47 protein-coding genes, 2 tRNA genes, 1 other RNA gene and 2 pseudogenes (1 of these 52 cut by a window edge) are annotated in these 47535 nt (G+C 37.9%); 43 read left to right on the top strand and 9 right to left on the bottom strand.

Annotated elements, in window-relative coordinates; translation table 11 throughout:
- Positions 1 to 222: 222 nt before the first annotated feature.
- On the top strand, positions 223 to 816 hold the full coding sequence (clpP, locus tag QOS06_RS04950) for an ATP-dependent Clp endopeptidase proteolytic subunit ClpP (RefSeq protein WP_003666435.1): 594 nt from the start codon (positions 223 to 225) through the stop codon (positions 814 to 816).
- Positions 817 to 974: 158 nt separating this feature from the next.
- On the opposite strand, the gene QOS06_RS04945 is transcribed toward clpP, so the two are convergent.
- Positions 975 to 1046: transfer RNA gene (locus QOS06_RS04945), tRNA-Arg, on the bottom strand.
- 268 nt (positions 1047 to 1314) lie between these two features.
- On the opposite strand from QOS06_RS04945, the gene gap reads away from it, so the two are divergent.
- The 10 genes from gap to smpB all read left to right on the top strand — a co-directional run bounded on the left by gap (position 1315) and on the right by smpB (position 13190).
- Positions 1315 to 2322: a type I glyceraldehyde-3-phosphate dehydrogenase gene (gap, locus tag QOS06_RS04940; protein WP_003666436.1), complete on the top strand. Its 1008-nt coding sequence runs from the start codon at positions 1315 to 1317 to the stop codon at positions 2320 to 2322.
- Between the two features lie 90 nt (positions 2323 to 2412).
- Positions 2413 to 3618 carry a phosphoglycerate kinase gene (locus tag QOS06_RS04935; RefSeq protein ID WP_035155103.1) on the top strand — a complete coding sequence of 402 codons (1206 nt, stop codon included), beginning with the start codon at positions 2413 to 2415 and terminating at the stop codon, positions 3616 to 3618.
- 118 nt (positions 3619 to 3736) lie between these two features.
- A complete protein-coding gene (gene tpiA, locus QOS06_RS04930; RefSeq protein WP_003670435.1) occupies positions 3737 to 4486 on the top strand; it encodes a triose-phosphate isomerase in 750 nt (249 codons plus the stop codon).
- A gap of 90 nt (positions 4487 to 4576) precedes the next feature.
- Positions 4577 to 5899, top strand: coding sequence for a phosphopyruvate hydratase (gene eno / locus QOS06_RS04925; protein ID WP_003666443.1), 1323 nt, complete (start codon positions 4577 to 4579; stop codon positions 5897 to 5899).
- Positions 5900 to 6094: 195 nt separating this feature from the next.
- Entirely contained in the window at positions 6095 to 7477 is a 1383-nt protein-coding gene (locus QOS06_RS04920; RefSeq protein WP_035159750.1) for an amino acid permease, read from the top strand.
- A gap of 118 nt (positions 7478 to 7595) precedes the next feature.
- Positions 7596 to 9146, top strand: coding sequence for a ClC family H(+)/Cl(-) exchange transporter (locus tag QOS06_RS04915; RefSeq protein WP_152726571.1), 1551 nt, complete (start codon positions 7596 to 7598; stop codon positions 9144 to 9146).
- Between the two features lie 66 nt (positions 9147 to 9212).
- Complete coding sequence (gene secG / locus QOS06_RS04910; protein ID WP_003667480.1) at positions 9213 to 9452, top strand: preprotein translocase subunit SecG; 240 nt, start codon at positions 9213 to 9215, stop codon at positions 9450 to 9452.
- Between the two features lie 78 nt (positions 9453 to 9530).
- Complete coding sequence (locus QOS06_RS04905; RefSeq protein ID WP_035159748.1) at positions 9531 to 10307, top strand: alpha/beta hydrolase; 777 nt, start codon at positions 9531 to 9533, stop codon at positions 10305 to 10307.
- Positions 10294 to 12699: a ribonuclease R gene (gene rnr, locus QOS06_RS04900; protein WP_107690264.1), complete on the top strand. Its 2406-nt coding sequence runs from the start codon at positions 10294 to 10296 to the stop codon at positions 12697 to 12699. Before QOS06_RS04905 ends, rnr begins: the two co-directional genes overlap by 14 nt.
- A gap of 17 nt (positions 12700 to 12716) precedes the next feature.
- Positions 12717 to 13190 carry an SsrA-binding protein SmpB gene (gene smpB, locus QOS06_RS04895; protein WP_003666449.1) on the top strand — a complete coding sequence of 158 codons (474 nt, stop codon included), beginning with the start codon at positions 12717 to 12719 and terminating at the stop codon, positions 13188 to 13190.
- A 56-nt stretch (positions 13191 to 13246) separates the two neighbouring features.
- Here the strand turns inward: smpB and QOS06_RS04890 are convergent, their stop codons facing one another.
- Positions 13247 to 13831 (bottom strand): LURP-one-related/scramblase family protein, encoded by a 585-nt coding sequence (locus QOS06_RS04890; RefSeq protein WP_102816876.1) that lies wholly within the window; start codon positions 13829 to 13831, stop codon positions 13247 to 13249.
- Between the two features lie 150 nt (positions 13832 to 13981).
- Here QOS06_RS04890 and QOS06_RS04885 point away from each other — a divergent pair, with 150 nt between their 5' ends.
- The 4 genes from QOS06_RS04885 to QOS06_RS04870 all read left to right on the top strand — a co-directional run bounded on the left by QOS06_RS04885 (position 13982) and on the right by QOS06_RS04870 (position 16793).
- The gene (locus tag QOS06_RS04885) at positions 13982 to 14671 is read left to right on the top strand and encodes a uracil-DNA glycosylase (RefSeq protein ID WP_035159745.1); all 690 of its coding nucleotides are present in this window, start codon (positions 13982 to 13984) and stop codon (positions 14669 to 14671) included.
- Positions 14672 to 14731: 60 nt separating this feature from the next.
- Positions 14732 to 15706, top strand: a complete 975-nt coding sequence (pta, locus tag QOS06_RS04880) for a phosphate acetyltransferase (RefSeq protein ID WP_003666452.1) — start codon at positions 14732 to 14734, stop codon at positions 15704 to 15706.
- 119 nt (positions 15707 to 15825) lie between these two features.
- On the top strand, positions 15826 to 16284 hold the full coding sequence (tsaE, locus tag QOS06_RS04875) for a tRNA (adenosine(37)-N6)-threonylcarbamoyltransferase complex ATPase subunit type 1 TsaE (protein ID WP_152726573.1): 459 nt from the start codon (positions 15826 to 15828) through the stop codon (positions 16282 to 16284).
- Positions 16284 to 16793, top strand: coding sequence for a GNAT family N-acetyltransferase (locus tag QOS06_RS04870; RefSeq protein ID WP_152726574.1), 510 nt, complete (start codon positions 16284 to 16286; stop codon positions 16791 to 16793). The genes tsaE and QOS06_RS04870 overlap by 1 nt, the downstream gene beginning before the upstream one ends.
- 31 nt (positions 16794 to 16824) lie before the next feature.
- Here the strand turns inward: QOS06_RS04870 and QOS06_RS04865 are convergent, their stop codons facing one another.
- Together QOS06_RS04865 and QOS06_RS04860 are read right to left on the bottom strand one after the other, a co-directional pair.
- Positions 16825 to 17247, bottom strand: a complete 423-nt coding sequence (locus QOS06_RS04865) for a PAS domain-containing protein (RefSeq protein ID WP_003670424.1) — start codon at positions 17245 to 17247, stop codon at positions 16825 to 16827.
- An 11-nt stretch (positions 17248 to 17258) separates the two neighbouring features.
- A complete protein-coding gene (locus QOS06_RS04860) occupies positions 17259 to 17798 on the bottom strand; it encodes a 3'-5' exonuclease (RefSeq protein WP_003667489.1) in 540 nt (179 codons plus the stop codon).
- 124 nt (positions 17799 to 17922) lie between these two features.
- Here QOS06_RS04860 and murB point away from each other — a divergent pair, with 124 nt between their 5' ends.
- From murB to QOS06_RS04775, 17 genes and pseudogenes are all read left to right on the top strand, one after another.
- Positions 17923 to 18819: a UDP-N-acetylmuramate dehydrogenase gene (murB, locus tag QOS06_RS04855; RefSeq protein WP_139561198.1), complete on the top strand. Its 897-nt coding sequence runs from the start codon at positions 17923 to 17925 to the stop codon at positions 18817 to 18819.
- Between the two features lie 332 nt (positions 18820 to 19151).
- Positions 19152 to 20061 (top strand): annotated as a pseudogene (gene rbsK, locus QOS06_RS04850) (ribokinase).
- 11 nt (positions 20062 to 20072) lie between these two features.
- The gene (rbsD, locus tag QOS06_RS04845) at positions 20073 to 20468 is read left to right on the top strand and encodes a D-ribose pyranase (protein WP_098046458.1); all 396 of its coding nucleotides are present in this window, start codon (positions 20073 to 20075) and stop codon (positions 20466 to 20468) included.
- A gap of 19 nt (positions 20469 to 20487) precedes the next feature.
- On the top strand, positions 20488 to 21843 hold the full coding sequence (gene fucP / locus QOS06_RS04840) for an L-fucose:H+ symporter permease (RefSeq protein ID WP_152697419.1): 1356 nt from the start codon (positions 20488 to 20490) through the stop codon (positions 21841 to 21843).
- Positions 21844 to 22002: 159 nt separating this feature from the next.
- Positions 22003 to 22854, top strand: a complete 852-nt coding sequence (gene cdaA / locus QOS06_RS04835) for a diadenylate cyclase CdaA (RefSeq protein WP_003666462.1) — start codon at positions 22003 to 22005, stop codon at positions 22852 to 22854.
- The gene (locus tag QOS06_RS04830) at positions 22838 to 23737 is read left to right on the top strand and encodes a CdaR family protein (protein ID WP_152738143.1); all 900 of its coding nucleotides are present in this window, start codon (positions 22838 to 22840) and stop codon (positions 23735 to 23737) included. The genes cdaA and QOS06_RS04830 overlap by 17 nt, the downstream gene beginning before the upstream one ends.
- Before the next feature lie 27 nt (positions 23738 to 23764).
- Positions 23765 to 25120, top strand: coding sequence for a phosphoglucosamine mutase (gene glmM / locus QOS06_RS04825; RefSeq protein ID WP_003667497.1), 1356 nt, complete (start codon positions 23765 to 23767; stop codon positions 25118 to 25120).
- Positions 25121 to 25328: 208 nt separating this feature from the next.
- On the top strand, positions 25329 to 27149 hold the full coding sequence (gene glmS, locus QOS06_RS04820; RefSeq protein WP_078009118.1) for a glutamine--fructose-6-phosphate transaminase (isomerizing): 1821 nt from the start codon (positions 25329 to 25331) through the stop codon (positions 27147 to 27149).
- A 260-nt stretch (positions 27150 to 27409) separates the two neighbouring features.
- The gene (locus QOS06_RS04815; protein WP_003670417.1) at positions 27410 to 27721 is read left to right on the top strand and encodes a hypothetical protein; all 312 of its coding nucleotides are present in this window, start codon (positions 27410 to 27412) and stop codon (positions 27719 to 27721) included.
- A 61-nt stretch (positions 27722 to 27782) separates the two neighbouring features.
- A complete protein-coding gene (locus QOS06_RS04810; RefSeq protein WP_003670416.1) occupies positions 27783 to 29648 on the top strand; it encodes an acyltransferase family protein in 1866 nt (621 codons plus the stop codon).
- Positions 29649 to 29658: 10 nt separating this feature from the next.
- On the top strand, positions 29659 to 30114 hold the full coding sequence (locus QOS06_RS04805) for a MarR family winged helix-turn-helix transcriptional regulator (protein ID WP_003670415.1): 456 nt from the start codon (positions 29659 to 29661) through the stop codon (positions 30112 to 30114).
- Positions 30115 to 30118: 4 nt separating this feature from the next.
- Positions 30119 to 30925, top strand: a complete 807-nt coding sequence (locus QOS06_RS04800) for a Cof-type HAD-IIB family hydrolase (protein WP_013923961.1) — start codon at positions 30119 to 30121, stop codon at positions 30923 to 30925.
- A gap of 322 nt (positions 30926 to 31247) precedes the next feature.
- On the top strand, positions 31248 to 31850 hold the full coding sequence (gene apf, locus QOS06_RS04795) for an aggregation-promoting factor (RefSeq protein WP_003670413.1): 603 nt from the start codon (positions 31248 to 31250) through the stop codon (positions 31848 to 31850).
- Positions 31851 to 31953: 103 nt separating this feature from the next.
- Positions 31954 to 32327, top strand: a transfer-messenger RNA (tmRNA) gene (ssrA, locus tag QOS06_RS04790).
- A gap of 142 nt (positions 32328 to 32469) precedes the next feature.
- Positions 32470 to 33189, top strand: a complete 720-nt coding sequence (locus QOS06_RS04785) for a response regulator transcription factor (RefSeq protein ID WP_078009121.1) — start codon at positions 32470 to 32472, stop codon at positions 33187 to 33189.
- On the top strand, positions 33189 to 34676 hold the full coding sequence (locus tag QOS06_RS04780; RefSeq protein ID WP_085650030.1) for a sensor histidine kinase: 1488 nt from the start codon (positions 33189 to 33191) through the stop codon (positions 34674 to 34676). Before QOS06_RS04785 ends, QOS06_RS04780 begins: the two co-directional genes overlap by 1 nt.
- Before the next feature lie 168 nt (positions 34677 to 34844).
- On the top strand, positions 34845 to 35705 hold the full coding sequence (locus tag QOS06_RS04775) for a GRP family sugar transporter (RefSeq protein ID WP_013923962.1): 861 nt from the start codon (positions 34845 to 34847) through the stop codon (positions 35703 to 35705).
- Between the two features lie 73 nt (positions 35706 to 35778).
- Here QOS06_RS04775 and QOS06_RS04770 read toward each other — a convergent pair whose 3' ends face one another.
- Entirely contained in the window at positions 35779 to 36393 is a 615-nt protein-coding gene (locus tag QOS06_RS04770) for a sugar O-acetyltransferase (protein ID WP_003670408.1), read from the bottom strand.
- 177 nt (positions 36394 to 36570) lie between these two features.
- Between QOS06_RS04770 and QOS06_RS04765 the strand changes: the two genes are divergently transcribed.
- Positions 36571 to 37929 carry a glucose-6-phosphate isomerase gene (locus tag QOS06_RS04765; RefSeq protein ID WP_003670407.1) on the top strand — a complete coding sequence of 453 codons (1359 nt, stop codon included), beginning with the start codon at positions 36571 to 36573 and terminating at the stop codon, positions 37927 to 37929.
- A 76-nt stretch (positions 37930 to 38005) separates the two neighbouring features.
- Complete coding sequence (locus tag QOS06_RS04760; RefSeq protein WP_035151787.1) at positions 38006 to 38212, top strand: hypothetical protein; 207 nt, start codon at positions 38006 to 38008, stop codon at positions 38210 to 38212.
- A 341-nt stretch (positions 38213 to 38553) separates the two neighbouring features.
- On the opposite strand, the gene QOS06_RS04755 is transcribed toward QOS06_RS04760, so the two are convergent.
- Positions 38554 to 38721 (bottom strand): hypothetical protein, encoded by a 168-nt coding sequence (locus QOS06_RS04755; protein WP_224758129.1) that lies wholly within the window; start codon positions 38719 to 38721, stop codon positions 38554 to 38556.
- A 137-nt stretch (positions 38722 to 38858) separates the two neighbouring features.
- Between QOS06_RS04755 and QOS06_RS04750 the strand changes: the two are divergent.
- Positions 38859 to 39056 (top strand): annotated as a pseudogene (locus tag QOS06_RS04750) (FGGY family carbohydrate kinase); the annotation flags it as partial.
- A gap of 64 nt (positions 39057 to 39120) precedes the next feature.
- Here the strand turns inward: QOS06_RS04750 and QOS06_RS04745 are convergent.
- The gene (locus QOS06_RS04745; RefSeq protein ID WP_019251320.1) at positions 39121 to 39960 is read right to left on the bottom strand and encodes a DNA-binding domain-containing protein; all 840 of its coding nucleotides are present in this window, start codon (positions 39958 to 39960) and stop codon (positions 39121 to 39123) included.
- A gap of 252 nt (positions 39961 to 40212) precedes the next feature.
- Here QOS06_RS04745 and argF point away from each other — a divergent pair, with 252 nt between their 5' ends.
- A complete protein-coding gene (gene argF, locus QOS06_RS04740; RefSeq protein ID WP_003670402.1) occupies positions 40213 to 41220 on the top strand; it encodes an ornithine carbamoyltransferase in 1008 nt (335 codons plus the stop codon).
- Positions 41221 to 41236: 16 nt separating this feature from the next.
- A complete protein-coding gene (arcC, locus tag QOS06_RS04735; RefSeq protein ID WP_085680297.1) occupies positions 41237 to 42169 on the top strand; it encodes a carbamate kinase in 933 nt (310 codons plus the stop codon).
- 44 nt (positions 42170 to 42213) lie between these two features.
- On the opposite strand, the gene QOS06_RS04730 is transcribed toward arcC, so the two are convergent.
- Together QOS06_RS04730 and QOS06_RS04725 are read right to left on the bottom strand one after the other, a co-directional pair.
- On the bottom strand, positions 42214 to 43128 hold the full coding sequence (locus tag QOS06_RS04730) for a DMT family transporter (RefSeq protein WP_085680299.1): 915 nt from the start codon (positions 43126 to 43128) through the stop codon (positions 42214 to 42216).
- An 83-nt stretch (positions 43129 to 43211) separates the two neighbouring features.
- A complete protein-coding gene (locus tag QOS06_RS04725) occupies positions 43212 to 43793 on the bottom strand; it encodes a matrixin family metalloprotease (RefSeq protein ID WP_085680301.1) in 582 nt (193 codons plus the stop codon).
- Positions 43794 to 44060: 267 nt separating this feature from the next.
- On the opposite strand from QOS06_RS04725, the gene QOS06_RS04720 reads away from it, so the two are divergent.
- From QOS06_RS04720 to QOS06_RS04695, 6 genes are all read left to right on the top strand, one after another.
- Positions 44061 to 44438, top strand: a complete 378-nt coding sequence (locus tag QOS06_RS04720; RefSeq protein WP_003670396.1) for a cupredoxin domain-containing protein — start codon at positions 44061 to 44063, stop codon at positions 44436 to 44438.
- Positions 44438 to 44725, top strand: coding sequence for a cupredoxin domain-containing protein (locus QOS06_RS04715; protein ID WP_085680303.1), 288 nt, complete (start codon positions 44438 to 44440; stop codon positions 44723 to 44725). Before QOS06_RS04720 ends, QOS06_RS04715 begins: the two co-directional genes overlap by 1 nt.
- Positions 44725 to 46662 (top strand): copper-translocating P-type ATPase, encoded by a 1938-nt coding sequence (locus tag QOS06_RS04710; protein ID WP_003670395.1) that lies wholly within the window; start codon positions 44725 to 44727, stop codon positions 46660 to 46662. The genes QOS06_RS04715 and QOS06_RS04710 overlap by 1 nt, the downstream gene beginning before the upstream one ends.
- 116 nt (positions 46663 to 46778) lie before the next feature.
- On the top strand, positions 46779 to 47255 hold the full coding sequence (locus QOS06_RS04705) for a DUF7679 family protein (protein WP_003670394.1): 477 nt from the start codon (positions 46779 to 46781) through the stop codon (positions 47253 to 47255).
- Positions 47256 to 47320: 65 nt separating this feature from the next.
- A tRNA-Gln gene (locus QOS06_RS04700) sits at positions 47321 to 47393 on the top strand.
- A 91-nt stretch (positions 47394 to 47484) separates the two neighbouring features.
- A protein-coding gene (locus tag QOS06_RS04695; protein WP_003670393.1) for a hypothetical protein crosses the window boundary here: on the top strand, positions 47485 to 47535 show its 5' end (the start). 279 nt of this gene lie beyond the right edge of the window; 51 of the gene's 330 nt are visible here — the first part of the coding sequence; the start codon lies at positions 47485 to 47487; the stop codon falls past the right edge of the window.

Genomic DNA, 47535 nt, shown 5'->3' with positions numbered 1-47535 from the left:
AACTCCATATGAAGTATTCATGTCTTACGTCACTGATGAGCAACTATTTTCTTTCTAACTTAAATTGACATTTCGGGATTTAATTAAATGGTCAAGAATATTTTGCAAAAAAAGATTAAATAATAGTTAAAACATTTGACCTTTTTTGACCAATCGAGTATAGTATTATTATCCGTTAGCATATAAGACTAACGAGTGCTAATTTATTAAGGAGGCCATATTATGAATTTAGTACCTACTGTCATTGAGCAATCATCTCGTGGTGAACGTGCTTATGACATCTACTCACGGCTTCTGAAGGACCGTATCATTATGCTCTCTGGTCCAATTGAAGACGAAATGGCAAATTCAATTGTTGCGCAACTTTTATTCCTTGATGCGCAAGACTCAACTAAAGATATTTATTTATACATTAATTCACCTGGTGGAGTTGTTACCTCAGGAATGGCAATTTATGACACCATGAACTTTATTAAGGCTGATGTTCAAACTATTGTAATCGGAATGGCTGCTTCGATGGCCAGTGTACTAGTATCATCTGGTGCTAAGGGTAAGCGTTTTGGATTACCACACTCACAAGTTTTGATTCATCAACCATCTGGTGGAGCTCAAGGTCAACAGACTGAAATCGAAATTGCTGCTACTGAAATTTTGAAGACACGGAAGATGCTTAACGGAATCCTTGCTAAGAATTCTGGTCAACCTATCGAGAAGATTCAGGCTGATACTGAACGTGATCATTACTTGACAGCACAAGAAGCAGTAGATTACGGCTTACTTGATGGTGTAATGGAAAATAATTCAAAATTAAAGTAAAGTGATAATTAAAAAGATCTCCAATTATTCGATTAATTTCGAATGACGGAGATCTTTTTTATTATCAAAACGTGCGTGGAAATTAACAGCCTTGTGGCGACTGTAATATATTAAAAATGAAAAAAGGCTGTCGAAAAAATTCAACAGCCTTATAAAAATGCGCCCCCCGAGAGTCGAACTCGGATCTCGAGAACCGGAATCTCACGTGCGATCCATTACACTAAGGGCGCGTCAACAAGTATTATACTATCTTAAATAAGAATGAATTGCAAGCATTATTTGAAAATTTTAATTAAAATAACGCTTACATCAGAAAAATGTTGTGATTGAATAGACAATTTTTTTGAAGATGGTATCATAAGTATCGTAGGAGTTGTATTATTGCTTAGACCTTACCACTGCGTCACTTACAATGGTTGAGAGTTGCGATGCTGATGTAATGTGATAAACTAAGCAAGTACACTAATTATGTTTTTTCCTAAAGGAGGAATTTGCAGTATGACTGTAAAAATTGGTATTAACGGTTTTGGCCGTATTGGTCGCTTAGCATTTCGTCGGATTCACGAACTTAACACAAATGATATTGAAGTTGTTGCAATCAACGATTTGACTACTCCTTCTATGTTGGCTTACTTACTTAAGTATGACTCAACTCATGGTAAGTTCCCAGGTGAAGTTACATCTACTGATACTGGTATTGTTGTTGATGGTAAGGAATACCCTGTATACGCTGAACGCGATGCTCGTAACATTCCTTGGGTAAAGAACGATGGTGTTGACTTTGTTCTTGAATGTACTGGTTTCTACACTTCTGCTGAAAAGTCACAAGCACACATTGACGCTGGTGCAAAGCGTGTATTGATTTCAGCACCTGCTGGTAACATCCCAACTGTTGTTCCTGGTGTTAACCTTGATACTTTGACTAAGGATGACATTATCGTATCAGCTGGTTCATGTACTACTAGCTGCTTGGCACCAATGGCTAAGGTCTTAAATGACGAATTTGGTGTTAAGGTTGGTACTATGACTACTATCCACGCATTTACTTCTACTCAAGCTATCCTTGATGGTCCTCGTGGTAAGAAGATGCGTAACAACCGTACTGCAAGTGTAAACACTATTCCTCACTCAAGTGGTGCTGCTAAGGCTATTGGTTTAGTTATTCCTGAATTAAACGGTAAGCTTTCAGGTCACGCACAACGTGTTGGTGTTGTTGATGGTTCATTAACTGAACTTGTTTCAATTTTGGACAAGAAGGTTACTGTTGACCAAATCAACGATGCTATGAAGAAGGCTACTAACCCAGCATTCGGTTACACTGAAGATGAAATTGTTTCAACTGATATTATCGGTTCAACATACGGTTCAGTATTCGATCCTTCCCAAACTGAAATTATGGAAGGTGACGATGGTTCACAATTAGTTAAGACTGTTGCTTGGTATGACAACGAATACGGTTTCACTAGCAACATGATCCGGACTTTACTTCACTTTGCTACTCTTTAATTTGAAGTAAAATTAAACTAATTTGATTAAGGTGGGAGGAGGACTACTCCGCCCGCCTTTTTTTATCAAGAGAAGAGGAGACATAATACAATGGCTAAATTAACTGTTGAAGACCTTCCTTTAGAAGGCAAGAAAGTATTAATGCGTGTTGACTTTAATGTTCCAATTAAAGACGGCGTTGTTGGTGACGACAATCGAATTGTTGCAGCTTTACCAACAATTAAATATGTTATTGACCATGGTGGTCGAGCAATCTTATTCTCACACCTTGGCCGAATTAAAAAAGAAGAAGATAAGCCTGGACTTTCACTTCGCCCAGTTGCAGAACGTCTTTCTAACTTACTAAACAAGCCAGTAACATTTGTTCCAGTTACTGAAGGTAAGCAATTAGAAGATGCTATCGACAACATGAAGAATGGTGATGTTTTACTTGTCCAAAACACCCGTTACGAAGACGTTAAGGATGGCGAATATGTAAAGCGTGAATCTGGTAATGATCCTGAATTAGGTAAGTACTGGGCTTCTCTTGGTGATGTATTTGTAAATGATGCTTTTGGTACAGCTCACCGTAAGCACGCTTCTAATGTTGGTATTGCTACTAACATGCCAGGCAAAGCAGCAGCTGGTTACTTGATGGAAAAGGAAATCAAGTTCTTAGGTGATGCAGTAGATAATCCTGAACGTCCATTTGTTGCCATTCTTGGTGGTGCAAAGGTTTCTGATAAGATTGGTGTTATTGATAACCTTCTTGACAAGGCAGACAAGATTATTATCGGTGGTGGAATGGCTTATACCTTCTACGCTGCTAAGGGAATCAAGGTTGGTAACTCACTTGTTGAAAAAGACAAGATTGACGTTGCTAAGCAAATCTTAGACAAAGCTGGCGATAAGCTTGTATTGCCAATTGATAATGTAGTAGCTGATAAGTTCAACAATGATGCTGATACAAAGGTTGTTGAAGGTGATATTGACGACGGTTGGATGGCTCTTGATATTGGTCCTAAGTCTGTTGAAGAGTTCAAGAACGTATTAAAAGATGCCAAGACTGTTGTTTGGAATGGACCAATGGGTGTATTTGAAATGCCAAACTTTGCTAAGGGTACGCTTGAAATTGGCAAATTCCTTGGTACATTAACAGATGCTACAACAATTGTTGGTGGAGGAGACTCAACTGCTGCAGTTAAGGAATTGGGTGTTGCTGATAAGCTTACTCACATTTCAACTGGTGGTGGTGCATCATTAACTTACCTTGAAGGTAAAGAATTGCCTGGAATTGCCGCAATTTCTGACAAATAATTAATGTTTAACTACTATTTATAATTCTTATATAAGAGGCTGAGAAAACTTTTGCTTTTCTCAGCCTCTTACCATATCTTGGTATTAACAATAAAATGGTAGATAGGAGGGTCAAATAATGAGAGTACCGATTATTGCTGGCAATTGGAAAATGCATAAGGATGTACAAGAAGCTGTCTCTTTTATCGAAAAAATAAAAAATCAGCTTCCACCTGCCGACCAACTTGAAACAGCAATTGCTGCTCCTACTCTTTGTTTGGTACCAATGGTTAAAGCGGCTAAAGAATCTCCATTAAAAATAATGGCAGAAAACTGCTATTATAAGAATGAAGGAGCCTATACTGGTGAAACAAGTCCATATGCTTTATACCAAGCAGGAATCCATCATGTAATTTTAGGACATTCTGAACGCCGAACTTACTTTAATGAAACTGATGAATTAATTAATAAAAAAGTGAAGGCAGCATTAGTAAACGGGTTATGTCCGATTGTTTGTTGTGATGATACTATGCGTCGACGAGTTGCTGGAAAGAAAGTTCATTGGGTGGTGAGCCGAATTCTCGCTGATCTTCATGGATTGACCAATGACGAAATTTGTCATGTTACGGTTGCTTATGAACCTAGTTGGGCGATTGGAACAGGCGAGAGTGCTGATCCAGAACAAGCGGCGGAAGGTTGTTACCTTATTCGCCAGACGATTAGTGATATGTATGGCGATGAAGTTGCAAATAATGTTCGAATTCTCTATGGAGGAAGTGTGACAACATCTAATATCAATGCACTAATGGCAAAAAATGATATTGATGGTGTTTTAGTCGGAGCGGCGAGCTTAAATCCAGAAACATTTTTACAATTAGTTCACCATTAGGCGGTTAAATGCTTGTTTTTAATTGTGTAAAATAATACAATGTTAAGTGGAATTGCTTTCCAAATAAATGACAGAGGAGAGATTCATCAAATGTCACTCATTACAGATATTTATGCACGTGAAGTCCTTGATTCACGTGGTAACCCAACAGTTGAAGCAGAAGTTTACACAGAAGCCGGTGGTGTAGGCCGCGGTATCGTTCCTTCAGGTGCTTCAACTGGTGAACACGAAGCTGTTGAATTACGTGACGGCGACAAGAACCGTTTTGGCGGCAAGGGTGTTTTAAAGGCTGTTTCAAACGTAAACAACATTATTGCTAAGGAAATCGTAGGGATGGAAGTTACTGACCAAATCGCTATCGATAAGGCAATGATTAAGTTAGACGGTACTCCAAACAAGGGTAAGTTAGGTGCTAACGCTATTTTAGCTGTTTCATTAGCTGCTGCTCGGGCTGCTGCTGACGAATTACAAGTACCTCTTTACAACTACCTTGGTGGTTTCAACGCTCATGTATTGCCAACACCAATGATGAACGTTATTAACGGTGGTGCTCACTCAGATAACAAGGTTGACTTCCAAGAATTCATGATTATGCCAGTTGGTGCACCAACTGTACGTGAAGCTATTCGTTGGGGTTCAGAAACTTTCCACGCTTTGAAGAAGGAATTGGAAGCTGCTGGTAAAGTAACCTCTGTTGGTGACGAAGGTGGATTTGCTCCTGACTTTGCTAACAACGAAGAACCATTCGAATACTTAATCAAGGCTATTGAAGATGCTGGTTACAAGCCAGGTAAGGACATTGCCATTGCCTTTGACGTTGCCGCTTCAGAATTATGGAACGACGAAGACAAGAAGTACAAGCTTCGTTGGTCAACTGGTGAAGAATACACCACTGAAGAATGGATTAACTACTTATCCGGTATTATTGAAAAGTACCCAGTAGTATCTGTTGAAGACCCAATTGACGAAAACAACTGGGATGATTGGGTAACTATTACTGATAAGTTAGGCAAGAAGGTTCAACTTGTTGGTGATGACTTCTTTGTAACTAACACTGATTACTTGAAGAAGGGTATCCAAATGGGTGCTGCTAACTCAATCTTAATCAAGCTTAACCAAATTGGTACTTTAACTGAAACTGTTGAAGCTATCGAAATGGCTAAGGAAGCTGGTTACACTGCCATCGTTTCACACCGTTCTGGTGAAACTGAAGACACTACTATCGCTGACTTGGTTGTTGCTACAAACGCCGGACAAATCAAGACTGGTTCTATGAGCCGGACTGACCGTCTTGCTAAGTACAACCAATTAATGCGGATTGAAGATCAACTTGGTGATGTTGCTCAATACAAGGGTATCCACTCATTCTACAACTTGAGTCAACAAGCTCGTCAAGACATCGAAAATCGTTAATTTTAAGCATTAGTTAAAAATCAAAAGGACTATGGAGAAAATTCCATAGTTCTTTTTAGTTACAAATTATTTAATTAAGATTAAAAACGATTACATCATTTATATTAAAAAATAATGAGAAAGAAGCGTTGGAATTTAGTATAAAATATAATATAATCTTTAAGAGTTAAATACAATGAAAGGATAATGATACACATGAAAAAATCGGCACCAGAACTTAATCGTTCGATGACTGCTGGTCAGATGGAAATGATTTCCCTTGGTGGGGCGATTGGTGTTGGACTGTTTATGGGATCAACATCTACAATCAAGTGGACCGGGCCATCTGTTATCCTCGCATATGCGTTTGTCGGCTTAATTCTATATATTGTTATGAGAGCGTTAGGAGAGATGATTTACATTAATCCTGGAACAGGTTCTTTTGCGGATTATGCAACTGAATATGTTCATCCAGTAGCTGGATACCTTGCTAAATGGGCTAACGTATTTGAGTATATTGTTGTAGGAATGTCTGAAGTAGTAGCAGCAACTGAATACCTTAAATATTGGTGGCCACACCTTCATACTTGGGTAGCTGGAATTGTTATTATTATTTTCTTGGTCCTCGCTAATTTAGCGAGTGCAAAAGCATATGGGTCGCTTGAATTTTGGTTTGCGATGATCAAAGTTATTACTATTATCTTTATGATCTTACTTGGATTTATGATTATCTTCTTTGGCTTTGGTAATGGCGGTCATCCAACCGGTTTCAGCAATCTTTGGTCTCATGGTGGATTTTTCACTGGTGGCTGGAGTGGTTTCTTCTTCTCAATGTCAATTATCGTTGGATCTTATGAAGGAATCGAATTGTTAGGAATTTCTGCCGGGGAAGTAGCAAATCCGCAAAAAGCAATTGTTAAATCTGTTAAGTCTGTTTTATTCCGGATTTTAATTTTCTACGTTGGCGCAATTTTTGTAATTGTAACAATTTATCCTTGGAATGAATTAAGCAGTGTTGGATCACCATTTGTATCTACTTTTGCTAAGGTCGGAATTACAGCTGCAGCATCAATCATTAACTTTGTGGTTTTAACCGCTGCATTATCAGGTGCTAATTCGGGTATTTACAGTTCAAGTCGGATGCTGTTTAAGCTATCTCATGAAGGGGATGCTCCTAAGATTTTTGGTCGTCTTTCAAAACGGATCGTTCCCGATGCTGCCATCCTTGGTATTTCCGGTGGTATTTTGATTGGCTTTATTATTGATATGATTTCGGCAACTTATAGCCATTCAACTGCTGATATGTTCGTGGTTGTCTTCAGTTCTTCTGTTTTACCCGGAATGATTCCATGGTTTGTAATTTTACTAGCAGAATTACGTTTCCGTCGTAATAATAAAGACTTGATGGTTGATCATCCATTCAAATTACCACTATATCCATTTTCAAATTATTTTGCATTTCTCATGTTGATTGTGATCGTTATCTTTATGTTTATTAATCCTGACACACGGATTTCGGTTATTGTTGGTGCTGCAGTATTGATTCTAGCAGTCACTGTATACCTTGTTCGGCATGGTTTTAAAAACGAAAAAGCATAAGATAAATAAGAAGCTAGGAAAAAATCCCTGGCTTCTATTTTATTTTTAAATTAATTTCGTCTCACTAAGCTCATGTAGTACAATGGCATGTAGACTTTTAATAAATTGGAGAAGAACAATGGAGAGTAGAAAAGAGGTATTTCATCGCTATAATCAGTTCAATCAACTAATTCGGGCGATCATTATTGGAATATTGACTGGTTTAGTAGTTAGTATATTTAGACTCATAATTCAACACTTTTTACAATTAGTAACAGCAAGTTTTGCATATTTTCATTCTCATCCATTATGGCTAATACCATGGACAATTGGATCAATTATTTTAGCATTATTATTAGGATGGTTAGCTCAATCCTATCCTGATATAAAAGGGTCGGGGATTCCACAGGTTGAGGGACAGTTGACTAACCAATTTGATGAAAAATGGTGGCCAGTGTTATGGCGAAAATTTCTCGGCGGAATTTTCGCCATTGGATCTGGATTATATCTCGGACGTGAAGGACCATCAATTCAACTTGGGGCAACAATTGGGCAAGGAGTAGAGGAAAAGGCCAAAGTAGGGCACCTTAATCGCCAAATAGGGATCGCAAGTGGAGCAGCAGCAGGATTATCTGCAGCCTTTAATGCGCCAATTGCTGCGACTATCTTTATTTTGGAAGAAGTGTATCATAATTTTTCACCGGTAATTTGGTTGGCAACATTTGTGAGTTCGCTTTGTTCTAATATAATTTCGATGCAGTTTTTTGGCTTACGACCGGTTTTGAATGTTCCTTATAATCATATGCTTCCTAATAATCTTTATTGGCATTTGATCGCGCTTGGTATTTTATTAGGTATCTTAGGGCGTCTTTACCAAATTGTTATTTTGCATTTGAATGGTTGGACGGCACGGATTCCTAAACTATCTCCTATTGCTTATCCAATTATTCCGTTTTTGCTGGTTATTCCTATCGCCTGGTATTTTCCAATCACGTTGGGCGGGGGAAATGAATTAATTATTATTTTACGTTCCTTGCCATTTTCTTTAGCGCTTTTTGTGGGGCTTTTTGTCCTTCGCTTTGTATTTTCAATGATTAGTTATGGTTCGCAATTACCAGGTGGGATATTTTTGCCAATTTTAACTCTTGGCGCTATTTTAGGCGCAGTCTATTGTGCGTTAATGGTTCGTTTGGGATTAATGCCAGTTCGATATTTACCTAATTTTATTATCTATGGAATGGCAGGTTATTTTGCATGTATTAGTAAGGCGCCATTTACTGCTATTTTATTAATTACTGAAATGGTTGGCTCACTTGCGCACTTAATGCCATTAGCCTTGGTAGCAGTAGTAGCTTATCTTGTTGTGGATGCGTTACACGGTGAACCAGTATATACAGCAATGTTTAACGCCTTTATTGGAAATAATCCGCAACCAGCACGCCATAAAGAGGATGTTACGATGTCGATTACCATTTATGCTGGCGCCCAGTTGGATGGTTGTAAAATTAAAGATTTTCCATGGCCAACTGATTGTATTGTGATGGTTGTCTATCGGGGAGAAGAAAAGATCATTCCGAATGGTCAAACAAAGCTGCAAGCTGGCGATACGTTAATTTTGCGGGCTAATTCAGCAACTACTAGACAAGCTTACCATGAGATAAGTCGGGCTGCGCATTATGCACAAGGATAGCAATAGAACAATAAATATGATATGATAATTAAGATAAAAGCGTGAAAGTATTAGGAGGAAGAATCCTTGTATAACACATTAATGACTTTATTCTTAATTGATTGCGTTGTATTAATTGCTTGTGTAATGATGCAGCCAGCGAAAAACGATAATGATGCAATGTCAGCTTTGACAGGTGGTGCGGGTGACTTATTCTCACGTCGTAAAGCGCGGGGATTTGAAGCTGTTATGCAGATTGTTACAACAATTTGTGGAGCACTCTTCTTTATTCTGGCATTAGCGATGATTTACGTTTCGTCACATTAAATTTAAAGTGCCTCCTGAAATTATTGTGATTCCAGGGGGCTTTTTTGACGCTACGGTTGGAGTGTAGGGGATGATGTAGTGATAACGTATACTGGTGAGTCTTTTTTCTTTCCCCACAGTGGACGGCATGGAGTTATTTTGCTTCATGCATATACAGGAAATACGAATGATGTTCGAATGCTGGGACGTCAGCTTAACTGGCAAGGATATACGGTTTTCGCACCGCTTTTGCATGGTCATGGTGGTGATCCGCAAAAGGTGCTGGAAAGCAATGGCCCAGATGATTGGTGGGATGATACCCGGATGGCAATTTTTCGTTTACGAGATGCCGGAGTTGATCAAATTGCAATTTTTGGGTTATCGCTTGGTGGTTTACTTGCAACAAGAGCTCTTGAGAATGATCCGCAATTATTAGGTGGTGGTGTTTTTGCATCCCCAATTACCACCTGGGGACAATCGAATGTTCCGGAATACTTCCCTAAAATTGCGGCAAAGTATTATCGTCAGCAAAAAATCAACCCATTAATTACTAAGGAAAAGGTTGCTAAATTGACTGAACGACTCCCCCAACAACTAGCACAAATTCAAACAATGGCGCATCAAATTTGTGACCAATTAGATCAGATTCATCAGCCATTCTTTATTGCACAAGGAGGCGCAGATGAAATGATTGATCCAGCGTCTGGACTGCAATTAAAAACAAAATTACAGGAGAATGGGGTTGCAGTTGATTACCATTACTACCCAACCGCTACTCACTTATTAACAGTTAATACCGCTCATCGTCAACTATTTGCCGATGTAGAAAAATATTTACAAAATTTATTCGAGGTGTCTTCTAATGACAACAAATAATTTAAAAGAAAAAATATTAACACATTTAACAGATAATGCAGGTGTGAGTTACTCAGCAGAAAAACTTGCTCATCAATTAGGGATGGATGATGCTGAGCAGTTTACACCGATCGTTCAATCTCTTGCTCAATTGGAAAGAGAGAAAAAGGTTCAAGTAACTGATCATGGTGAATTCGAAGCAGTTATTAAACAGCAACCACTTATTGGGACTTTCCACGGAAACGATAAGGGGTTCGGTTTTGTAGACTATGACCCTGATCTTCCAGACATGTATATTAATCCTGATCATACTTTGCATGCATTAAATGGGGACCAGGTAGAAGTTAAAGTATTACGTCCAGCAAAAGCAGGTAGTGATCAGGGTCCAGAAGGTCAAGTAACCCGGATTGTTGAACATAAATATGAAAATGTAGTTGGTGAATTTAAGCAAGCGACTATCGGCGATGATTACATTGGTGAAATTTTGCTTAAAGATAAGAAATTATCGCAGTATCATTTCTATGTAACGGACAAGGGATTAAAACCACTTGACGGCCAAGTAGTAACAGCTACTGTTGAGACTTATCCTAGTGATGAGGCACCGGAAGTAATGACGGGTGCCGTTACTGAAGTGATTGGTGATAAGGATGAGCCGGGTATTGATATTATGTCAGTAATCTATGCTCACGACGTCCCTCATGAATTCCCTAAAGAAGTGATGGAACAAGCTAATAAGATTCCGCTTCATGTTCTCCCAGAAGAAAAAAAGGGTCGGGTGGATATTACTGACCAACCGCTTGTTACCATTGATGCAATTGAATCAAAAGACTTGGATGATGCGGTGGTAGCTTGGAAGATGGATAATGGGCACTACCACCTTGGGGTTCATATTGCGGATGTTACTCACTATGTAAAGCCAGGTACACCGCTTGATCAAGAAGCATTTAAGCGTGGTACATCTGTTTATCTAACTGATCGGGTAGTTCCAATGCTTCCTAAGCGGCTTTCTAATGGAATTTGCTCTTTAAATCCTAATGAAGAACGCCTTGCTATGAGTTGCGAAATGGAAATTGATGAGCAAGGGAAAATTGTTAATCACCGAATCTTCCAAAGTGTTATGAAATCACATGCCCGAATGACTTATAAAGCAGTTAATAAAATTCTGGAGTCGCATGATGCTAAAACGATGAGGCAATATGAAGATCTCGTTCCAATGTTTGAAACAATGGGGGAGATTCACAAATTACTGCTTAAGAATCGGAAAAAACGTGGTGCTATTGACTTTGAAGCTCCTGAAGCAAAGATTATTGTGGATGAAAAGGGTCACCCAACTGATATTCAACTACGAGATCGGGGACTTTCTGAACGGATGATTGAATCCTTTATGTTAGCTGCTAATGAAACAGTTGCTGAACACTACTTTAAGGAACACGTTCCATTCCTTTACCGGATCCATGAAACACCAGATAGTGAACGTATTAAATCATTTGTGGACTTTTTAGCTGTGTTTGGAATTGAAGTTCATGGTGATATTAAGAATGTTAAACCAGGGATGCTTCAAAAAGTATTGAAGGATGTGGCTGGTACTCCTGAAGAGCAAATGGTTCAAGTGATGATGTTACGTAGTATGCAACAAGCTAAATACTCGGATGAAGAGCTAGGCCACTTTGGCTTGGGTGCTAAATACTACACTCACTTTACTTCACCAATTCGGCGATACCCCGATGATACGGTTCACCGTTTGATTAAGTGGTACGAAAAACATGGTAAAAACGAACCAGCTAAGGACCATTGGCGTGATAAGCTTCCAGAAATTGCTGAACATACTTCGGTTACCGAACGGCGGGGAATTGATACCGAACGTGATGTTGATAGTATGAAGAAAGCCGAATACATGGAAGACCATGTTGGCGAAACCTTTGATGCCGTTGTAAGTTCAGTGATGAAGTTTGGTTTGTTCGTCGAATTGCCAAATACAGTTGAAGGGTTAGTTCATATTAGCGTCATGAATGATGATTATTATGAATATTCAGAAAAACATATGGCCTTAATTGGACGAAACTCTCATCGAATTTTCCAAATGGGACAACCTATTAAGGTTAAGTTAGTTCGGGCAGATAAAGATCTTCGTGAAGTTGATTTTGAAATTGTTAACCCTGAAGAAGCACCAAAGACAAAGATTCGGGTCCCACGTAATGATGAATATCGGGGTCGAGGTCGTGGCCGCAAAGGACGTGCCAATAATAATTCCCGTCATGAGAACACTAGCGGTAATCATTACCGTAATACTCAAGGAAAATGGCGTCGAACTCACCAAGAAAATGGTCGTCAAAATAATCGTCAAATAAATCGGGGACAAACTCGTCACCACAATAATTCACGTGATCATGAAGGCGTTCATCGCCACCATTAAGAGCGGGGAGGGATATTATGGCAAAAAAATCCCATCAAGAAAATAATGACAATTTAATTGCACAAAATAAAAAGGCACGTCATGATTATTTTGTCACGGATACTGTTGAAGCAGGATTAGTTTTAACGGGGACGGAGATAAAATCTGTTCGTGCTCACCGGGTGAATTTGAAAGATGGATTTGCCCAAGTTCGTAACGGTGAAGCTTGGTTAATGAATGTGCATATTAGTGAGTATGATAATGGGACTTACTTCAATCAAGATCCATTAAGAAATCGCAAGTTGCTATTGCACAAAAAGGAAATCAATAAGCTTGTAGGAGCCTTACAGGATAAGGGAGTTACGCTTATTCCCTTGAAAATGTATATTAAACACGGCTATGCAAAAGTTTTATTAGGACTAGCCAAAGGTAAACACCAGTACGATAAACGTGAAGCAATTAAGCGTCGTGAACAAAACCGTGAAATTGAACGAGTTATGAAACATTATTAAAGTGAAGAGCCTAGGTGAAAATCACAAATTTTCACCTAGGCTTTTCACTTTAAAATCTATTTGTTTCTGCGTTCTTTACAGTTAAAGTTTAACTGATTGCTAATTGAAAATGACATGCTGGTATTAAGATTAGGAGAACGTTTTATCAACCGTGCTAATAATGGTTCCTGTTCGCTTCGTCGAGCCCAATGGTTGAGAATACTAGCGATTAGAATTGCTAGAGGTTCATCTTCTTTTTTATTTATTTTTAATTCATGACAATATCCACTTGATAGTTTAACAGGTTGAATTGAAAAAACTAAGTGACTACCGGAAAAAACACGGTAGCGGCTTGTTAATGGTGAACCAACAACGATCCAGTTAATACCGCGAATATAAATAACCTGTTGAACAAACCCAAGACCTTTTCCGATTGTTCCAACGCGTTGCCGATTAACATATAATGCGAATTTGGGTAACAGTCCAAGAGTTAATTGCTTCACTTCAGCTAATAAGGCTCCATCAATTGCATATAATGATAGGACATCGTACCTCATTCCCCATTTACCGACAAGAAGATAGCACGATTTACCATTCTTATCGCGAATGACGGTCGTTCCATGTAAATCACTTGAACGATCGCGAATATATAATTGTCGCACTTTGCCACCACCATTCTTTGATAATCTACCTTTTATTTTACCAGCTTCTTAGCAAATTTGGTGAAGAAACTTCTAAGTTAAAAAACGCTTCCAATTTATCCCATGATGATGTTTAATTATGCTAAAATAATAGGCGAGGTGCTAATAATCGTGAAACAATTAATTCATAACGACTGGTGGGAAGTTTTAAAGCCCCAGTTTGAAAGTGCATATTATGCGCAATTGCATAATTTCCTAAAAGAAGAATATACCCATCAAACGATCTATCCAGAAATGCATCATATTTTCGAAGCATTTGAATGGACTCCTTTTAGTAAGGTTAAAGTTGTTATCCTTGGTCAAGATCCTTATCATGGACCAAACCAAGCTCATGGGTGTAGTTTTTCAGTACTGCCTGGGGTGCCGGTCCCGCCTTCATTACAGAATATTTACAAAGAATTGCAAAGTGATTTAGGTTGTATACCGGTAAATCACGGCTATTTAAAGAAGTGGGCTGATCAAGGCGTCCTGTTATTAAATTCGGTTTTGACAGTGCGAGCAGGGCAAGCATATTCTCACCGTGGACATGGCTGGGAACAATTAACAGATGCAGCGATTCATGCTTTATCTGAACGTCCTAAACCAGTTGTGTTCATCTTATGGGGACGGGCTGCTCGAAATAAGAAACAGTTAATTAATACGAAGACAAATATCGTTCTTGAATCAGCTCACCCGAGTCCATTATCTGCTAACCGTGGATTCTTTGGGTCTCGACCATTTTCTAAAACAAACGAAGCACTTCAGGCAATGGGAGAACAGCCAATTGATTGGCAACTGCCTGCCAAACCAAATTATCGTTAAAGATGTGATTGTTAGTCACAACTTTAAAATGTTTAGTGACCATAAGGAGGTACTTGCATTATGGAATTATTTGATGAGATTGCTGCAAAGATTAAGGGACAAAACAAGACCATTGTTTTTCCTGAAGGTGAAGATAAGCGGATTTTAGGAGCTGCTGTCCGTTTAAAGAAAGATAATTTAGTAGAGCCAATTTTACTTGGTGATGAAGAAGCGATTAAAGAAGTTGCAAGTAAAAATGGTTTTGATCTTGCTGGCCTTCAAATTATCGATCCAGCAACTTATCCAGAAGACGATAAGCAAGCAATGTTTGACTCATTAATGGAACGGCGCAAAGGGAAGAATACTCCTGAAGAAATTCAAAAGATGCTTGAAGATGTGAGCTACTTTGGAACGATGCTTGTTTACATGGGAAAGGCTGATGGAATGGTTTCTGGTGCTGTTCATTCAACTGGGGCAACTGTTCGGCCTGCATTACAAATCATTAAGACTAAGCCTGGTGCCCATCGAATTAGTGGGGCTTTCCTCATGATTAAAGGCGATCAACGTTATATCTTTGCTGATTGTGCAATTAATATTGAATTGGATGCGCCAACAATGGCTGAAGTGGCAATTCAAAGTGCAGAAACAGCTCGCTTATTTGAAATTGATCCTAAGGTTGCGCTTCTTAGTTTTTCAACTAAGGGTTCTGCTAAGGGCGAAATGGTTACCAAGGTTGCGGATGCTGCTAAGCTAGTTCATGAATTGGATCCCGACTTACCAGCTGATGGTGAACTACAATTTGATGCTGCTGTTGTTCCATCAGTAGGTGAACTTAAAGCCCCTGATTCAAAAGTTGCTGGTCATGCCAATGTCTTTATTTTCCCAAGTCTGGAAGCAGGTAATATTGGTTACAAGATTGCGCAACGATTTGGCGGGTTTACAGCAGTTGGTCCTATTCTTCAAGGACTTAACGCACCGATTGCAGACCTTTCACGGGGATGTAGTGAAGATGATGCTTATAAGGTTGCAATGATTACCGCAGCACAAGCATTGTAAATATTGATGAAAAGGAAGTGGGACTAAAAACTCGCAAGCGAGTTTAGTCCCACTTCCTTTGCTTTTTAAACATGAGATGGGTACAATAAGGCTAGTATTTTAAACTTGGAGAGAGTACTATGGAGAGCTTAACGTTAACGAATCGGGACGCAACAATTGCCCTTGGAAAGAAAATTGGTCAGCAATTAGTTGCCGGGGATGTGCTAGTCTTAGACGGTGATTTAGGAGCAGGCAAGACTACTTTTACCAAGGGATTGGCTGCAGGGTTAGAAATTCCTGATATCATTAAAAGTCCTACTTTTACAATTATTCATGAATATCAAGATGGCCGTCTCCCCTTATACCATATGGATGCATATCGCTTAGAAAATGGGGGAGCAGAAGATCTCGGACTTGAAGAATACTTTGATGGTGATGGAGTTTCAGTTATTGAATGGGCTGAATTTGTTGAAGATGAATTGCCAGCTGACTTTTTAGCTATCCACTTCAAGCGAACAGATGATGATAATACTCGTGTTCTGGAATTTGAACCCCATGGACAGCATTTTGACCAAATTGTAAAAAGCGTGGTGGGATAATGGCAGATGACATTTCGATAAAGCTAGCAACGAGTGAGGATGCCGGGGCTGTTTTGCAATTTTTACGGGTAACTGCAACTGAAAGTGACGCGGTATTAGTTCCGCATTTAAATGAGATTAGTGAAAAGACAGAAGCAAAAAATATCGATTTAATAAATCAATTTGATGATTGTGTTATTTTACTTGCGATGCTCGGCGAAGAGATTGTGGGGATGGTTACTGTAATGGTATTAGATCATCAACCGACAACCGGTGAATTAGGAGTCGTGGTACGGAAAAAGTATTGGCGAAACGGAATCGGTCGCTTATTAGTTGATGAAGCAGAGTATTGGTTTAATACTTATAGTAGTTTAGAAAATTTGATCCTGACAGTTTTTGAGGATAATATTCCGGCAATTAATCTTTATCAGCAATTACACTTTGTTACAATAGGAAAAACAGTTGAGCAGGGTCGTAATGTCCTGCAAATGCAATACGATAATAAAAAAGAGGAAACAATGGAAAAGTAAGCCATTATTTCCTCTTTCTTTGTACATATGTTTATTTTTTATGTAGGACTTGCATAATGTTTCGCCAGAAGGATCCCTTTGTTTGCTGTTTACTAACGTCTTGTGTTACCTCTACACATCCGAGGTATTTATTTTGATCATCACGTAAGGCGTAAAAAGCAATATTTACAGGTTGACCATGATGCTTGATCATAATGCTAATTGAATCACGGTCTCCGGTATGCATATCATGAAGTACTTGCTTAACATGGCCTTGACTATGCCCGGGATGAACCTCAAGCACATGTTTACCTAAGTCTGCATCCGTTCGCTTGAATAAACGATGCCGATTAGCTGATGACCAGCGAATGATATCATTTTCATCAATGAAATCGAATTCTACGGGGATGGTTTCAAAAATAGTATTAAGTTGTTCAATACTTAGTTTTCCACCTTTAAGATTAATATCTGTCATGATTATCTCCTTTAGCCGATTAAATTAATAAAGGGCTGAATCTGTTGTGGGGTAAAATGCTTGCTTTGATAAAGCAGAATGTTAGCGCAAGCCTGGGCATCATCAAGAGCATTATGGTGGTGATGAAGGTCAATATTTAACGCGTCACAAACAGTATTAAGTTTATAATTTGTTAATCCTGGAATCAACTGGCGGCTTGAAGCAACGGTATCGAGCGTCTGGTAGGCGGGGACTTCGATATTGTAATGTTCTAACGTATTCCTTAAAACGCTATTATCAAATCGATTATTATGGGCAATAACTAATTTATCAGGAGTGTAGAATTGGTTGATATGTTCCCATACTTCTGGGAAATCAGGCGCATTTTGGACGTCACGTTCATGAATACCGTGGATCTGTGTATTACGCCAAAAGAATTTAGTATGAGGATTAATTAGGGTGTAAAATTCGTCGGCAATTTGTCCATTCCGAACGATTGTGAGTGCGAGCGAACATGCACTGTAACGCTTACCATTAGCAGTTTCAAAGTCCATTGCTATAAAATTCATCATACATCCTCCTTGCAAAAGTCGATAATTTTATTTTACAATCAACTAATCATTTTTCAAAACTTTTACTTTTGAAAAATGATACAATAGCTCTTGAAAGTAAATATAAAAAAGGAAGAAATAGAGAATGGCTAATTTGATGAACGAATTTCCTGATATTGAAATTAAACAAGATGAACCATTAATGAATTACACCTATACTAAAACAGGAGGTCCAGCTGACTGGTTGGCTTTTCCCGAAACGGTCGACCAGGTAAAAGAATTGGTTGATTATGTTCGTGAGCATAAAATGGGCTTAACGGTTTTAGGAAACGCCAGTAATTTGATTGTTGGCGATGGCGGTATAGATGATTTAACAATTATTCTTACGCGGCTTAATAAAATTGAAGTTCATGATAATAAGGTAACGGCACAGGCAGGAGCATCTTATATTGCAACAACCGAGGCAGCCCGTGATAGTGAACTTACTGGATTAGAATTTGCTGCTGGTATTCCGGGCAGTATTGGTGGGGCTGTCTTCATGAATGCCGGTGCATATGGTGGTGAAACTAAAAATGTTGTTTCTGAGGCTACCGTAATGCTTCCCGATGGAACGATCAAACACTTTACTAATGAAGAATTGGACTTTGGTTATCGGCATAGCAGTATTCAAGATAATAATGGCGTCGTGTTAGATGCTACGTTTGCTTTGGAACCGGGTAAGTATGATGATATCAAAGCAAGGATGGACGACCTAAATGAACGGCGAGAGGCTAAGCAGCCATTAGATCTCCCATCTTGTGGAAGTGTCTTTAAACGGCCAGAAGGATATTATGCCGGAAAGTTGATTCATGATGCTGGATTGCAAGGATATACTTCAGGTGGAGCGCAGGTTTCGACTAAGCATGCCGGCTTTATCGTTAATATTGACCATGGAACCGCAGCAGACTACGTAAATGTTATCCATCATGTCCAAAAGACAGTTAAAGAAAAATTTGGTGTTGATCTTGAAACCGAAGTAAGGATTATCGGCCGGCAAGATTAAAAAGATAAAGTGTAAGTTTATTAAAAGATTATTAATAAGCTTGCACTTTTATTATTTTAAAGATAGTGAAGTGATGAATGAATTTAACTTAATAGTTAGGTGCCGTTAAAAAGGGAAAAAATAATTTAATTGATCTTATTATTTGCTAATTATGAAAAAATCTCACAAATTGCTCATTGAAAAATTATTATTATGGATGAAAAGCGATTCCAAAGGATTTTGAAGTATACCGATTCACTGACTGATAAAAATAACTTTGTAATCGCTTTCGAAATATGATAGGATATTTAAGTCTCATTTTTGAAAAAATTCACAAAGTAAGGAGTATATTTATGAGCAATAATGTAGTTGTTTTAGGAAGTATTAACGTTGATACTACTTATCACGTTGATCGCTTCCCTCAACCTGGTGAAACCATTTCAGCAGTAAGTAAGAGTTCTGCTCCTGGTGGTAAGGGTGCCAATCAAGCAGTTGCAGCAGCCCGCTCTGGTGCCAAGACGGCTTTTATTGGGGCAGTTGGTTCTGATAAAGAAGGAGCTTACATGCTTGAATCATTGGCTGATGATCATATTGATACACGCCAAGTTACATGGCACTGGTAGTGCTGCGATTACTTTAGATGCTAATGGTCAAAATGACATTATGGTATATGGCGGTGCTAATCAAGCAATGACCACTGATGTTCTTGCAGGTATTGATGATGTTTTAGAAGATGCTGACTTTTTAATTAGTCAATTTGAAACACCACAAGAAGTGGCTTTAGATGCATTTAAGCAAGCTAAAAAATACGGTGTTACTACTCTTTTAAATCCAGCACCAGCTCATGAGATTTTACCAGAGTTATTAAAATATACAGATGTTATTACGCCTAATGAAAGTGAATGCGCCTTATTAACAGGTATTGAAATTACTGATGAAGAATCAATGTTAAAGAGTGCTGATTACTTCCGTGAACGGGGAGTTAAGCACCTTTTGATTACTTTAGGCTCAAAAGGAGTATTTTACTCTACACCTACAGCTCATGGATTAGTTCCAGCATTTAAGGTTAAGGCAGTTGATACTACAGCAGCTGGTGATACATTCCTTGGTGCATTAAGTTCACAATTAGAAAAGGACTTATCAAATGTTGACAAGGCACTTGTCTACGCACAACGAGCATCTAGTTTGACTGTCCAACAAATGGGAGCAATGCCTTCTATTCCAAACCATGATGCGGTTATAAAAGCATTAGCAGAAAATTAAGGAGTACTATCATGAAGAAAACAGGGATTATTAATTCAGAAGTTTCAGCTGTCGTGGCTAATATGGGACATATGGATTGGTTATCAATTGGTGATGCCGGAATGCCCGTTCCATTTGGTACTAAGAAGATTGATTTGGCTGTTGATAAGGAATTGCCAAGCTTTATGGACGTATTGAATAATGTTCTTAAGGAAATGAAGGTTCAAAAGATTTACTTAGCTGAAGAAATCAAGGATCAAAATCCAGAACAACTTGAAAATATTAAGAAGGCATTACCAGATGTTGAGATTGCATTTATGCCTCATAGTGAGCTTAAGAAGAGTCTTGCTAAGACGCATGCCTTTATTCGGACAGGGGAAATGACGCCATACTCAAACATTATCCTTGAATCAGGCGTAACATTTTAATATTAGGGGTTAGTTTTTTATGGAAAATGAAGTAAAAAAAGATAAGGGACAAAGTTGGGTTCAACTGTCAGACGGTTATTTAAGTCGGACACCAATGTTCCAATTTGTTATTTTATGTTTAATCTTCCCATTATGGGGAGCAGCGGCCAGTCTTAATGATATTTTGATTACACAATTTAAGACGGTTTTCACCTTAAATGATACTGCAACGGCCTTTGTTCAAAGTGCCTTTTACGGTGGTTATTTCTTAATGGCAATTCCGGCTTCAATTCTTATTAAGAAGACATCATATAAGTTAGCAATTCTTATTGGGCTATTATTTTATATTATTGGTTGTGGAATGTTTTTCCCAGCTTCACATGTTGCTACTTATAGTATGTTTTTAGTTGCTATTTTTGCTATTGCTATTGGTTTGAGTTTTCTTGAAACTAGTTGTGATACGTATGCAACGATGTTTGGACCAAAAGAAACTGCTAACAAACGGTTAAACGTTGCTAATGTTTTGATTCCTCTTGGTGATATCATGGGAATCGTTCTTGGTAAGTGCCTTATTTTCGGTGAAGGTGGAAACATTGCCGACAAGGTTGCTAAGATGTCAAAATCTGAGGCAGAAGCTTACAATGAACACTTGCTTCAATTGACTTTGCAGCCTTATAAGTACATCTTGATTGTTTTAATCATCATCTTTATCGTTTTGGCAGTTACTAAGATGCCTCGCGCTAAGGCCTTCTCAACTGGTTCTGAAACTAAAGAAGACCAACCATCACTTGGCGAAACTTTCAACTACTTATTCCACAATAAGCGGTACATGAAAGGGGTTCTCTGTCAGTTTATTTATGCTGGTATGCAAACGACTGTATGGTCATTCACTATTCGGTTAGCATTACGCCTTGATTCTCATATTTCTGATGCAGCTGCTTCAACTTTCATGATCTATAGTTACATCGCTTGGTTCTTTGGTAAGTTAGTTGCAAACTGGTTCCTTGACCGTTACTCAATTACTAAGGTATTAACTTGGTTCTCATTACTTGGAACAATTTCATTAGTAATTACCTTTACTGTTCCTAACATCACAGCGGTAATTGCGGCAATCGCAACTAGTTTCTTCTTTGGACCAGAATGGCCAACGATCTATGCTCATACCCTTGATCAAATTCATGAAAAGAAGTACACCGAAACTGGTGGTGCATTTATCGTTATGTCCTTAATTGGTGGGGCAATTGTTCCAACAATTCAAGGACGGGTATCAGATTTAACTGGTTCAATGCAGTTATCATTCATTGTCCCAGCAATTTGTTTCGCACTTATCACTATTTACTTCTGGACTGAGCACCGTTGGGAAAAGGCTCATCCAAATGAAGTGCAAGAACACTAAAATTTCCCAGGAAATAATTTAATATTAAAGGCCCAGCGGTTATTTAATCAGCTGAGCCTTTATTTATTTCCAAAACTTTAAAGTAATTTTTTTCTAGATTAAGCTAAACACGAAATGAAATGATATAATATGAACGTGATTTAGAGGATGGTGAATGCGATGCAATTTATAATTTCGCTTCTAACATGGCAGAATCTGATTCACTTAATTGATATCTTAGTAATTTGGTTTTTAATCTACGAGTTATTAATGTTGATTCGTGGTACAAGAGCTGTCCAACTATTTCGTGGTATTCTGATCATTATTTTGGTTAAGATTGTTAGTTGGTATGTTGGTTTAAGTACTGTTTCGTGGGTAATGGACCAGATTATCAACTGGGGTGTTATTGCAATTGTCATTATCTTCCAGCCAGAGATTCGGCGCGGACTGGAACACCTTGGTCGAGGAACTTTCTTTACTCATAATCAAACAGCAAATGAGAAAGAAGAAGATATGATTAAGCAATTAGACCAAGCGATTCAGTACATGTCAAAGCGAAGAATTGGTGCTTTAATGAGTATTCAAATGAAGACTGGTCTAGAAGAGTATATTGAAACAGGTATTCCACTCGATGCTGATATTTCAGGGGCATTACTTATTAATACTTTTATTCCTAATACGCCCTTACATGATGGAGCAGTGATTATAAAAAATAATCGGATTGCAGTAGCGGCTGCTTATCTTCCTCTGTCTGATAGTAAATTGATTCCTAAAGAATTAGGGACACGACATCGGGCTGCTGTCGGAATTAGTGAAGTGACAGATGCATTAACAATTGTTATTTCAGAAGAAACCGGCGAAGTTTCAATTACGAAAGATAATGAATTAATTCGAAACATGTCGCGAGATGAATACCTAAAGTTCTTACGTGCTCAGTTGTATACGCATGAGCCTCAACACGAAAACTTGGTAACAGAACTTTATGCTAAGTTTCAACGTAAAGGAGGTGGCCGTCATGGGCAAGGACACTAAAGGCTTCTTTCGCCGGAAATGGTTTTTGAGAATTATTTCGTTAATCCTAGCACTCTTTCTATTCATGTATGTAAATGGGAGCAAAAGCGGCTTCCTTCGTCAAAATACTCGGAATAATAACCAGAGTAGTGCTTTAATGTCGAATAAATCCGTTACCCTTCGAATGCCCCTTGATGTAACAATTGATAATAATAAGTATATTGTCAGCGGGTATCCTCAATATGTTAAGGTTAAGGTAACCGGTCCTTCCGCATTGGTTACAACTACCTCTAATACTCAAAATTTTAAGGTGTATGCGGATTTGTCTGACTTGACTCCTGGTAAACACCGAGTAAAGTTAAAAACGAGTGGGTTAAATTCAGAATTAACTTCTAAAATTGAGCCACAATATATTAATGTTAATATTCAACCACGCAAGACGATTACAATGAAAGTAACTATTCGTTTGAGTACTAGAGATTTGGATAATGGCTATAAGCTTGGACGTCCACATAGTGATATTCAGACTGTCCAAGTTACTGGTTCACGAGATGAAGTTAATAAAGTAAATCGAATTGTTGCTTTTGTAGCAATTCCGCACGATGCAAAGGATAGTATTGCACGACAGGTAACACTACAAGCAATTGATCGGAATGGTCAAACACTTAATGTTGTGATTTCACCAACTACTACTAATGTTTCTATTCCTATTTCTGCGGGTTCACAAAGCAGCAGTTCAAATGATAGTTCATCAAGTAGTAGTGGTAGTGAAGAGAGTGAAGAAGCAAAGAGTAATTCAAGAGCAACATCGCGAAATGACTCTTCAGATTCTTCATCTGAAACATCCCAATCTTCAAGCAGCATAAGTAATGAAGATTCAAGTTCAAGTAGTCGAAATCAATAATAAAGATACACATAGAGGAGAAGTGAAATGAAGTTAAAATATTTTGGAACTGATGGAGTTCGTGGAGTTGCAAATCAAGATTTAAGTCCAGAATTGGCGTTCCGTGTTGGTCGCGCAGGTGGATATGTCCTTACTCGGCACTCAGAACGAAAACAACCTCAAGTATTAGTTGCTCGTGATACACGAATTTCAGGTGAAATGCTAGAAAATGCATTGATTGCTGGATTATTATCCGTTGGTATTGAAGTTTTACGGCTAGGGGTTGTCACTACTCCCGGGGTTGCTTACCTTGTTCGGGCACAAGAAGCTGATGCTGGAGTTATGATTACTGCTAGTCATAACCCAATTAAATATAACGGGATTAAATATTTTGGTGGTAATGGATTTAAATTATCCGATGAATTGGAATATGAAATTGAACAATTACTAGATGCTGAAGAAGATACGTTGCCACGACCATCTGATGCAGGCTTAGGAACAGTTGCTGATTATCATGAGGGAGCATTAAAGTACACTTCATTCTTGGAACAAACTGTTTCAAGTGATCTTGAAGGATTAAAAGTGGTAGTTGATGCTGCTAATGGTGCAACAAGTGGCTTTATCTCTAATCTTTTTGCTGATATGAATGTGGACTTTATTCCAATTAATGATCAACCAGATGGCTTAAATACTAACCTAAATTGTGGATCAACTCACCCAGAGAGCCTCCAAAAAGCGGTTGTGGAAAATAATGCTGATCTTGGAGTAGCATTTGATGGTGATGGTGACCGTTGCATTGCTGTTGATAATGAGGGAAATATTGTTGACGGTGATAAGATTATGTATATCTGTGGTAAGTACATGGATAAGAAGGGATTACTTAAGAAAGATACAGTAGTTACAACTGTGATGAGTAATCTGGGAATGTACAAAGCTTTAGAAGCGCACAACTTAAAGAGTGTTAAGACTAAGGTTGGTGACCGGTATGTTGTTGAGGAAATGCTGAAAAATGGTTATAACCTTGGTGGTGAACAATCAGGACATATTATTTTCTTAGATCACAATACAACTGGGGATGGAATGCTTACCGCACTGCAACTCTTGTCTGTAGTTAAAGACTCTGGGAAGACACTCGCTGAATTGGCAAATGATGTAACAACTTATCCACAAGAGTTATTGAATATTAAGGTAGCAGATAAAACTACTGCAATGGAAAATCAAAAATTAAAGGAAATTATTGCGCAAGTCGAGAAGGAAATGAACGGGGACGGACGGGTTCTTGTTCGTCCTAGTGGAACTGAACCTCTTTTGCGCATTATGGCTGAAGCAGCTACGCCAGAATTAGTTCATGAATACGTTGAACGGATCGGTGATGTTGCCCGCGCGGAATTAGAAGTAGAATAACTTGAGAAGTGAAAAAGCGAGGCTGGAAGAAAATTTATTCTTCTAGTCTCGCTTTTTAATCTTTTAATAAATTTTAAATCATATAGACCAATCTAATAAAATAATTGACAAGATAATCTAAAAACTGTACTATACAATACGGTTGATTAGATCTAGTGATAATCACTAGTTATCTATACCAATTTTATTTAAAGGATGGAATTTAATTATGTGTGGAATTGTTGGAGTTACAGGAACTGACAAGAGTTTGTCAATTCTAATTGATGGATTAAAGCGTCTTGAATATCGTGGATATGACTCTGCAGGAGTTTATGTTAATGATCAACAAGGACATGATTACCTTGTAAAGCGGCCAGGTCGGATTGCTAATCTAGAAGCGGCGCTTGGAGAAGAAGTCCATGGTTTAGCCGGTATTGGCCATACCCGGTGGGCTACTCATGGTGAACCAAATGAAGCCAATGCTCACCCTCAATACTCTCAAGACGAACGGTTCTACTTAGTTCATAACGGTGTAATTGAAAATTATGCTGACTTAAAGAAAGAATACTTATCTGACGTTAAATTTGTTAGTCAAACTGATACAGAAGTAATTGTTCAATTAGTTGATAAATTTGTAGTTGAATCTGGAATGTCAACAGAAGCAGCCCTTCTTAAGGTTCTTCGTTTAATCAGCCCAGATTCTTCATATGCATTTGTATTGATGGATAAAGAACAACCAGATACATTATTTGTTGCTAAAAATAAGAGTCCATTATTAGTTGGGATTGCTGATGGTTACAACATGGTTGGTTCTGATGCAATGTCAATGATTAAGGAAACTAATACCTTTATGGAAATCGGTGACCACGAGTTGGTAATCGTTAAGCCAGATCACGTTACTGTTAAAGACTTTGATGGTAATGAGATTGACCGGCCAACATTTAAGGTTGATATGGATGCTAATGCCGCAGATAAAGGTGCTTACCCATACTACATGTTAAAGGAAATTGACGAGCAACCAGCTGTTATGCGGAAGTTAGTTCAAGAATACTTTGGTGACAATGATGTAGCACAGATTAATGAAGAGATGTTAAAAGATATGGCAGATGCTGACCACCTTTACATCGTTGGTGCCGGTACAAGTTATCATGCTGGCTTAGTAGGTGCGCGCATTTTTGAAAAACTTTGTGGAATTCCTACATCTGTTCACATTTCATCAGAATTTGCTTATGAGCAACCACTCCTTTCTAAGAAGCCGTTCTTTATCTTCTTAAGTCAAAGTGGTGAAACAGCTGATAGTCGGGAAGTACTGGTTAATGTTAATAAGCATAACTGGCCAAGCTTAACAATTACTAATGTTGACAAGTCAACGCTTTCTCGTGAAGCAACTTACACTGAATTACTTTACGCTGGTCCAGAAATTGCCGTAGCTTCAACAAAAGCCTACACTGCCCAAATTGCTGTCGAAGCTATTCTTGCTCAAGCATTAGGCGTTTACATGGATAAGCAAGCAGCTAAAGACTTTGATGTTAAGCACCAATTAGGATTAGTTGCTAATGGTATGCAATCAATTACTGATAGTAAGAAGAAAGTCGAAGAAATTGCTTCTCGTTACCTCTCTAAATCTCCAAGCGCCTTCTACATTGGCCGGGGAATGGATTGGTCAGTTTCACTTGAAGCTGCTTTGAAGTTAAAGGAAATTTCATACGTTCAAGCGGAAGGTTTTGCATCTGGTGAATTGAAGCATGGAACAATTGCTTTAATTGAAGATCAGACTCCAGTGATTGGAATCATTACCCAAGATCGGACTGCTGGTTTAACACGGAGCAATCTTGAAGAAACGCAGGCTCGTGGGGCCAATGCAATTACAATTGTTTCACGGCACCTTGCAAAAGAGGACGATACATTCGTTCTTCCCGATGTCGATGAAGTGTTGACACCACTTCTTAGCGTAATTCCAGCACAATTGTTGGCTTACTACACTAGTCTTGGTAAGGGACTTGATGTTGATAAGCCACGTAACCTCGCAAAGTCTGTTACAGTTCAATAAAATTATAAAGGAAGTTAGAGAAGCTTTAGTTGATTTCTCAACTTCTTTTTATTTTTAAAGTAATTTGATATTTTCTTTAGATTTGTTTAATAAAAGGGTTGACTTACTTTTATGGAAACGCTACCATAATAGTTGCAAGGTATAAAATAATTACCTTCTAATCAATTCTCTTTCTCTCTTATGCCGATCATCGTCTTTTAGACGGTGATTTTTTTATTTAAACTCGCTATAATGATAAGGGTTGAAAGGGGAAGAACAACGTGGAAGAACAACACGAAACGTTAACATTAATTGAGGAAATTACCCGTAATGACGGCTCAAAATATTATGAAATTGGTAATATGGTTCAAAATGGCCGTGCAGAATTAGCAGCTGAACGGAATTTTATTAAAGAGGTTCGTATTTTAGAACTAAATATCCCTCATTCTAAAAATGTTATTAAATATGAACACTTTATAAATACTCACTATAAGATGCAAACCGAAGCAATGGATCATTGGGAAGAATGGAAACGTCCCCCAGAGATTGAAGAGGTTGTTCAAACGATCTTGAAAGAAAATCATATTGGGTAAACCAGGAAGCTGAGTTATTTGGTAGTACTAAAAATGGATATAAAAATGTGGAGGTTAGGCAATGAAGCCAAATTTTAATCCATCACAGGGGATGAAGTCGCACTATTTCGTTACAGGGATAGACGGCTTACGAACATTAGCTGTCTTAGGAGTTATTATTTACCACCTATTGCCCAATGTTTTAATGGGTGGTTATTTAGGAGTGCCGCTTTTTCTATTAGTCTCTGGATATTTTGTAACCTATCAATTTAGTCGGCAGCTTAAATATGGTAGTCATATTAATTTAGGGCATTTTTATCTAAAAAGGTTTCGGAGACTATATCCGACATTAATTGCGATGTTAATTTTAACAACAGCGTACATTACATTATTTGCACGAGAGCTACTCCATAACATTCGGGCAGTAATTGTTACTAATTTAACTTGGATATATAATTGGTGGGAAATCAGTCATGGGCAGTCCTACTTTGATCAGTTTGGTGGCGTTTCACCTTTTACCCATCTTTGGACATTAGGGGTTGAAGCGCAATTTTACCTTTTGTGGCCTTTGATTATTACGTTATTGTTTGCGGTTTTTAAAAAGCTACAGAATGTGCGGCGGGTAGTTTTCATATTAGCTGTATTGTCAGCAATAGAAATGGCTCTTCTTTACGATCCGGCAAATATCAACCGGGTTTATTATGGAACCGATACACGGGCCTTTTCACTTTTACTTGGCTCATGGTTAGGGCTTGCGTGGCCATTAAATCGACTTCGGCCTAATTTACAGGCAAATAGTCGCCGGTTACTTAATATTATAGGAATTATTGCAACAGTTTTGACCATTGTTGGTTTTTTCTCATTGAATGGACAGTCCGCCTTTACCTACCGCGGGGGAATGTTTCTCTATAGTTTTATTGGAATGATATTAATGGCTACTATCATTCACCCAGGTGCGGGGATGAACAAGTGGTTTACAAATCCGGTTTTTCATTGGGTTGGCCAGCGTTCTTATGGGATTTATGTTTATCAATATCCCGTTATGGTCTTTTATGAACGAGTAATCAAAGTCGGCAATCATCCACTTCTCAATGCATTAGTAGAAATCATTATTATTTTAGTAGTAAGTGAAGTTTCTTACCGGTTAATTGAACGCCCATTTGCTCAGTATCAGTGGTCAAAATTACCGGCTGATCTCCAGCATGTGTTAGAAACGCATCACTTTAGTTGGCAAAGCGGGGCTAAAATGATGGTAAGTGCATTAGTTGTTGTTATTGCATTTATCGGTTTGTGCCAACCAAACCGTGCACCAAAGAAAACAGCGGTTCAACAACGGATAGAGCAAAACCACCAGGCTGCTGAAGAACACAATAAGAAGATTGCAAAGGGGGATAATGTTGCGGAAGCTAGTGGTAATACTTCTAAGCTTCAGAAACAGTATGATTTAACCCCTGCACAAATAAAAGCAGCGCAGAAGTTAAAGGTAACGGCCATCGGTGATTCGGTGATGGCTGATGCCGCAGATAGTATTCAGAAATTAATGCCAAATACTTATGTTGATGCACAAGTTGGGCGTCAAGGTTCTGCAACTCCTGATGTTATCAAACAATTAAAGACAGATGGGCATTTAAATAAGATTGTTGTCTTGAATTTGGGAACGAACGGCCCTATGACACAAGATACGTTAGACGATATTTTAAGTACGATTGGCTCTGGGCACCAGATCTATTGGGTAACTGCTCATGTTCCAACAAAGCCATGGCAGCAAACGGTTAATAACGAAATTAAAGATTTAGCAAAGAAGCATAAGAATATCCATGTGGTCGATTGGAATAAGGCAAGTCAAGGACACTCTGATTGGTTTGCAAGTGACAATGTGCATATGGGACCAAGTGGAAATGATCATTTTGCACGGCTAATCGCAAAGGAGATCTTGACAAAAAAATAGGAGGTTAGTAATGACACACGAAGATCAATTATTAGACAAAGCTATCAATATTTACTTAACAGGATTAAAGGGCATCGAAAGCTTTATTTCCGAACCAGCGAGTGAATATAATTTATCTTTTGAACAATTCTTGATTTTACGAAAAATAATTAACCATCCTAATATCAAACTAATGGATATTGCCGAGCAACGGCAAGTAACAAGGAGTGCCGTCTCTCGCCAATTAAAAGTTCTTTTTCAACAAAAATATGTTGAACAAAAAGCTGATCCAGCCGATCGACGGCGAATGTTCTTAGTTGCAACAAAAAAAGGCAAAGATGCTGAAAGTGAGATTTGGCAAAGGATTAATCACCGCTTTGCCAATTGGGTTCAGATTTATGGTGAAGATCGTGCTGATCAGTTTTTAACACTTTTTGAAGACTTTAATCAACAAATAATTCAGGGGAATATCCGAAAGAAGGAATAAGAAAATGATTAAGATGGTTGCGCTAGACCTAGATAATACGCTTTTAAATAGTAATAAAGAAATTAGTCAACGTAATGAACATGTCCTAAAGCAATTACATCAAGAGGGAATTAAGGTAGTGCTTTGTACTGGCCGCCCAATCAATGCAATTTGGCCATATATTGAACAGCTTGGTTTAACTGATTCAGATGATTACACAGTTACGTTTAATGGCGGATTAGTTATTAATAATGAATCACGTGAACATCTTTTTGAATTAGGGATGAAAAAGAGTGATTTACTGCCACTATTTTCTTATGTTAAACGAAAAAAGATTCCCCTCAATGTTTTAGACTTTGAACGGGTATACGAATTAAATGATTATCCAGGATCTATTTATCGGACAGTGTTAAAGAATATTGAATTCCAATCTTTGCCAATGAGTGATGTGCCGGAAAAAACTTATAGTAAAGCTGTAATGGCAATCACCCCTGAAAAATTGTCTACTATTATAGGAGAACTTCCAGCTGATCTTAAAGCGCAGTATCATGCAGTTCAATCTCAACCAATGATAATGGAATTTTTACCTAAAAAATTAAATAAGGCGGTTGGACTGAAGGCGCTACTAGATCATTTTGGGGATGATTTTAGTAATTTGATGACATTTGGGGATGCTGATAATGATCTTGAAATGATTGAAGCAGCTGCCCAAGGAATCGTAATGGAAAACGGGCTTCCTAACGTTAAAGCAGTGGCAACAGCAATTACAGATACAAACGATAATGACGGGGTTGCAAAGTATTGTGAACGTTATTTTGCAACACTTTTGTAATAAAGATTGTTATAAAAAGTAAAATAAAGAGTATTTTTGGCGCAAATATGAATTTTTTGCTAAAAAAATACTCTTTTTTATGTATAATTTAATGACTTTTCAATAAAAGTTATGGGGCCCTAAAAGCTAACTAGCACAAGGACTTACAGATTTTATAATCATATTAATTGACAACTTATATTACGAAATATTACAAAAAGTCAACGGGGAGTAGTAAATAGAAATGGTGCTGTTACAGCTTAGTAATATTAAGAGTGTAATATATAAGGTGTTGAAACGGAAAAGATAATTTGTTGAATAATAAAGGATGGTTGTTTAATTTATGATTTCTAAGAAAAACTTTGCTAAAGTATCTGCTACTCTTGGTGCAGTGGCCTTAGGTGTTAGTGCAACGGCTACTGCTGCTAACGCTGACACTATTTACACCGTACAAAGTGGTGACACACTTTCAGGTATTTCTTACAAATTCGCAAAAGACAACAGTATGGTTAATGATCTTGCTAAGAAGAACAACATTCAAGATATTAACAAGATTTATGTTGGCCAAAAGTTAATCATCAAGAGCGATGGTGAAATTCAAGAATACAACGCTCAAAACGCAGCTAATGCAAACGTCGCTAATAACAATACTCAAGCTACTCAACAACAAGCTGCACAAGCTCAAAGTCAAGCTAGCCAAAGCTATACTTCAAATGCTTCAGGTTCAGAAGCTGCTGCTAAGGCTTGGATTGCCGCTCGTGAATCTGGTGGTAACTACGGTGCTACTAACGGTCAATATATTGGTAAGTACCAATTATCAGCATCATACCTTAACGGTGACTACTCAGCAGCTAACCAAGAACGGGTTGCTGACCAATACGTTGCGAGTCGTTACGGTTCATGGCAAAATGCTCAGGCTCACTGGCAAGCTAACGGCTGGTACTAAAATTTAAACTGAATTATTAGGACAAAGCAAAACGAGACTAAGAAGGTAATCTTCATAGTCTCGCTTTTTTATACAAATGTGGTATAATAGGTGTACCTCTTATGGGGATGTTTATGGATTCGACAGGTATAGGTCGAGTTTCAATTGCGTTTCGAAGGTTGCGTCTTCGTAAAAACGCTCAGTTTTAAATTATAACTGCAAACAATAATTCAAACTCTTACGCATACGCTGCCTAACAAGTAGCGCGCGTAGATCCATTCCGGGTTCGTCCATGGTGCGGCAATGGGTTTTATAATTAGTGGACTACGCTTGTTACTCCCGTTTGAAGTAATAAGAAGAGATTAATCAAGCTAGCTAACCATAGTTGCCCTGATCAACGGCGTTTTGGTTAGTGAAATCTAAATAGTTGAGATATGAACGTAGAGATTGAAATGGCGATATGCTTGGACACGGGTTCGACTCCCGTCATCTCCACTATATGCCTATAAGGACTGCCATTGGTTTATGGCAGTCTTTTTTAATACTAAATATTAGGATAATTAGTGGGGTTTCATAAGAAGATATTCTCATGTAAAAATTAGTAAATAAAGTTCAGATAAAATATAAAGGAATGAATTAAATGGAAATATTAATGATTGAGGATAATCATTCTGTCTGTGAAATGATGGCAATGTTTTTTAAGAAAGAAAAATGGCACTATGAATTTGCTTATGATGGCGTGGAAGCAGAAGAAAAGTTTAACGCTGACCCTCATAAATGGGATATTATTTTGCTAGACCTTAATCTTCCTAAAAAGGATGGAATGCAGGTTGCAGCTGATGTTCGACGGGTATCACCAACAGTTCCTTTAATTATGTTAACAGCTCGTGATACTGAAAGTGATCAGGTATTGGGATTGGAAATTGGTGCTGATGATTATGTAACCAAACCATTTAGTACGATTACTTTAATTGCGCGGATCAAGGCCCTTTATCGGCGAACACATTTAAACAAACTTGAGGATGTTCAAGATACTGATAGTGATGATACATTCGATATTCAAACAAAGAACTTTAAGATGAATACTAAGACAAGAGAAGTATTCTTATATGGAAAACCGGTCGGTGACTTGACACCTAAAGAATTTGACTTATTAAAGACGCTTGCCTCTAAACCACGTCAAGTATTCACCCGTTCACAACTTTTACAATTAGTATGGGATTATGAATATTATGGTGATGAGCGAACTGTTGATGCTCATATTAAAAAGTTACGGCAAAAGTTAGAAAATATTGGACCTCAAGTAATTAAGACTGTATGGGGGGTCGGCTATAAGTTTGATGACGAGGGTAACGACTAATGAAATTAATGTATCGGTTGATGCTTTCATTTTTTGCGATTATTCTGACGCTAATGGTGATTGTTAGTATTTCGTTTATAAATGTAACTAATAACACTATGTATCATAATACGTGGCAACAATTGAAAAGTTATTCTGATAGTTTAATTCAGGATTCTATTCGTTACAATATGGCAACCCAAAGTTTTGAAGGGTTTGCTACAGAATCGTTAAATAGCAATGCCAATCTTTTAACACGGCAAAATGTTCACTTTGCAATTTATGATACAACTCATCGGAAAATTTTTGCCAGTAACGGCTTTGCTCCTAGTATGAGTAAAAATGATTGGAAAAAGTTAAAAAAGGGAGAAACTGTTTGTACTAAACTAATTACTCCTAAAATTAATTCACGAGTATCAAAAGGTGTTTCTCCACGAATGACCGAAGTTTCACGACCATACTTCTATAAAGGAAAGATGATTGCGGTAGTTTCGATTGCAACTTTCGTCTCGACAATTGAGCAAAATATGCACCAAATAAAGATTAACTTAATAATGGCACTACTGACTGCTAGTCTTGTAACGCTTGCAGTTAGTTACTTCTTGGCACGGTCAATTACCAAACGAATTGATCGATTGCGGATGGCTACTCACCAAATTGCGCAAGGAAATTACAATGTTGAAGTGGACGATAATGGGCGTGATGAAGTGGCAGACCTCGGTCGGAGTTTTAACCAAATGACCGCTTCGTTACGTGAATCGCAACAAGAAATTCGCCGGCAAGAGGAGCGAAGACGCCAATTTATGGCCAATGCAGCCCATGAAATGCGGACGCCATTAACAACCATTAATGGAATTCTTGAAGGGTTACAGTATGATGCGATTCCAGAAGAGGATAAAAAGCATAGTATCCAGTTAATGCAAAATGATACGCGGCGTTTAATTCGCTTGGTCAATGATAATTTGGATTATGAAAAGATTCGCACTAACCAAATTGCGATGGAACGGAAAGTATTTGATGCATCGGCAGTACTCGAAAATTTACGAGAGCAGTTAGCGAAAAAGGCAAAAGAGAAAAAGGATACTCTGCACTTGGATGTAGAAAAGAATTTACGGGTATATGCAGACTATGATCGGTTTGTACAGATTATGTTCAATATCATTCAAAACGCAATCCAATTCACTGATAACGGAATTATTGACATTCGGGGAAAACGTGTGGAAAAGGGAAGTCAATTTGTAGTTCAAGATAATGGAATTGGGATGACTCCTGAACAACTTGAAAATATCTGGGAACGATACTATAAAGCTGATCGTTCACGGATGAATACTAAGTACGGAGAATCTGGCTTGGGACTTGCAATTGTGCGGCAGTTAGTTCTTCTTCATGGCGGAAAAATTGATGTAAAAAGTCAGTATGGTAAAGGGACGACATTTACAATCTTTTTCCCTGATCGTGAATACGCTCCTCATAATATTCAACCTACAAATAATAAAGACAAAAAGTAAGCCAATGATTTAAGTGAAACGCTTTAACTGTGATAATAAAGTGTTTATTTTTTGTAGACCAATTTTTATAATCCAAAGAGATTTAAAGAAAGCGCTTGTGAAAGCGTTTACCATATGATACACTTATATCTCGTAATAATATTACGGATTGATAGGAGAGAATTTTTTATGAACTACTTACTTGCTTTAATCCCTGCGATTGGTTGGGGAATTATGCCACTGATCACTGGTAAGATCGGTGGTTCAACGATTAACCAAATGTTTGGTATTGGTGCCGGTGCTACGATTGTTGGGTTGGTTGCATTTATTATCGGTCATCCAACTGTTACAACGACTGGATTCTGGTTCTCAGTACTGTGTGGTGCTTTATGGACAATTGGTCAAATTGGACAATTCGTTTCATTTAAGCGGATGGGTGTTTCAAACACGATTCCCCTATCAACAGTACTTCAATTAGTTGGTAACTCTTTGATTGGGGTTATTATCTTTGGAGAATGGCGTGGAGCACGTACCCTTACTATTGGTTTTATCGCTTTAGCAATTGTTATTGTTGGTGCTTTGATGACCTCTGTTACTGATCAGAGCAGCGGAAAGAAAATTACTGTTCAGAATTTCCTTTTTTTATTAATTACTTCTATTGGTTACTGGGTTTACTCAGCATTCCCCAAGATGCCAATGATTGCTAATGATAGTTCTTTAGGAATCTTCCTTCCAGAAATGCTTGGGATTTTACTTGGATCTGTTATTTATGCTATTTGTTCAGGTAATATTGACTCCTTTAAGCAAAAGAAGCAATATCTCAATATCTGGGGTGGTATTTCTTGGGGAATTGCTGCCTTAGCTTATATCTTTGCTGGACGGGCATTAGGAATTAATACAGCCTTTGTCTTTACACAAATGAACGTTATTATTGCAACAATTGGTGGTATCTTAGTTCTTCATGAACACAAGACTCGGCGAGAAATGTCATTTACAATTGCCGGAATCATCTTTATTGTTGCCGGAAGTATTTTAACTATTTTTGCTTAAATTATATTAAAACTAAACTTAAAAAGACCTTCATCGGATTTTGATGAAGGTCTTTTAATATCGAAATTATTATTTAATAAGGGAAATTTCCTAAGCGATCTTTTTCAGTAATGGGACGAATTACTTTGCCTGGGACACCAAGGACAAGGGAGTTATCAGGAATATCTTTAGTAACGACAGTACCTGCCCCGATAACGCAACCATTGCCGATTGTTACACCCGGACAAACTGTTACATTGCTTGCAAGCCAACAGTTATCGCCAATTGTAACTTGTTTGCCATATTCAACGTCATCGAACTGACCGTCAGCTTGTTGACGAATATTACGCTGCTGATACATGAGAGGATGCATGGCTGTAATGATCGAGACGTTTGGACCGCACATTACATTATTTCCAATAGTAACAGGACATGTATCTAAAATAGTAAAGTTAAAATTAGCATAGAAATTCTTACCTATTTTAGTAAACCGACCGTAATCGATATGAATTGGTCCTTGAAGATATATTCCGTCAGCATGCTGAGGAAATAGGCGATCAATAATCATTCCTCGTTCAACAGTATCTTCATCAGTTGTTAAATTATAGTCACGACAAAGACGATGAGCAAGGTGAGAAAACTTATTGAGTTCCGGTGTTCCAGGACGATAAGGCTTCCCAGCTAACATATTTTCAGTGTTTTTATCCATGAATAATTATTCCCTTCAATTTATGTAAGCGGATACGCTGTGTATTCCCAGTATGCCTAATTAACCTTAAATTGTCAATTTTCATTAAGAAAAATTTGCTAGTTCTGATTGAAACCGACTTCATTATCCGCTATCATTTAAATGTCTAAAAAATAAAAATAGAAAGAAGCTATTGGAATGACACACATTAAATTTGACAGTAGCGCATTAAAGCAATTTGTTTATGAAAACGAACTTGGCGAAATGCAAGCAATGGTTAACGCCGCTAATGATGAATTACGGAATGGAACTGGTGCTGGCGCCGACTTCCGTGATTGGCTCCATTTACCAACCGAATATGACAAAGAAGAATTTGCCCGTATAAAGAAGGCCGCTGACAAGATTCAACGTGATTCAGACGTCTTAGTTGTTATTGGAATTGGTGGTTCTTACCTTGGGGCTCAAATGGCAATCGACTTCTTACATAATACCTTCTACCAAGCTCAAAAGGCAAAAGACCGGAAAGCTCCATTGGTAGTCTTTGCTGGTAACTCCTTGAGTTCAACCTATGTTCACGACTTAATCCAATTAATTGGTGATAAAGACTTTTCCATCAATGTTGTTTCAAAGTCAGGAACAACCACTGAACCATCAATTGCCTTCCGAATCTTTAAGGACCTTTTAATTAAGAAGTATGGTGAAAATGAAGCTAATAAGCGGATTTATGCTACTACTGATAAGGCTAAGGGTGCCTTAAAGACTGAAGCAGATGCTCATGGCTATGAAACCTTTGTTATTCCTGATGGGGTTGGAGGACGTTACTCAGTTCTTTCTGCGGTAGGTCTTTTGCCAATCGCTGCTTCTGGTGCGGACATTGATAAGTTGATGGAAGGGGCTGCACAAGCGGAAAAGGATTATGTTGATCCTGATCTAACCAAGAACGAAGCCTACCAATACGCTGCTTACCGGAACATTCTTTATCGTAAGGGCTATGAAACAGAATTACTCGAAAACTACGAGCCTAACATGCGGATGTTTGCGGAATGGTGGAAACAATTAGCTGGGGAATCAGAAGGAAAAGATCAAAAGGGAATTTATCCTTCTTCAGCTAACTTCACAACCGACCTTCACTCACTTGGTCAATACATCCAAGAAGGTCGCCGTTTCTTAATGGAAACCGTTGTTAAGCTCGATAAGCCAAATTATGACATGGAAATTCCAACAGAACCAGATAATCTTGATGGTTTAGGCTACTTGGAAGGTAAGACAATGGATTACGTTAACACCAAGGCTTATGAAGCGGTGGTTGCTGCTCATACTGATGGTGGAGTACCAGTGATGACTGTTCATATCCCACAAGAAGACGAATATACTTTAGGTTACCTTATTTACTTCTTTGAGGTTGCGATGGGAATTTCAGGTTACTTAAACGGTATTAATCCATTTAACCAACCGGGTGTTGAAGCTTATAAGTCTAACATGTTCGGATTGCTTGGGAAGCCAGGATATGAAGAGATCGGCAAAGAATTACGAGCTAAGATGGATAAAAACGATTAGGATAAATTAGATATAATTTAAGAAGGGAATAGCTGTTACGACATAGCTATTCTCTCCTTTTATCTGGAGTATTTTTGTGAAAAAAGAAGAATTAATTGAACATCGGGATCGGGTAAAAGATCATTTAGTAGTGTGGATTGTTTTAACAATTTGTCTGCAAATATTAACTGTTTTTCATATCTTAGCGTTCTTAAAATATGTAGTATGGCTTTCTGCTGCCTATAGTATTTTACTAATTATCTTGTGGTGTTATTTAGAATTTAAGCTCCTACATTTAAAATAATTTAATAAAAGGAGTGGGACTATAAACTTGCTTCGAGTTTTTAGTCCCACCCCTGCAAGAATGACTACGACGCGAAGCTAGCCTATTGGGGTATTATGGACGCTGATTTATCAACGTTCATAATCCATCCATCTACTGCGTTTTGGCAGTTTACACTTTAAAATAGTAAAGAGGTTGGATTATTTTCCCAGCCTCTCTTTTCTATTAAATAAGTTAAATAAGACCAAAACGATTTCTTGCAGCTGTATTAATACAGTTTGCTAATTTCTCTTTAACCTTTTTATTTATATCTAAATTATCGGTATCATTTTTAAGATAGGCATTAATTATGATTGAAGCCATTACATGTTTAGGAACAGAAAATATTTTAATATCCATGTATTTAGGGGGGCGGGAATATCTTCAAAAGTGAGAACAATATCCTTACCATTAACACTAATTGTTGTTTTCCCGCCCTTCACAACTGTGTAGTCAAGTTCGTTAGGGGTACAATTTTTATATGCAGTCATAATGGTTATCCCTTCTTATTATTAATATTATTGTTAGTATAACATAATTTAAGTTATAATCGATGATTGTAAATTGTGAAGAGAAGAATGGTAAGATAATTGAAAATAAAATTGGTTAAGAAGGGAATAAAATTATAATGAACGAATATGTAATTGGGGTTAACCTAGGCACAAGTGCAGTCAAGGTTTCAGCGATGGACCGTGATGGCAAGATTGTTGCGCAACAAAGCTATGGCTATGATCTCCATCAGCCTCATCCTGGCTACAGCGAACAAGATCCGCGAGATTGGCTTTATGAAACAACGATTGTAATTGATCAATTAATTTTAAAAGAACTTAGATAATGTAAATAACGGAGAAAACAACCGTCTTAAGGTCATTTTCTCCGCTATTTTATTGTTAATTTATTTCTTGAATCAATCCATTAAAGAAGTGTTTTAGTGACACTTGCCCACCATTAGTACGCTCTCCTTTGAGAAATGAAATTTCATTGTGGACATTTTTATATTCATATAAGTTATTCGCATATTCCAAAATAATGTCGTTTTCTGGATAATCCATACACATATGTGCGAGATTATTAAGACCAGTTTTTATATCGCGTCGAATTCGTTGGAAAATTATCTTTTTGCCATGCTCATCACATTGGAAAAATTCTTCAAAGTTAACCTCATCAAAACTAATTTCCCGTTCAATCATCGTATTAATAAGTTTGTTAATTGCAGGAGCGCCATTTCCAGCTGTAATACCGAGAAAACGTAAGATGGACTGAGCGTTTTCTTTTTTCTTATTTTTCCCACTGATCGTAACTGTATTATTATTCGTTGCAGCACCGCTTACAAGGTCCAAAACTTGAAGGAGGCGGTTAGACATATTAATATTTTGCGCTGCTAGTTTAATCACTGACTTAACTTCTGCAATGTTTAGTGGTTTTTCAATAAAAAAATCAATTCCATGTTGATATGCACTTGTTTTAACAGAAGGCAGAATTGCTTGAGCAGTCATAATGAAGTGTGGATAATGATGACTGTCCTGAATTTTTTGAATAAGTTGAACTCCATCCATTGCTGGCATTGCATAATCGATAAACATGATATCAATTCCTAGGCGCATTGCATCGTCATAGGCCTGTTGCGGGTTAGAAGTTGTTCCGACGACAGTATTGTTGAAATCATTTTCAATAATATTGGATAATAAATGAATAATTTTACTATCATTATCTAAAATATAAAAATTCATGTATTTTCACCGATTTCTTGATGTTGTTTGAAGTATTTTGAAACACTATTTAATTTTACTCTTTGTGAAGATAATAGACAATAGAGTTGCTGTTTTACAAATGTGTATCTGTTTCCGCTTACATCCTTGTGAATAAAGAGATTGCTGCAAAAAAACGCTGAATTTTTTCTGTTATTTATGGAGTCTTTTTGAAGTATTATGAAACTTTAGCCTATTATAGTACTTGTATTAAAACCTTAGGAGGAAATAAAAATGGCTTTTAATTTACGTAATCGTAGTTTCTTAACTCTTGCAGATTTTAACACTCGGGAAATGGAATACATGCTTGATCTTGCTGAAGATTTAAAGAAGGCAAAATATGCTGGTTATGAAGGCAAGAATCTTGAAGGTAAGAACATTGCTTTAATTTTTGAAAAGAGTTCTACTCGTACTCGTTGTTCTTTTGAAGTTGGTGCTAAGGATGAAGGTGCTCATGTAACTTACCTTGGCCCATCAGGTTCGCACATCGGTCACAAGGAATCTGTTAAGGATACTGCACGAGTTCTTGGTGGAATGTTTGATGGTATCGAATACCGTGGATTCTCACAACGCAATGTTGAAATTTTAGCTAAGTACTCTGGTGTACCAGTTTGGAATGGTTTAACTGACGAAGACCACCCAACACAAGTACTTGCTGACTTCTTAACCGCTCACGAAGTATTGAAGAAGCCTTACAAGGACATCAAGTTTGCCTTTGTAGGTGACGGTCAAGACAATGTTTCAAATGCATTGATGCTTGGTGCCGCTGTAATGGGGATGGAATACCACGTTGTTACTCCTAAGGAATTGGAACCAACTAAGGAAACTCTAGATAAGGCTAATGAAATTGCTGCCAAGACTGGTGCTAAGATTGTTGTTACTAATGACATCAAAGAAGGTGTCAAAGGTATGGACGTAATCTATGCTGATGTTTGGGTATCAATGGGTGAATCTGATGATATGTGGGAAAAGCGGATCAACCTTCTTAAGCCTTACCAAGTAACAATGGATGTTATGAAGGCTACTGAAAACCCTAATGTTCTCTTTGAACACTGTCTTCCTGCATTCCACAACCTCGACACTGAAGTTGGTAAGGAAATTGAAAAGAAGTTTGGCTTAAAGGAAATGGAAGTTACTGACGAAGTATTCGAAAGTGAACATTCAGTTGTCTTCCGTGAAGCCGAAAACCGGATGCACACTATCAAGGCTGTAATGGTTGCAACTTTGGGTGAACAAAACTAATTAGGAGGCATTTGCCATGGCTAAAGTAGTCGTTGCTTTAGGGGGAAATGCATTAGGCAAATCACCTGAAGAACAATTAAAGTTAGTAAAGAATACTGCTTCCTCATTAATTGGGCTCATTGCTGCAGGGAATCAAGTAGTTATTAGCCACGGTAATGGTCCACAAGTGGGTGCCATTAATTTAGGGATGAATTTTGCTGCTGAACACGGTAAAACTGCTGCTTTTCCTTTCCCAGAATGTGGCGCAATGAGTCAAGGTTATATTGGCTACCATTTGCAACAAAGTTTAGAAAATGAATTACACCGTCGTTGGATGAATAAGAGTGTGGCAACGATTGTAACGCAAATTGCAGTTGACCCTAATGATCCTGCTTTTGAAAATCCATCAAAGCCGGTTGGCGACTTCTACACTAAAAAACAAGCTGATGAAATTGCCAAAGAAAAGGGCTACACTTTTAAAGAAGATGCGGGCCGTGGATACCGTCAAGTTGTTCCCTCTCCACTACCGATGAAGATTATGGAACTTGATAGCATCAAAACATTGATTGACGCTGACAAGCTTGTTATTGCCGGTGGTGGTGGTGGTGTACCTGTAATCATCACTGATAAAGGACTTGAAGGAGTTCCAGCGGTTATTGATAAAGACCGTTCAAGTGCCTTGCTAGCTGACAAGATCAATGCTGATAAGTTAATTATTTTAACTGCCGTTGATCATGTTTATGTTAACTATGGAAAGCCGGATGAAAAAGCTCTTAAGACGTTAAACGTTGCAGAAGCTCAGAAATACATGAAGGAAGGACAGTTTGCTGCTGGTAGTATGCTACCTAAGATTGAAGCATGTCTTTCATTTGTTGAAGGTCATCCAGAACGAGAAGCATTAATTACTTCATTAGATGGTCTTGATGATGCTCTTACCGGTAAAGTCGGGACAGTTATTCGTGATAACTAAAAAGAAGATGGTTAGGAAAATAAAATCCTGGCCACCTTCTTTTTTTAGCTACTCTTTAATTTTTTCTGTGGAATGCGAATGTTAATCGCAAGTACTGCAACGATAACTAAAATCGAACCAAGAATATCTGCTCCCGTCATTTGTAAATGAAAAATCAGGACTGAACCAATTGTTGCTGATAAAGGTTCAAATGCATCCATTAAACTAAATGTAGTTGCATCGATATATTTTAATGAATTATTAGCTAACTGAAAGGGAATTAAGGTCCCAATTACTAGAATGCCTAACACATATAACCAAACTGAAGGAACGTTAGGAATATGTGGTTGACTAGGGTGAATAAGTACTAAGGTTAATCCGGCAAATAATAGCCCCCACCCCGTAATAATTAATGAGGGAACTCGACCTTTGCGAAGCATGTTTTGTGGAATTAAGGTGTTTGTTGCAACACCAATTGCAGAAATTAATCCCCATATTAAAACACTAAGCGTCATTGCTAAATGGTTAAATTGGCCATGAGTTGCGATAATAAAAACACCTAAAAAGGCGATAATTGCACTAATAATTTCAATTCGTCGCGGTGGCAGGTGTCGAAACACAGCTTGATAAGCAATGATAAAAAAGGGCCCGATAAATTGAAGGATGGTTGCTATCGAAGCATTCCCATATTGGACAGCCATAAAATAAGCATATTGAACCGGGACTAACCCAAAAACACCATATGCAAAGATAATCCATGCAGAGTGAAGATCCTTAAAAATTTGAAAGGGATGCTCCCCACGAATTTGGCTTAATAAGACTAAAATAATTCCAGCTGAAACCATTCGAACCTGCGTTAACCACATTGATGTAATTGAACTACTAACATTAAAAAGGGCCTTCGCAAAAAGCCCTGAAATACCCCAAAAGGTACAGGCAGTAATAATCATCGCTGTACCTAAAACTTTTTTATTTGACATAAAAATACTCTTTCCAATTAGATTTGCTATTTTATTTTACCATACCAATTCTGTGAAGAGTGAGCTCGACCTTTTAATTATGACTATCTGTTGGAATTGTTTTCGGCGATGATTGGTTGTGGAGTTCGTGAATATAAAGCCTTCACAGCCTCTATGTCTCGTGATTGAATGGGATAATATGATCCAGCTGGCTGCATCACAGAAATCTTGTTCGTGTGCTGTAGACCAATTGCATGCCCTAATTCATGCTCAGCAGTATTTACGATTCGTTCTTGTGAGTAGCCAAAGGCAGGATTTAATAGGTAGTAAGAATTTAGCTCTACTGTTGCGTGCAGATAATATCCAGTTGCGGAATTCATGCTTGTATTGGTAAGCCCCGCTGCCCCATTATTTGGATCATTAACAGCGGAAACACTAATATTTGCATTCTTATCATTAACGATTTTAAATGTGAATGACTTCGTGTTATTCCATTGGGCAATTGCGGTTTCTGTTGCATTCTTTAATACTGGATTACTGATATTAACATAGATCGTTGCAGAGTTTTGTTCCCAGCGTGCATCAGCGGGTGTATCTTGTGCCCCAGTTTGTTGGTCAGCGTTTTGTTTAGTTGGGGTTGCAACTTCTTTGCCGGTTATTCGGTGTAGCCACGATTGAGTAAGCACCTGAGCATTATGAATGCCAATATTAAATTGTTCTTGAAAGGTAGAATTATTTTGATAAAACCAAATAATTCCGCCAAAGAGTAATAAATAAAATAAGGTTAATAAGAAATTGGACTTCTTAATCGGTCACACCCCCCTAGTATTTAAATTCTAATTAAAAAAGAGTAAAACGTCCATTATTTAATATTTTTTCTTTATTGTTGACAACTGTAAACTTTGATAGTATGCTGTACCTATAATATAATTACAATTGTAAACTAAAAGAAGGTGGAAATATTGAGAATTGCCGTTATAATTATTGCCCTACTTTTGATTGCATTTATTGTTTGGTGGTTCTTCGGAAAGCATACAGAGTCGGCGGGAAAATCAACTATTGTTAATGATGAACAAACTGCAACGATTGTCGTTAATGGTGGTTATTCTCCATCAACCGTTACCTTGAAAAAGGGAATTCCGGCTCAAGTTAACTTTGATATGCATGACTCGACGGCTTGTTTATCACATGTAGTATTTGAACAGCTAGGAGTTAATAAGGACTTAACAAAGCAAAAGATTACGACGATTAATATTCCAACAGATAAAGCCCAGACTTTTAATTTTGCTTGTGGAATGGATATGTTTCATGGAAAGGTGATTGTTAAATAATGAGTATTTTTTCAAAAAATCAAACTAAAAAAGTTGTTGTTAATGCAGAAAACCATGGTTACAAGCCAGAAACGGTTATTTTCAAGCAGGGCAAACCAGCTCAATTAAAGTTTATCCCGTCTGATAATATGGGATGTATGAACGAAGTCGTCTTTAAGGAACTTGGGATTGATGAGAAGTTAGACGGTAAAAAAGAAGTTACTGTTGATATTCCAACTGACAAGCCAGGAACTTATAACTATGCTTGCGGAATGGATATGTTTCATGGAAAGGTTATTGTAAAGTAATGAAGCTCACAAACATTCAGCGATTTTGGATTTCATTTGTATTATCAATTCCAATGTTAATACAAATGCTTGCGATGCCTTTTCACTGGATGATGCCTGCCTATAATTGGATAGCATTAATTACTACTACTATTATTATGGCAATTTCAGCATTTCCATATTGGAAAAGTGCGATCGCTGCATTTAAGAAACATAGTGCAAATATGAATACCCTAGTTGCCACAGGAACAGCTGTCACTTATTTTTATAGTATTTTTGCAATGATAACTGATAGGGCAGTTTATTTTGAAAGTGCTGCTTTTGTTACTGTCTTTGTTTTACTGGGGGATGCGATGGAAGAAAAAATGCATAACAATGCTTCCAATGCTCTTGGTAAGTTGATGGGCCTTCAAGCAAACGATGCTGAAGTCTTAAAAGATGGTAAATTTGTCAAAGTACCACTCGATCAAGTTCAAGTTGGCGACCTTATTCGGGTCAAGCCAGGTGAAAAAGTACCCGTAGACGGAACAATTCTGGAAGGGGTAACTTCTCTGGATGAGTCGATGGTTACTGGTGAAAGTATGCCGGTAATGAAAAAAGTTGGCGATACTGTTGTTGGTTCAACAATTAATAATAATGGGACGATTACTTTTAAAGCCACAAAGGTTGGAGCGGATACAATGCTTGCCCAAATTGTTGACCTAGTAAAAAAAGCGCAAACCAGTCATGCTCCTATCCAGAACTTAACAGATAAGATTTCAAATGTGTTTGTCCCAGCAGTAATGATTATTGCTATTTTGACATTTATGATTTGGTATTCCTTTGTTGGCGCAACATTTGTTCAAGCATTATTATTTGCTGTTTCAGTAATTGTCATTGCCTGTCCGTGCGCATTAGGTTTAGCAACTCCAACAGCATTAATGGTTGGTACTGCAAGAAGTGCTAAGATGGGTGTCCTTATTAAGAATGGTGAAGTTCTTCAAGAAGTAAGTAATATTGATACTGTTGTGTTTGATAAAACAGGGACAATTACGGTCGGCAAACCAGTTGTAACTGATATTGTTGGCGATGCTAAAAAAGTATTAACAATCGCTGCTAGTCTTGAGGAATCGTCTGAGCACCCGTTGGCATCTGCAATTCTTCAAAAGGCAAAAAATAAAGAGATCTCACCAGTAAAGGTAGATAAATTTGAAGCAATTGAAGGTAAAGGTGTGCGTGCAGATTATAATGGGCAAGTAGCATTTGTTGGTAGCAATCGGCTTTTGGTTGATGTAAATATTTCCCGGGAAATGGCATCACGTGCAGAAAAATTACAGAACGAAGCTAAAACAGTTGTTTATGTTGGTCTTGATGGGGAAATAATCGGCTTAGTTGCCATTCAAGATGTTCCGAAGTCGAGTTCAAAAGATGCAATTGCGGAGCTAAAAGCACGTGGATTAATGACTGTGATGTTAACTGGTGATAATAAACGGGTAGCTCAAGCAATAGCTGATGAAGTTGGTATCGATAGGGTAATTGCTGAAGTAATGCCGAATGACAAAGCTCAACAAATTAAGGAACTTCAGGACAAGGGTAAAAAAGTTGCTTTTGTTGGTGATGGAATTAATGATGCCCCTGCTTTGTCGACAGCTGATGTTGGAATTGCAATGGGATCTGGAACTGATATCGCAATTGACTCTGGTGGAATCGTTCTCGTTCAAAACGATTTGCGAGGAGTTGTCCGGGCACTTGATACTTCTAAGAAGACCTTTAACCGGATTAAATTAAATCTCTTCTGGGCGCTCATTTACAATGTCATTGGCATTCCAATCGCTGCAGGGCTATTTGCATTTGTGGGCTTTACGCTTAGTCCGGAGCTTGCCGGCCTAGCAATGGCCTTTAGTTCTGTTTCTGTTGTTAGTTCTTCTCTGCTGTTAAATAAAACTAAGATTGCGGGAGACCATGTTGTTCAGGCTTAAACTAAGATTATAAGGAGTTAAGAAATATAATTCTTAGCTTCTTTTTGTTATATTCTGCACAAAGTAAAAGGATTTTGCGGTAAAATATTAATAAAAATGATGGAGGAGTATTTAAAATGGCAGCTGCATTTTTAGTTCATACTCGATTAAGCTGGGGAAAAACGTGCGATTATTTAATTGCTAATGATGTTGAGCCGGGGTTAATGCATCGTTATGAGACACGAGAAGATTGGCAAGGGGTTATTCTTGATGCATTGATCAATGTTCCTTTAGCGCCGTATTTGCCAAGTGGTCAGCCTATTCCGCCAATTGGAACGGCAAAAGTAATAGGGGTGGAAGCAGTTGATCCGTCACAGGTTAAAAAAAATGTGCAACGGACACGAAGTCAATTTATAATGGCAACCATTTGGAAAAAGCAATCGGCCTTAAAAAACTATAATTTCTTACATCATGATTATGACAAATGGACGCAAAAGCAAATTTGGGCCGATATTGATTACTGGTGTAATTCTAAAAAACATCCCATTATCGATTTAATTACAAAATGGCGTTGCACCCGTCAACACCAACGATTACGTGCTGAAGAGAAATGATAAAAAAAGAGTTGACTATTAAGCTACTTCCATGTATAGTATATATCGTTGTAAGTTTAATTTATTGGGCATTCGCCAAACTGGTAAGGCAGTGGACTCTGAATCCATAATTTACTGGTTCGAGACCAGTATGCCCAACTTCTAACAAAAGACCTGCTAGCTAATCTAGCAGGTCTTTTGTTGATAAGGAAGTTATTTGTTATAATTACAGTCAAGTGAGGGGACGAATATGGCTAGTAATTCTGATTCAATTTATTATGTTTTAACAAAACTAAAGCAT

Origin of the sequence: Limosilactobacillus sp. DJ3M12 (assembly GCF_947381695.1) — a bacterium.
Classification (GTDB): domain Bacteria; phylum Bacillota; class Bacilli; order Lactobacillales; family Lactobacillaceae; genus Limosilactobacillus; species Limosilactobacillus kinnaridis.
Note: the sequence above shows the minus strand (reverse complement) of the source record. Positions and strands in the feature narration are given on the sequence as shown.

Coding starts and splice junctions, on each gene's coding strand:
- clpP (WP_003666435.1), top strand. CDS start 223: ATGAATTTAGTACCTACTGTCATTGAGCAATCATCTCGTGGTGAACGT.
- gap (WP_003666436.1), top strand. CDS start 1,315: ATGACTGTAAAAATTGGTATTAACGGTTTTGGCCGTATTGGTCGCTTA.
- QOS06_RS04935 (WP_035155103.1), top strand. CDS start 2,413: ATGGCTAAATTAACTGTTGAAGACCTTCCTTTAGAAGGCAAGAAAGTA.
- tpiA (WP_003670435.1), top strand. CDS start 3,737: ATGAGAGTACCGATTATTGCTGGCAATTGGAAAATGCATAAGGATGTA.
- eno (WP_003666443.1), top strand. CDS start 4,577: ATGTCACTCATTACAGATATTTATGCACGTGAAGTCCTTGATTCACGT.
- QOS06_RS04920 (WP_035159750.1), top strand. CDS start 6,095: ATGAAAAAATCGGCACCAGAACTTAATCGTTCGATGACTGCTGGTCAG.
- QOS06_RS04915 (WP_152726571.1), top strand. CDS start 7,596: ATGGAGAGTAGAAAAGAGGTATTTCATCGCTATAATCAGTTCAATCAA.
- rnr (WP_107690264.1), top strand. CDS start 10,294: ATGACAACAAATAATTTAAAAGAAAAAATATTAACACATTTAACAGAT.
- smpB (WP_003666449.1), top strand. CDS start 12,717: ATGGCAAAAAAATCCCATCAAGAAAATAATGACAATTTAATTGCACAA.
- pta (WP_003666452.1), top strand. CDS start 14,732: ATGGAATTATTTGATGAGATTGCTGCAAAGATTAAGGGACAAAACAAG.
- tsaE (WP_152726573.1), top strand. CDS start 15,826: ATGGAGAGCTTAACGTTAACGAATCGGGACGCAACAATTGCCCTTGGA.
- QOS06_RS04870 (WP_152726574.1), top strand. CDS start 16,284: ATGGCAGATGACATTTCGATAAAGCTAGCAACGAGTGAGGATGCCGGG.
- QOS06_RS04865 (WP_003670424.1), bottom strand. CDS start 17,247: ATGACAGATATTAATCTTAAAGGTGGAAAACTAAGTATTGAACAACTT.
- QOS06_RS04860 (WP_003667489.1), bottom strand. CDS start 17,798: ATGATGAATTTTATAGCAATGGACTTTGAAACTGCTAATGGTAAGCGT.
- murB (WP_139561198.1), top strand. CDS start 17,923: ATGGCTAATTTGATGAACGAATTTCCTGATATTGAAATTAAACAAGAT.
- rbsD (WP_098046458.1), top strand. CDS start 20,073: ATGAAGAAAACAGGGATTATTAATTCAGAAGTTTCAGCTGTCGTGGCT.
- fucP (WP_152697419.1), top strand. CDS start 20,488: ATGGAAAATGAAGTAAAAAAAGATAAGGGACAAAGTTGGGTTCAACTG.
- cdaA (WP_003666462.1), top strand. CDS start 22,003: ATGCAATTTATAATTTCGCTTCTAACATGGCAGAATCTGATTCACTTA.
- QOS06_RS04830 (WP_152738143.1), top strand. CDS start 22,838: ATGGGCAAGGACACTAAAGGCTTCTTTCGCCGGAAATGGTTTTTGAGA.
- glmM (WP_003667497.1), top strand. CDS start 23,765: ATGAAGTTAAAATATTTTGGAACTGATGGAGTTCGTGGAGTTGCAAAT.
- glmS (WP_078009118.1), top strand. CDS start 25,329: ATGTGTGGAATTGTTGGAGTTACAGGAACTGACAAGAGTTTGTCAATT.
- QOS06_RS04810 (WP_003670416.1), top strand. CDS start 27,783: ATGAAGCCAAATTTTAATCCATCACAGGGGATGAAGTCGCACTATTTC.
- QOS06_RS04805 (WP_003670415.1), top strand. CDS start 29,659: ATGACACACGAAGATCAATTATTAGACAAAGCTATCAATATTTACTTA.
- QOS06_RS04800 (WP_013923961.1), top strand. CDS start 30,119: ATGATTAAGATGGTTGCGCTAGACCTAGATAATACGCTTTTAAATAGT.
- apf (WP_003670413.1), top strand. CDS start 31,248: ATGATTTCTAAGAAAAACTTTGCTAAAGTATCTGCTACTCTTGGTGCA.
- QOS06_RS04785 (WP_078009121.1), top strand. CDS start 32,470: ATGGAAATATTAATGATTGAGGATAATCATTCTGTCTGTGAAATGATG.
- QOS06_RS04780 (WP_085650030.1), top strand. CDS start 33,189: ATGAAATTAATGTATCGGTTGATGCTTTCATTTTTTGCGATTATTCTG.
- QOS06_RS04775 (WP_013923962.1), top strand. CDS start 34,845: ATGAACTACTTACTTGCTTTAATCCCTGCGATTGGTTGGGGAATTATG.
- QOS06_RS04770 (WP_003670408.1), bottom strand. CDS start 36,393: ATGGATAAAAACACTGAAAATATGTTAGCTGGGAAGCCTTATCGTCCT.
- QOS06_RS04765 (WP_003670407.1), top strand. CDS start 36,571: ATGACACACATTAAATTTGACAGTAGCGCATTAAAGCAATTTGTTTAT.
- QOS06_RS04755 (WP_224758129.1), bottom strand. CDS start 38,721: ATGACTGCATATAAAAATTGTACCCCTAACGAACTTGACTACACAGTT.
- QOS06_RS04745 (WP_019251320.1), bottom strand. CDS start 39,960: ATGAATTTTTATATTTTAGATAATGATAGTAAAATTATTCATTTATTA.
- argF (WP_003670402.1), top strand. CDS start 40,213: ATGGCTTTTAATTTACGTAATCGTAGTTTCTTAACTCTTGCAGATTTT.
- arcC (WP_085680297.1), top strand. CDS start 41,237: ATGGCTAAAGTAGTCGTTGCTTTAGGGGGAAATGCATTAGGCAAATCA.
- QOS06_RS04730 (WP_085680299.1), bottom strand. CDS start 43,128: ATGTCAAATAAAAAAGTTTTAGGTACAGCGATGATTATTACTGCCTGT.
- QOS06_RS04715 (WP_085680303.1), top strand. CDS start 44,438: ATGAGTATTTTTTCAAAAAATCAAACTAAAAAAGTTGTTGTTAATGCA.
- QOS06_RS04710 (WP_003670395.1), top strand. CDS start 44,725: ATGAAGCTCACAAACATTCAGCGATTTTGGATTTCATTTGTATTATCA.
- QOS06_RS04705 (WP_003670394.1), top strand. CDS start 46,779: ATGGCAGCTGCATTTTTAGTTCATACTCGATTAAGCTGGGGAAAAACG.